49 protein-coding genes, 1 other RNA gene and 1 pseudogene (2 of these 51 cut by a window edge) are annotated in these 57,215 nt (G+C 67.2%); 20 read left to right on the top strand and 31 right to left on the bottom strand.

What is annotated here, in order from left to right:
- The 3 genes from AC6HZP_RS01905 to lspA all read left to right on the top strand — a co-directional run.
- On the top strand, positions 1-1,085 hold the 3' portion of the coding sequence (locus tag AC6HZP_RS01905) for a class I SAM-dependent methyltransferase (RefSeq protein WP_497525167.1). Its footprint begins 40 nt before the window's first position; the window shows 1,085 of its 1,125 coding nt (coding positions 41-1,125); the start codon falls outside the window, past its left edge; the stop codon is at positions 1,083-1,085.
- Positions 1,078-1,914: a TrmH family RNA methyltransferase gene (locus AC6HZP_RS01910; RefSeq protein ID WP_497525168.1), complete on the top strand. Its 837-nt coding sequence runs from the start codon at positions 1,078-1,080 to the stop codon at positions 1,912-1,914. The genes AC6HZP_RS01905 and AC6HZP_RS01910 overlap by 8 nt, the downstream gene beginning before the upstream one ends.
- A 68-nt stretch (positions 1,915-1,982) precedes the next feature.
- Positions 1,983-2,498: a signal peptidase II gene (gene lspA, locus AC6HZP_RS01915; RefSeq protein WP_497525169.1), complete on the top strand. Its 516-nt coding sequence runs from the start codon at positions 1,983-1,985 to the stop codon at positions 2,496-2,498.
- Positions 2,499-2,504: 6 nt separating this feature from the next.
- Here lspA and AC6HZP_RS01920 read toward each other — a convergent pair whose 3' ends face one another.
- The 5 genes from AC6HZP_RS01920 to AC6HZP_RS01940 form a co-directional block, all read right to left on the bottom strand.
- On the bottom strand, positions 2,505-2,951 hold the full coding sequence (locus AC6HZP_RS01920; protein WP_497525170.1) for a hypothetical protein: 447 nt from the start codon (positions 2,949-2,951) through the stop codon (positions 2,505-2,507).
- Between the two features lie 78 nt (positions 2,952-3,029).
- Positions 3,030-4,253 carry a URC4/urg3 family protein gene (locus AC6HZP_RS01925; RefSeq protein ID WP_497525171.1) on the bottom strand — a complete coding sequence of 408 codons (1,224 nt, stop codon included), beginning with the start codon at positions 4,251-4,253 and terminating at the stop codon, positions 3,030-3,032.
- A 426-nt stretch (positions 4,254-4,679) separates the two neighbouring features.
- The gene (locus AC6HZP_RS01930) at positions 4,680-5,939 is read right to left on the bottom strand and encodes a GTP cyclohydrolase II (RefSeq protein ID WP_497525172.1); all 1,260 of its coding nucleotides are present in this window, start codon (positions 5,937-5,939) and stop codon (positions 4,680-4,682) included.
- A gap of 278 nt (positions 5,940-6,217) precedes the next feature.
- The gene (locus AC6HZP_RS01935; protein WP_497525173.1) at positions 6,218-7,231 is read right to left on the bottom strand and encodes an aldose epimerase family protein; all 1,014 of its coding nucleotides are present in this window, start codon (positions 7,229-7,231) and stop codon (positions 6,218-6,220) included.
- 74 nt (positions 7,232-7,305) lie between these two features.
- Positions 7,306-8,805, bottom strand: coding sequence for a phosphomannomutase/phosphoglucomutase (locus AC6HZP_RS01940; RefSeq protein WP_497525174.1), 1,500 nt, complete (start codon positions 8,803-8,805; stop codon positions 7,306-7,308).
- 420 nt (positions 8,806-9,225) lie between these two features.
- On the opposite strand from AC6HZP_RS01940, the gene AC6HZP_RS01945 reads away from it, so the two are divergent.
- Both AC6HZP_RS01945 and AC6HZP_RS01950 read left to right on the top strand, forming a co-directional pair.
- Positions 9,226-10,185 carry a nucleoside hydrolase gene (locus AC6HZP_RS01945; protein ID WP_497525175.1) on the top strand — a complete coding sequence of 320 codons (960 nt, stop codon included), beginning with the start codon at positions 9,226-9,228 and terminating at the stop codon, positions 10,183-10,185.
- A gap of 464 nt (positions 10,186-10,649) precedes the next feature.
- On the top strand, positions 10,650-11,531 hold the full coding sequence (locus AC6HZP_RS01950) for a glycosyltransferase family 2 protein (RefSeq protein WP_497525176.1): 882 nt from the start codon (positions 10,650-10,652) through the stop codon (positions 11,529-11,531).
- Positions 11,532-11,609: 78 nt separating this feature from the next.
- Here AC6HZP_RS01950 and ertB read toward each other — a convergent pair whose 3' ends face one another.
- From ertB to AC6HZP_RS01995, 9 genes and pseudogenes are all read right to left on the bottom strand, one after another.
- Positions 11,610-13,280: a thiourocanate hydratase gene (ertB, locus tag AC6HZP_RS01955; RefSeq protein ID WP_497525177.1), complete on the bottom strand. Its 1,671-nt coding sequence runs from the start codon at positions 13,278-13,280 to the stop codon at positions 11,610-11,612.
- Positions 13,281-13,293: 13 nt separating this feature from the next.
- The gene (gene ertC / locus AC6HZP_RS01960; RefSeq protein WP_497525178.1) at positions 13,294-14,412 is read right to left on the bottom strand and encodes a thiohydantoin desulfurase; all 1,119 of its coding nucleotides are present in this window, start codon (positions 14,410-14,412) and stop codon (positions 13,294-13,296) included.
- Positions 14,413-14,429: 17 nt separating this feature from the next.
- Positions 14,430-15,686: an N-carbamyl-l-glutamate amidohydrolase ErtE gene (gene ertE / locus AC6HZP_RS01965; protein WP_497525179.1), complete on the bottom strand. Its 1,257-nt coding sequence runs from the start codon at positions 15,684-15,686 to the stop codon at positions 14,430-14,432.
- An 8-nt stretch (positions 15,687-15,694) separates the two neighbouring features.
- Complete coding sequence (gene ertD / locus AC6HZP_RS01970) at positions 15,695-17,068, bottom strand: hydantoin-5-propionate amidohydrolase (RefSeq protein WP_497525180.1); 1,374 nt, start codon at positions 17,066-17,068, stop codon at positions 15,695-15,697.
- A 561-nt stretch (positions 17,069-17,629) separates the two neighbouring features.
- Positions 17,630-18,388 (bottom strand): ABC transporter permease, encoded by a 759-nt coding sequence (locus tag AC6HZP_RS01975; RefSeq protein WP_201401863.1) that lies wholly within the window; start codon positions 18,386-18,388, stop codon positions 17,630-17,632.
- A 59-nt stretch (positions 18,389-18,447) separates the two neighbouring features.
- Positions 18,448-19,380, bottom strand: a pseudogene (locus tag AC6HZP_RS01980) (ABC transporter ATP-binding protein); the annotation flags it as partial.
- Entirely contained in the window at positions 19,377-20,567 is a 1,191-nt protein-coding gene (locus AC6HZP_RS01985) for an ABC transporter permease (protein WP_497525181.1), read from the bottom strand. The gene AC6HZP_RS01985 and the pseudogene AC6HZP_RS01980, both read right to left, overlap by 4 nt.
- Positions 20,568-20,783: 216 nt before the next feature.
- Positions 20,784-21,695: a glycine betaine ABC transporter substrate-binding protein OsmF gene (osmF, locus tag AC6HZP_RS01990; RefSeq protein ID WP_201401865.1), complete on the bottom strand. Its 912-nt coding sequence runs from the start codon at positions 21,693-21,695 to the stop codon at positions 20,784-20,786.
- Between the two features lie 65 nt (positions 21,696-21,760).
- Positions 21,761-23,329, bottom strand: a complete 1,569-nt coding sequence (locus AC6HZP_RS01995) for an aromatic amino acid lyase (RefSeq protein ID WP_497525182.1) — start codon at positions 23,327-23,329, stop codon at positions 21,761-21,763.
- Positions 23,330-23,514: 185 nt separating this feature from the next.
- Here AC6HZP_RS01995 and AC6HZP_RS02000 point away from each other — a divergent pair, with 185 nt between their 5' ends.
- From AC6HZP_RS02000 to AC6HZP_RS02015, 4 genes are all read left to right on the top strand, one after another.
- Positions 23,515-24,915 (top strand): leucyl aminopeptidase family protein, encoded by a 1,401-nt coding sequence (locus tag AC6HZP_RS02000; protein ID WP_497525183.1) that lies wholly within the window; start codon positions 23,515-23,517, stop codon positions 24,913-24,915.
- Positions 24,916-24,996: 81 nt separating this feature from the next.
- Entirely contained in the window at positions 24,997-25,347 is a 351-nt protein-coding gene (locus AC6HZP_RS02005; RefSeq protein ID WP_201404652.1) for a MarR family winged helix-turn-helix transcriptional regulator, read from the top strand.
- The gene (locus AC6HZP_RS02010; protein WP_497525184.1) at positions 25,344-26,207 is read left to right on the top strand and encodes a C40 family peptidase; all 864 of its coding nucleotides are present in this window, start codon (positions 25,344-25,346) and stop codon (positions 26,205-26,207) included. Before AC6HZP_RS02005 ends, AC6HZP_RS02010 begins: the two co-directional genes overlap by 4 nt.
- Positions 26,208-26,404: 197 nt before the next feature.
- Positions 26,405-26,575 carry a hypothetical protein gene (locus tag AC6HZP_RS02015; protein WP_497525185.1) on the top strand — a complete coding sequence of 57 codons (171 nt, stop codon included), beginning with the start codon at positions 26,405-26,407 and terminating at the stop codon, positions 26,573-26,575.
- On the opposite strand, the gene AC6HZP_RS02020 is transcribed toward AC6HZP_RS02015, so the two are convergent.
- The 7 genes from AC6HZP_RS02020 to AC6HZP_RS02050 form a co-directional block, all read right to left on the bottom strand.
- Positions 26,569-27,528 (bottom strand): 2-hydroxyacid dehydrogenase, encoded by a 960-nt coding sequence (locus tag AC6HZP_RS02020; protein WP_497525186.1) that lies wholly within the window; start codon positions 27,526-27,528, stop codon positions 26,569-26,571. The genes AC6HZP_RS02015 and AC6HZP_RS02020 overlap by 7 nt on opposite strands.
- Positions 27,525-29,189, bottom strand: coding sequence for an ABC transporter ATP-binding protein (locus AC6HZP_RS02025; RefSeq protein WP_497525187.1), 1,665 nt, complete (start codon positions 29,187-29,189; stop codon positions 27,525-27,527). Before AC6HZP_RS02025 ends, AC6HZP_RS02020 begins: the two co-directional genes overlap by 4 nt.
- A 1-nt stretch (position 29,190) precedes the next feature.
- Entirely contained in the window at positions 29,191-30,339 is a 1,149-nt protein-coding gene (locus AC6HZP_RS02030) for an ABC transporter permease (RefSeq protein WP_497525188.1), read from the bottom strand.
- The gene (locus tag AC6HZP_RS02035; protein ID WP_201401872.1) at positions 30,332-31,444 is read right to left on the bottom strand and encodes a microcin C ABC transporter permease YejB; all 1,113 of its coding nucleotides are present in this window, start codon (positions 31,442-31,444) and stop codon (positions 30,332-30,334) included. Before AC6HZP_RS02035 ends, AC6HZP_RS02030 begins: the two co-directional genes overlap by 8 nt.
- A 23-nt stretch (positions 31,445-31,467) precedes the next feature.
- On the bottom strand, positions 31,468-33,324 hold the full coding sequence (locus AC6HZP_RS02040) for an extracellular solute-binding protein (protein WP_497525189.1): 1,857 nt from the start codon (positions 33,322-33,324) through the stop codon (positions 31,468-31,470).
- 53 nt (positions 33,325-33,377) lie between these two features.
- Positions 33,378-35,237 (bottom strand): extracellular solute-binding protein, encoded by a 1,860-nt coding sequence (locus AC6HZP_RS02045; protein WP_497525190.1) that lies wholly within the window; start codon positions 35,235-35,237, stop codon positions 33,378-33,380.
- Between the two features lie 148 nt (positions 35,238-35,385).
- Positions 35,386-36,198 carry a c-type cytochrome gene (locus tag AC6HZP_RS02050; RefSeq protein ID WP_497525191.1) on the bottom strand — a complete coding sequence of 271 codons (813 nt, stop codon included), beginning with the start codon at positions 36,196-36,198 and terminating at the stop codon, positions 35,386-35,388.
- Positions 36,199-36,382: 184 nt separating this feature from the next.
- On the opposite strand from AC6HZP_RS02050, the gene AC6HZP_RS02055 reads away from it, so the two are divergent.
- From AC6HZP_RS02055 to AC6HZP_RS02065, 3 genes are all read left to right on the top strand, one after another.
- Entirely contained in the window at positions 36,383-37,129 is a 747-nt protein-coding gene (locus AC6HZP_RS02055) for a 3-deoxy-manno-octulosonate cytidylyltransferase (protein ID WP_497525192.1), read from the top strand.
- Positions 37,130-37,176: 47 nt separating this feature from the next.
- Entirely contained in the window at positions 37,177-38,028 is an 852-nt protein-coding gene (locus AC6HZP_RS02060) for a prephenate dehydratase (protein WP_201401876.1), read from the top strand.
- 73 nt (positions 38,029-38,101) lie between these two features.
- On the top strand, positions 38,102-38,800 hold the full coding sequence (locus AC6HZP_RS02065) for an alpha/beta fold hydrolase (RefSeq protein WP_497525193.1): 699 nt from the start codon (positions 38,102-38,104) through the stop codon (positions 38,798-38,800).
- A gap of 65 nt (positions 38,801-38,865) precedes the next feature.
- Here AC6HZP_RS02065 and nudC read toward each other — a convergent pair whose 3' ends face one another.
- On the bottom strand, positions 38,866-39,831 hold the full coding sequence (nudC, locus tag AC6HZP_RS02070; RefSeq protein WP_497525194.1) for an NAD(+) diphosphatase: 966 nt from the start codon (positions 39,829-39,831) through the stop codon (positions 38,866-38,868).
- 148 nt (positions 39,832-39,979) lie between these two features.
- On the opposite strand from nudC, the gene ffs reads away from it, so the two are divergent.
- From ffs to AC6HZP_RS02095, 5 genes are all read left to right on the top strand, one after another.
- Positions 39,980-40,076, top strand: an RNA gene (ffs, locus tag AC6HZP_RS02075) — signal recognition particle sRNA small type.
- A 125-nt stretch (positions 40,077-40,201) separates the two neighbouring features.
- Positions 40,202-42,013, top strand: coding sequence for a DNA polymerase III subunit gamma/tau (locus tag AC6HZP_RS02080; RefSeq protein WP_497525195.1), 1,812 nt, complete (start codon positions 40,202-40,204; stop codon positions 42,011-42,013).
- Between the two features lie 38 nt (positions 42,014-42,051).
- On the top strand, positions 42,052-42,375 hold the full coding sequence (locus tag AC6HZP_RS02085) for a YbaB/EbfC family nucleoid-associated protein (protein WP_497525196.1): 324 nt from the start codon (positions 42,052-42,054) through the stop codon (positions 42,373-42,375).
- Positions 42,376-42,463: 88 nt separating this feature from the next.
- Positions 42,464-43,069, top strand: a complete 606-nt coding sequence (gene recR, locus AC6HZP_RS02090; RefSeq protein ID WP_497525197.1) for a recombination mediator RecR — start codon at positions 42,464-42,466, stop codon at positions 43,067-43,069.
- A 77-nt stretch (positions 43,070-43,146) separates the two neighbouring features.
- Positions 43,147-43,758 (top strand): DUF924 family protein, encoded by a 612-nt coding sequence (locus tag AC6HZP_RS02095; RefSeq protein ID WP_497525198.1) that lies wholly within the window; start codon positions 43,147-43,149, stop codon positions 43,756-43,758.
- Positions 43,759-44,033: 275 nt separating this feature from the next.
- Here AC6HZP_RS02095 and AC6HZP_RS02100 read toward each other — a convergent pair whose 3' ends face one another.
- Positions 44,034-45,206: a DNA recombination protein RmuC gene (locus AC6HZP_RS02100; RefSeq protein ID WP_497525199.1), complete on the bottom strand. Its 1,173-nt coding sequence runs from the start codon at positions 45,204-45,206 to the stop codon at positions 44,034-44,036.
- A 141-nt stretch (positions 45,207-45,347) separates the two neighbouring features.
- Here AC6HZP_RS02100 and def point away from each other — a divergent pair, with 141 nt between their 5' ends.
- From def to truA, 3 genes are read left to right on the top strand one after another with little or no spacing between them, the layout of a single operon-like run.
- Complete coding sequence (gene def / locus AC6HZP_RS02105) at positions 45,348-45,902, top strand: peptide deformylase (protein WP_201401884.1); 555 nt, start codon at positions 45,348-45,350, stop codon at positions 45,900-45,902.
- Positions 45,903-45,909: 7 nt separating this feature from the next.
- Positions 45,910-46,842: a methionyl-tRNA formyltransferase gene (gene fmt / locus AC6HZP_RS02110; RefSeq protein ID WP_497525200.1), complete on the top strand. Its 933-nt coding sequence runs from the start codon at positions 45,910-45,912 to the stop codon at positions 46,840-46,842.
- Positions 46,843-46,850: 8 nt separating this feature from the next.
- The gene (gene truA / locus AC6HZP_RS02115; RefSeq protein WP_497525201.1) at positions 46,851-47,636 is read left to right on the top strand and encodes a tRNA pseudouridine(38-40) synthase TruA; all 786 of its coding nucleotides are present in this window, start codon (positions 46,851-46,853) and stop codon (positions 47,634-47,636) included.
- Here truA and AC6HZP_RS02120 read toward each other — a convergent pair.
- The 8 genes from AC6HZP_RS02120 to yidC all read right to left on the bottom strand — a co-directional run.
- Positions 47,589-48,173, bottom strand: coding sequence for a hypothetical protein (locus tag AC6HZP_RS02120; RefSeq protein ID WP_201401887.1), 585 nt, complete (start codon positions 48,171-48,173; stop codon positions 47,589-47,591). The genes truA and AC6HZP_RS02120 overlap by 48 nt on opposite strands.
- A 12-nt stretch (positions 48,174-48,185) precedes the next feature.
- Positions 48,186-49,340, bottom strand: a complete 1,155-nt coding sequence (dapE, locus tag AC6HZP_RS02125; RefSeq protein ID WP_497525202.1) for a succinyl-diaminopimelate desuccinylase — start codon at positions 49,338-49,340, stop codon at positions 48,186-48,188.
- A gap of 114 nt (positions 49,341-49,454) precedes the next feature.
- Complete coding sequence (gene dapD, locus AC6HZP_RS02130) at positions 49,455-50,306, bottom strand: 2,3,4,5-tetrahydropyridine-2,6-dicarboxylate N-succinyltransferase (RefSeq protein ID WP_497525203.1); 852 nt, start codon at positions 50,304-50,306, stop codon at positions 49,455-49,457.
- A gap of 256 nt (positions 50,307-50,562) precedes the next feature.
- Positions 50,563-52,680: a TonB-dependent receptor domain-containing protein gene (locus AC6HZP_RS02135; RefSeq protein ID WP_497525204.1), complete on the bottom strand. Its 2,118-nt coding sequence runs from the start codon at positions 52,678-52,680 to the stop codon at positions 50,563-50,565.
- 440 nt (positions 52,681-53,120) lie between these two features.
- The gene (locus AC6HZP_RS02140; protein WP_497525205.1) at positions 53,121-53,846 is read right to left on the bottom strand and encodes a pyrimidine 5'-nucleotidase; all 726 of its coding nucleotides are present in this window, start codon (positions 53,844-53,846) and stop codon (positions 53,121-53,123) included.
- Positions 53,846-54,748, bottom strand: a complete 903-nt coding sequence (gene argB / locus AC6HZP_RS02145; RefSeq protein WP_201401892.1) for an acetylglutamate kinase — start codon at positions 54,746-54,748, stop codon at positions 53,846-53,848. Before argB ends, AC6HZP_RS02140 begins: the two co-directional genes overlap by 1 nt.
- Before the next feature lie 113 nt (positions 54,749-54,861).
- A complete protein-coding gene (gene yihA / locus AC6HZP_RS02150) occupies positions 54,862-55,503 on the bottom strand; it encodes a ribosome biogenesis GTP-binding protein YihA/YsxC (RefSeq protein ID WP_201401893.1) in 642 nt (213 codons plus the stop codon).
- A gap of 21 nt (positions 55,504-55,524) precedes the next feature.
- Positions 55,525-57,215, bottom strand: partial view of a membrane protein insertase YidC gene (yidC, locus tag AC6HZP_RS02155; protein ID WP_497525206.1) — the 3' portion only. 145 nt of this gene lie beyond the right edge of the window; only the last 1,691 of its 1,836 coding nucleotides appear in the window; its start codon lies off the right edge, out of view; it ends in the stop codon at positions 55,525-55,527.

Below are 57,215 nucleotides of genomic sequence, written 5' to 3' on the forward strand. Positions count from 1 at the left end.
CTTCTTGGATTATCTTGCACGCGCCCCCCGCGACGGCAAGCCGGGCATCGTCTTCCTCGCTCGCATCGATTGGCTTTCGGCGCGCCGAAGGCTATGAACCGGCCATGACGATTTCTTCCGACATTTCTCCCGCGACGCGCGACACGAAGGCCCCGGCATCCCGCTGGCCGGTGATGCTCGAGACCGAGGGCTGGCCCGATTACGCGCTGATCGATTCCGGCCATGGCCGCAAGCTCGAGCGCTATGGCCCGTACCGCATCGTCCGGCCGGAGGCGCAGGCGCTGTGGACGCCGCGTCTCTCAGTCGAGGAATGGGACCGCGCCGACGCGATCTTCACCGGCGCCAAGGACGAGGATTCCGACGGCCGCTGGAAATACCGGAAGCCGATCGGTGAGACCTGGCCGATGGCCTGGCCGCTGCCGCGCGCCGTCGGCGAGGGCGAGGTGCGCTTCCTCGGCCGCTTCACCGCCTTCCGCCATGTCGGCTTCTTCCCGGAGCAGGAAATGCACTGGGCCTGGTTCGGCAGGAAGATCCGCGAGGCGCAATACGCGGACAAGAAGCGCGTGCCCAAGGTGCTGAACCTGTTCGGCTATACCGGCATCGCCTCCTTCGTCGCGGCGATGGCCGGCGCGCAGGTGACGCATGTCGACGCCTCGAAGAAGGCGATCGGCTGGGCCCGCGACAATCAGCAGATGTCGGGGATCGCCGACCTGCCGGTGCGCTGGATCGTCGACGACGCGATGAAGTTCGTGCAGCGCGAAGTCCGCCGCGGCTCGAAATATGACGGCATCATCCTCGATCCCCCAAAGTTCGGCCGCGGCCCGAATGGCGAGGTCTGGGACATTTTCGAGCGCCTGCCCGAGATGATGGCGCTCTGCCGCCAGCTCCTCGCCGACGATGCGCTGTTCCTCTGCCTTTCCGCCTATTCGATCCGCGCCTCCTTCATGGCGATCCACGAGACCTCGGCCGAGGCGCTCGCGGGCCTTTCGGGCACGCTCGAATCCGGCGAGCTGCTCATCCGCGAGGAAGGCGGCGGCCGCACCCTCTCCACGTCGCTCTTCTCCAGGTGGTCCCGCGATGGCTGATCATTCCCCGATTTCCGCGCCCGGCGCGGTCCGGACCATCACCAGCCTGACCAATCCGACGATCAAGGACATCCGCGCGCTCGCTCTGCCGAAGCACCGCAAGGAGAGCGGCCTCTTCGTCACCGAGGGCATGAAGCTGGTCGCCGACGCGGTCGAGGAAGACTGGCCGATCAAGATTCTCGTCTATGGCGCCAAGGTCGCGGATCACCCTGTGGTCAAGCGCGTCGCCACGACGGCCCACGCGAGGGGCGGCGACGTTCTGGAAGTCTCGGAAGCGGTGCTCTCCAAAATCACGCGCCGCGATAATCCGCAGATGGTCGTAGGCGTGTTCGAGCAGAAGCTGACGCCGAAGAGCGAGATCAAGCCCGGCCCCGCCGGCGTCTGGATCGCGCTCGAGGGCATCAAGGATCCCGGCAATCTCGGCACCATCATCCGCACCGCCGACGCGGTCGGCGCCGAGGGTGTCATTCTGGTCGGCGACACGGTCGATCCGTTCGGCGTCGAGGCAGTGCGCGCCACCATGGGCTCGATCTTCCACATGAAGCTCGCCCGCATGAACGTCGCCGAATTCAAGGAATGGCGGAAGGGCTGGCCCGGCATCGTCGTCGGCACGCATCTCTCCGGCAAGTCGGACTATCGCACGATCGATTACGACCGGCCGGTAATGCTGTTCATGGGCAACGAGCAGTCGGGCCTGCCGGACGACCTCGCCGCGCTCTGCGATCACCTGGTCAAGATCCCGCAGGCGGGAAGGGCGGATTCGCTCAACCTGGCGATCGCCACCGGCGTGATGCTCTACGAGATCCGCCGCGACAAGCTGAAGCTCTGACGTCTCGCCGGTTCGCGGTTTTCTCCCGCGAGCCGCCGCTCCCTTCGACCCAAACGCCGGGAACCGCGATGAAGCACGAGACGGACATCCAGGCCGAGACGGCCCGCATCCCCGGCCCGCTCTCGGCGCTCGGGCTTTCGATCATCGTGCTGACCGTCGCGATCGACCAGTTGTCGAAATGGATCGCCGACGCCAATCTCGTCTACCAGCAGGGGATCGAGCTGGTGCCGAATTTCCTGGCGCTCTATCGCGTCAACAATACCGGCATCGCCTTTTCGCTCGGCAACAGCGCCGACAGCGTCATCCTGGTCATCCTGACCTCGATCGTCACGCTGGTCATCCTGTATGTCTGGCGCGGCTCGACCGAGGGCGGCCGCCTCGCGGCCGCCGGCTTCGCGCTGATCGTCGGCGGCGCGATCGGCAACCTGATCGACCGCGTCTGGCACGGCCACGTCATCGATTTCCTGTTCCTGCACTGGGGCGCGCGCGGCTTCTTCGTCTTCAACCTGGCCGACGTCGCCCTCTCGATCGGCCCGGTCCTGCTCGCCTGGGTCTATCTGTTCCACGGCAAGAAGGCGGGCTGAGGAAGCCTAGCGTCCGAACGCTTCGATCGCAGCCCCTTGGCAAGCGCTGGCGGCTCCTACGAAGAGCAACTCGCCGATTGAAGCGCTCTTCTTACCCAGTTCTCGGCGCAGCTCGCCATTGACCGACTCGGATGCATTGAGCGGCTTCGTCGATTGGGCGAAGAGGTCTCGTGCCATGCCGCGCGTGCAGGATACGACACGAGCGCCGATGGGCTCGGTTCCGCAAGCGGCACCAGCCGCGTTCAGTGGAACTCTGCTCCAGGCTGCTGTCTTCTTCTTCAGATAGGCCATCGAAGCTGCGCGCTGGTCCTTGTTCAGGCCGGTATTGCCCAACCAGGATGACAAGGCGCTTGTCTCCTTGCGCAGATCGAGTTTTGGGCAACTTGGCGCGGCGCCAGCCAAGTCAAAGGCGAGCAAGGAAAAGGCCAAGGCGACGAGGAGCCGTCTGATCATTTCGTATATCCAGTTCGCGGTGAGTTTGCATTCAGCGTCCAGGCTGGCGCACGGATCCTTGTGAGGAAACTGGCCCCCTCAAAACACCGTGCCGTCGCTCTCGATCGCAAGCGGCGGGCCGCCGTCGGCGCGCTTTTCCCTGGCGATCCGGCGGCCGGCGGCCCAGGTGCCGCCTTCCAGAACTTTTGCCAATGGCAGCTGATCCGCGTCCAGTCCCAGCTTGTCGCGGATCAGCGCGGCGGTGCGGTCGAGGAGGGCGACCGTCAGCGCCCGCCATTCGACGATGAACTCGTCCTCCGCCTTCCAGCGCCGGCTGGTCGCGGAAGAATCCTTCGGCACCAGCACGCCGAGATCGAGGAAGAGGCCGCCATTGCGGTATTCCGGCAGGCCGGTCAGCCCGTCGAGATCGACGACCTCGACGCCGGTCCAGATCAGCGGCTCGATCAGCGAATAGGTCAGCCATTGCGACAGCTTGTGGAACGGCATCAGGCCCGAGGTTGCGTCATCGGTCGCGAGCTTGCCGTGCTGCCAGGTATCGCCGAGCGCCACGCCCTCGCGCAGCAGCCGGCTCGGCCAGATCGGCCCGAACGCTTCCAGCACCAGCTCCAGGATTTTGGGCGCCCACACCCGGCCGTCCTCGTCGGCGCTGGCGAGTATCGTGTCGAACAGGCCGCCCGGCCGCGCCTCCTCGGTGCCGAACAGATCGGCGCGGTCGGCGACGACGCGGCCGAGCGCGTTCAGGAGCTTGGCGCGACCCTCGAGCCCGACCATCGGGTTCTCCGGCGTGACCTGGAATCCCTCGGCGAGGTCAGACGCTTCCAGCACGGCGAGGGCCGCCGCGTCGGCGCGGAGCGGATCGGCCGGGTCCTGCGAGAAGAGGCCGGAGGCGAACATGGCGAAGCTCGCGACGCCAAGGCCTTCCGAGCGGGAGAAGGTCTCGCCGGTCGCTGCCTCGTGATAGCGCCAGTCCGGCCCGGCGCCGGCGTCGAGCAGCACGCTGACGATGGCGAGGTCGTAAGCCGCGCGGCCGAAGACGAGCGGATCGGTGATGCCGGCGGCGTCGACCAGCCCGCCGAAGCGGTCGATCTGACCGGCCTCGAAATGGCGCCAGCGCGCATGGAACGGGATTTCGAGTTCCGGATACGCCGCGCGCGCCGTCTCGATGACGTAGTCGGCCACCGCTGGCAGTTTTGTGAGATCGACGGCGAAATGATCGAGTTCACCCGCGATGGCGAGATCGAGCAGCCGGTTGGCGCGCTCGCGCACGGCGGCAGCGGTGAGGAGGGAGGGGATCGAGGCCAAAGGGTAGCTCCGTCAGGACGAGGGGCGACTGATGACACCTCTCCCGGAGGGAGAGATCGACGGGAAGGCAAGCGGGAGAGGGTTTACGGTGTTTCCGGAGAGGGCGTAAACCCTCACCCGGACCTGCCGGCCGACCTCTCCCTCAGGAGACCTTGCAGAACACCGAAGGTCGCCATGTTTTTCAATGCCTATGGGCAGGGCCTCGTCGCCCCGGCGGAGGCCGGGGCCCATGAACACCGGCCAAGAAAGCCTGGTCCAGCCTATCCGCGACCGGCCGGTGTGTATGGATCCCGGCCTTCGCCGGGATGACGACGGAGCGTGACAAGACCCGACTAGCGCGATGAAGGCGGTGTTGCGTCCCGAACACCCGCGATCGCCTCGGAGGTCGGCTCCCTCCCCGCAAGGGGGAGGGGGAAGAATGAGCCCTCAGTATTTCTCCAGCGGGCGGCCGATCGTATGGGAGAGATCGTCGGCGGTCGGCGGCGCGTCGGCAGTGAAATAGCCGGCCGCCTTCTTCGCCTCCATCTCGACCCGCGCGTCGATCGGGATCAGTTCGTCGGGGATCGGCACGCGTTCTCCAATGGTGATGCCCGAGCCGGTGATGGCGTCGTATTTCATGTCCGACATCGAGACGAAGCGGTCGATCTTGGTGATGCCCAGCCAGTGCAGCACGTCCGGCATCAATTGCTGGAAGCGGGCGTCCTGCACGCCGGCGACGCATTCGGTGCGCTCGAAATAGGTCGCCGCCTGGTCGCCGCCCTGCTGCCGCTTGCGCGCGTTGTAGACCAGGAATTTCGTTACCTCGCCGAGCGCGCGGCCTTCCTTGCGGTTGTAGACGATCAGCCCGACGCCGCCCTTCTGCGCCTCCTTCACCGCCTCCTCGATGCCGTGGATCAGATAGGGCCGGCAGGTGCAGATGTCGGAGCCGAACACGTCGGAGCCGTTGCATTCGTCATGCACGCGGCAGGCGAGGCGGCGCTTCGGATCGGCGATCGCGTCGGCGTCGCCGAAGATGTAGAGCGTCATGCCGCCGATCGGCGGCAGGAACAGGTCGAGGTCGGGCCTGGTGACGAGCTCCGGGTACATGCCGCCCGTCTGCTCGAACAGGGTGCGGCGCAGCTGGTCCTCCGCCACGCCGAAGCGCGCCGCGATGCCCGGCAGGTGCCAGACCGGGTCGATCGCCGCCTTGGTGACGGCGACGTCGCCATTGTCATGCACGATCGTCCCGTCGATCGGGATCCGCTTCAGCCGGATCGCCTCATGCAGCTCGATCATGGTGAGCCGCGCCTTGGTGATGGCGATGGTCGGGCGGATGTCGACGCCCTCGGCGATGAGGTCGGAAAAGAGATCCGCCGCGAGATGGCCGAACGGATCGAGCGAGACGATTTTCCCGGGTTCCGACCATTGCGGATGCGGGCCGATGGTGACCGCCGGCGCGGTGTTGCGGAAATCCGGCCGCTGGATCGGGTTCAGCGCGCCGGAGGAGACGGCGAGCGCGCGGTAGAGCGAATAGGAGCCGCCATGCGTGCCGATGACGTTGCGGTCGGCCGGGTTCGAGACCGTGCCGACGACCGGGCCGCGCTTGGGCGGATCGGCGTCGCCCCAGCGGATCGGAAAGCGGACCGGCGCCTGCGCGCCCGGATGCGAGGTCAGGCGGATATGCGTCGAACGGTTGATCGTCGTCATGATGCTCCAGCGAACCGGACTGCGAGAGCACGTCAGCATGATCCGCTGCGCTGCGGAAGGGAAGAAAAATCGCGTGTTTCTGTCGCGAACCCTCCCCCCGAGGAAGGGGCAGAACTCCGTCATCCCCGCGAAGGCGGGGATCCATACAGCTGCAGCTTCGGGCGTTTCGCCGATCAGCAAACCCGGCTGAATGGATCCCGGGTCAAGCCCGGGATGACGACGAGGGTGGGGGAACGCCGGGGCGTTGCGTCTTCGCCCGCCGGAGGGTTCAGGCCCGCCTAACCCGTCCGGCTGAAGGAGAACAGCGTCTCCTGGCGGTAGGTCTCGCCGGGGCGGAGGATGGTGTTGGGGAAATCCTGCCGGTTCGGCCCGTCGGGGAAGAGCTGCGCCTCGAGGCAGAGGCCGGAATTGGGCCCGTAGATCTCGCCATTGATGCCGGGGTCGAGCGCCTTGATGCCCTGGCCGCCATAGAGCTGCACGCCGGGCTCGGTCGACAGCACGTCGAGCGCGACGCCGCCCTTCGACGAGGCGAGGCGGGCGAGCGGATGCGGCGTCGCGGACTTTTCGCGCGCGACGACGAAATTGTGGTCGTAGCTGTCGACGACGCCGTCATGCCCTTGGCCGACCGGGCGGCCGGCGCGGAAGTCGAACGGCGTGCCCTCGACGGGGCGGAATTCGCCGGTCGGGATCTTGCCGGCGTCGACCGCCAGATAGGTCTCGGCCGGAATGGTCAGGACATGCTCGCGGACCGTGCCGGCGCCGTCGAGGTTGAAATAGCTGTGCTGCGCCAGATTGACCGGCGTCGGCCTGTCGGTGGTGGCGCGGATCGAGGTGCGGAGCGTCCCCGGCGCGTCGATCGCATAGGTGAGTTCGACCTCGACCGTGCCGGGATAGCCCTCGTCGCCGTCCGCGCCGGTGATGGCGAGCGTCACGCTCGACGCATCGGCGCGGGCGAGCTTCCAGACGCGCGTGCCAAAGCCTTTGAAGCCGCCATGCAGGTGGTTCGGCGCCTCGTTCGGCGAGACCTGGAAATCCTCGCCGTCGATCGTGAAGCGGCCGCCCGCGATGCGGTTCGCGAAGCGGCCGGCGACGGCGCCGAAATAGTTGGGATTGCGCAGATAGCCTTCGATCGTGTCGTAGCCGAGCACCAGCGGATGCGGCACGCCGGCGAGCCGGATGTCCTGGATCACCGCGCCATAGGTCAGGACCGTCGCCGTCAGATCGCCATTCGAGATGGTGATCGCCTCGACGGGCGTGCCGTCCGGAAGGGCGCCGAAGGAGCGGGAGGGCATGGGAACAACTCCGGGAGAGGGGAAAGCGGAAGTGTGCCCCGATCCCCCCGCCGAGGGAAGATCGGGGCCGGGCTTCAGATCGTCTGGTTGTAGGCGCCGACTTCGGGGTTCTCGCGCAGCACACCGTCAACGGCCTTGAAGATCTCGTGCATGCGCGCCTCGGAGACCGGGCTCTCGACGACGACGACGAGTTCGGGCTTGTTGGAGGAAGCGCGGACGAGGCCCCAGGTGCCGTCCTCGGTGACGACGCGCACGCCGTTCACCGTGACGAGATCGACGATCTTCTGCCCGGCGACCAGCTCGCCCTTGGCCCGCTTCTCCTCGAACCGGGCGACAACCTTGTCGATGACGCCGTATTTCTTCTCGTCGTCGCAATGCGGCGACATGGTCGGCGAGCCCCAGGTCTTGGGCAGCGCGTTCTTGAGATCCGCCATGGTCTTACCGGGGTTGCGGTCGAGCATGTCGAGAATGGCGAAAGCCGAGACCAAGCCGTCGTCATAGCCGCGACCGATCGGCTTGTTGAAGAAATAGTGGCCGGACTTTTCGAAGCCGGCGAGCGCGTTCAGCGCGTTGACGCGGCGCTTGATGTAGGAATGGCCTGTCTTCCAGTAATCCGCCTTGGCGCCGTTGGCGATCAGCACGGGATCGGTGGCGAACAGCCCGGTCGACTTGACGTCGACGACGAAGGTCGAGTTCGGATGGAGCGCCGAGAGGTCGCGCGCCAGCATCACGCCGACTTTGTCGGCGAAGATCTCCTCGCCCTCATTGTCGACGACGCCGCAGCGATCGCCGTCGCCGTCGAAGCCGAGGCCGACGGCCGCGCCATGCTCCAGCACCGCGTCGCGGATCGCGTGCAGCATCTTCATATCTTCGGGGTTCGGATTGTAGCGCGGGAAGGTGAAGTCGAGCTCGGCGTCCATCGGGATCACCTCGGCGCCGATCATCTCCAGCGCCTTGGGCGCGAAGGCGCCGGCCGTGCCGTTGCCGCAGGCGGCGATCACCTTGATCGGGTGCTTCAGCTTCGGCCGGTTGGTGATGTCGGCCATGTAGCGGGCCGGGTAGTTGTCGTGGAACACATAGGATCCGCCGCCGCGAAGGTCGAAGGCGGCCGTCAGCACGATCTCCTTCAGCCGGGTCATCTCGTCGGGGCCGAAGGTCAGCGGCCGCGCCGCGCCCATCTTGACGCCGGTCCAGCCATTCTCGTTGTGCGAGGCGGTGACCATGGCGACGGCGGGCACGTCGAGATCGAACTGGGCGAAATAGGCCATCGGCGTCACGGCGAGGCCGATATCGTGCACCTTGACGCCAGCCGCCATCAGGCCGGTCACGAGCGCCAGCTTGATCGAGGCCGAATAGGAGCGGAAGTCGTGGCCGGTGACCAGCTCGCGCTTGACGCCGAGCTCGCCGAGCAGCGTGCCGAGGCCCATGCCCAGCGCCTGCACGCCCATCAGGTTGATCTCGTCGCCGAACAGCCAGCGCGCGTCATATTCCCGGAAGCCGGTCGGCTTCACCATCGGCTTCGATTCGAAGTCGTAGGTGTTGGGAACGAGCTTGGGTACCGGCGTCGGAAACATGGGGAACTCCCGTCAAAAAGGCTGGGCGGAGATTGGCGCGGAAATCGTTGCCAAACTGACACCAGGGGTGGGCATTGCGCGGATCGGCCCGTTGAATGGGCTTTATCTCTTTGTCGCGTTTTCTTCACGCGAACCGGTATCCACTTCGCTCGAAAACGCTCCAGCATAGCCGGTGCACGCATCGCTTGCATCTTCGCGCGATTTGCATGTCGGCGAGAGTGTTCGACCCGTCGTCGCAGTAAACCCGTGGCCGCCGGCGCGGTTCCGCGATTCGAGTGCGCGCTGCGGCCGGGCGCAAGCCGGCGCCACGGCTTGACGCTCCGGCGCGAGCCCCCCTAACGTCCGCCGGTCCCGCCTTTGACCCTTGGTCGGAGCGTGATTCCCGCCTTTCGTTCTTCTCTGCCCATTGGAGTGCCGCGCGTGGCCCAGAAGCTCATTCTCGACGTCGACACCGGAACCGACGACGCCGTCGCCATCATGCTGGCGGCGCTGCATCCGGAAATCGAGCTGATCGGCGTCACCACCGTCAATGGCAATGTCGAGGTCAAGTTCTGCACCGACAACACGCTGCGCGTGCTCGACCATATCGGCCGCTCCGACATCCCGGTCTATGAGGGCTCGAACCGCCCGTTCGTGCGTGACAATTTCCCGGTCGCCCGCGGCGTGACCGACCAGGCCTCAAAATTCCATGTCGAGACGCTGCCGGTGCCGGCGGCGAAGTCGAAGAAGGCCGACAAGGGCGCCGTCGACTATCTCGTCGAGACCTATCGCAAGGCCAAGGATCCGATCGCGCTGATGCCGGTCGGCCCGCTCACCAACATTGCCGCGGCACTCGCCGCCGATCCGGATTTCGCCAGGCGCGTGCCGGAGCTGATCATCATGGGCGGCGGCCACGAGATCGGCAACATGACACCCTCGGCCGAGTTCAACATCTGGGCCGATCCGGAAGCGGCGGCGCGCGTCTTCTCGGCTGGCTTCGAGAAGGTGACGCTGGTGACGCTCGACGCGACACACCGGGCGCTGGTCTCCTATGCCGATTGCGACCGCCTCGCAGCACTCGGCACGCCCGCCGGCAAGGCGACGTCGGACATCGTCCGCTTCCGCATCGAGATGCACGACATCGCGCAGAAGATGGACGTGCTCGGCACCGCGCCGGTGCATGACGCCGTCTGCGTCGCCTATCTGGTCGACCGCGAGATTTTGACGACGCGCCACCTGCATGTCGACGTCGAGACGGGTGGTGCGCTGACCGTCGGCCGCACCGTGATCGACACGCATTTCCGCGGCAACCGCGCCCCCAACGCCCACGTCGCCTTCGACGCCGACCCGAAGCGCTTCGTCGACATGCTGGCCGAGATTTTCGCCCGCCCGCACGGGTAATTCGCTCCCTCGCCGTCATCCCCGCGAAGGCGGGGATCCACAGGGGCCGGAGCCTTGGGCGCGGAGGCGCCTCTCACGGCGAACCTCCCGATGCCACGGCTGAATGGATCCCGGCTCGGGAGGCCGGGATGACGGCGAGCGTGTGGAAGCGCCGAGCGAATCCAGCGCTCCCGTTTCTCGCCCACCCTCCGCCGTCATCCCTGCGAAAGCAGGGATCCACAGGGGCCGGAGCCTCTCCGGTAGGAACCCGGCTGCATGGATCCCGGCTCGGAGGCCGGGATGACGGTGAGCGTGGGGAAGCGCCGTGCGAAGCCGACCTGACAGCCTCCTCCTTGCGGCGTAGCCGATCCTTCCCGCCCTCGACCTATTGCCGTGCCGGCTACCCCGTGCGGCGGAAAGACGCCCGGCGCCCGCCTGCTAGGCTCGGGCAAAGGGAAGGTCCCGAGCCAGGAAGGGAGGGGTGCTTGAAGCTCGCAGTCGGGATTGCCACGACGGGGCGGCGCGAGGCGCTGTCGCAGGCCGTGGCGGAACTGGCCGGGCAGACGCGGCCGGCCGACCGGGTCGTCATCTGCGCCGTCCGGCCGGAGGATGTCGACGCGGACGCGCTCGGCGGCTTCGGGCTGCCGCTCGACATCGTCTTCGCCGCGCCGGGATTGCCGCGCCAGCGCAACGCCATTCTGGACCAGCTCTCCGGCTTCGACGTCGTGCTGTTCCTCGACGATGATTTCCTCGCCCGTCCGGATTATCTGGCGGGGGTGGAGGCGATCCTGACGGCGCATGCCGATGTCGTGCTGCTGAGCGGCACGCTGCTGGCCGATGGCGCGCGCCATGCCGGCATCCCGGTCGAGGCGGCGCGGGCGATCCTCGCGGCATCCGCCGCGACGGTCGAGGGGAGCGAGGCGCTGGAAGAGGTCTTCGGCGCCTATGGCTGCAACATGGCAGCGCGGCTGGCGCCGGTCTTCGCCGCCGGCCTGCGCTTCAACGAGAACCTGCCGCTTTATGGCTGGCTTGAGGATCTCGATTTCAGCCGACGGATCGCCCGCCACGGCCGGGTCGTTCGCTCGCCTTGGCCGCGCGGCGTCCACATGGGGAGCAAGGGCGGGCGAGGCTCCGGATTGCGCTTCGGTTATTCGCAGGTCGCCAACCCGGTCGAGCTCCATCGCGAGGGGCTGATCCCGCTTTCGAGCGTGCTGTCGCAAACCGGGCGCAATCTCGCCGCCAACCTCGTCCGCTCGCTGGCGCCGGAGGCGCATATCGACCGGCGCGGCCGCCTCCGGGGCAATTTCCGGGCGCTCGCCGATCTCGCACGCGGCCGGCTGAGCCCGCGCGCCATCCTCGACATGTAGCCGGCTCTTGGTGGCTCCATTTTGGTCGCGTTTTCTTCACGCGAACCGGTACCCACTTCGCTCGAAAACGCTCTCGCCTCAGCTCCGGCGCACGACCTTTTCCGAGGGCACGTCGAAGCGCTGGATGCCTTTTTGCGCCGCCTCGTCGAGCGCGTCCTCATAGCCGGCGTCGGCATAGCGCAGCACGCCGAGCGAGGTGTCGTTGTCGAGCGCGCGGCGGAGCCGTTCGGCGGCTTCAGGCGTGCCGTCGGCGACGAGCGTCACGCCGGCCGAGGTCATGTAGCCGGCATAGCCACCGCCGCCCGAATGCACGGTGACGAGATCGGCGCCGGAGGCGGAAAGCGCCATGGCATCGAGCAGCGGCCAGTCGGCGATGGCGTCGGAGCCGTCGCGGAGGTTCTCCGTCATGATGTTGGGATGCGCCATGGCGCCGGCGTCGAGATGGTCGCGCGAAAGCGCGATCGGGCCGGAGAGCGCGCCCGACGCCACCATGTCGTTGACGGCGAGCGCGAGCTTCGTGCGGGCGCCATGGCCGAGCCAGGCGATCCGGGCTGGAAGCCCCTCGAACGGCACGTTCTCGCGCGCCAGCCGGATCCAGTTGGCGACGATGCGGTCGTCCGGGAAGAGTTCGAGCACGCGGTCGTCGATCTTCCGGATGTCGTCGGGGTCGTTGGCAAGCGCCATCCAGCGGAACGGGCCGATGGCGCGGGCGAACAGTGGGCGCAGATAGGCTTCGGTGAAGATCGGGATGTCGAAGGCGTTTTCCACGCCGCCCTCGCGCGCCTGGGTGCGGATCAGATTGCCATTGTCGAAGACGACGGCGCCGCGGCGCTGGAACTCCAGCATGGCGCGCACCTCGGTGACGATCGACGCGCGCGACAGCGCCATCAGTCTTGCCGGGTCCGATTGGCGCAGCGCCCGCACTTCGGCGAGCGGCAGGTCGGCCGGGGCATAGCCATAGACGAGGTCATGCGCCGAGGTCTGGTCGGTGACGATATCAGGCACGATGCCGCGACGAACAATTTCGGGATAGATCTCGGCGGCGTTGCCGACCAGCGCGACGGAAAGCGGCTCGCGGTGGTGGCGGGCATGCGCGATCCGCTGCAGCGCCGTGTCGAGGTCGGGCGCGATCTCGTCGACATAGCCGATCGCCTTGCGCTTTTCGGCGCGCTCGGGATCGACGTCGACGGCGAGGATGGCGGCGTTGGCCATCCGGCCGGCGAGCGGCTGCGAACCGCCCATGCCGCCGAGGCCCGCCGTCAGGATGAAGCGGCCGGCGAGATCGCCGCCAAAATGCTTCTCGGCGATCCGCATGAAGATCTCGTAGGTGCCCTGGATGACGCCCTGGCTGCCGATATATTGCCAGGCGCCGGCGGTGAGCCCGCCCCAGCAGATCAGCCCCTTCTGCTCCAGCTCGTAGAAATATTCCGCCTTCGCCCATTGGCCGACGATGTTGCAGTTCGCCATGATGACGATGGGCGCCTGCGCCTGCGTTCGCAGCAGGCCGATCGGTTTGCCGGACTGGACGACCAGCGTCTGGTCCTCGTCCATGGTTTTCAGCGCCTCGACGATCGCGTCATGCGCCGCCCAGTTGCGCGCCGCCTTGCCGAGGGCTGCGTAGACGATCAGGCTGTCCGGATCCTCGCCGACCGAGAGCACGTTTTCGAGGAGCCGCAGCAACCCCTCCTGCCGCCAGCCCTTGCAGCGGAGCGTCGTGCCGGAGGTGACGGGATAGCGCGGGTTCCGCATCACTTTGCCCCCCTCATTTCTTGCCCTTCCGCTTCTTCTTCTCTTCCTCGAAGACGTAGCGGGCGATCTCGATGCCCATCGCCGCCTCGACCGGCGGGTAGACGGACGGGTCGAGCACGCCGGCCGAGAGCGGGATGATCGTCTTCGGCACATGCAGCACATGCACCGTCATGCCGACATTCAGCTGGCCGACCGAGAGTGGCTCGCCGTCCTTGTCGAGCGTGGTGATGACGTCGGGGAAGGTGGCGAGGCGGGTCCCGTCGGCATCGTCGATCGCCATGTACTCGTTCATGACATGCAGCGTCGTCGCCTTGGCGCCGCTGCCGATGACGACCGTGCCGATGTCGAAGGCGGCGTTGGTGTAGACGACGTCCTTGCGGGCGATCCGGCCCGAGACGGCGATCGTCCCGCCCGTCACCTTGCAGATCGCGTCGATGACGGCGGCGCCGCCCTTGCCTTCCGCCTCGAGGATCGCCTCGCCGAGCGCCAGCGCCATCGAGATGCCGCCGAGTGCTGCGTTCTTCTTCACATAGCTGGCGCGGACGGGATTGCGGGCCGAGGCGATGAAGCCGCCCGACATGTCGGAGGCGGTTCGAAGCACCGGCGACACCTTGGCCGTCGCGCCGCGCACCACCAGCTCAATATAGCGGTTCTCGGCCCGGTTGCCGCCGACCGCCGTCTGGATGGTCGCTTCCGGCGAGGCGGCGAGCCCGATCGAGCCCATGTCGCCGGTCGGATGCGCGCGGATGTCGCCGACGGCGTCGAGCACCTTGGTGCCGAGAATGGCCGAGGGCAGCCAGCCGTTCAGCGTCGACGAGCGGCCGTTCTGGCCGACCATCAGCGCCGCGATCGGCTCGCCGAGCGCGTCCTGCAGCAGCCGCACCGCGTGCACATAGTCGACGCCCTGCATCTCCCAGGCCGTGGTGCCGGCCGGCGCGCCGATCGCGGCGGCGGTGGCGACCCAGTCATCTTTGGCAAGCTCCTCGACCGAGACCAGTTCGGGGCGGCCGATGCGCACGGCGGCGAGGCCCAGCATGCGGCCGTGATCGGCCCAGCCGCCGCCGCCCGCCGCATAGACCGATCCGCCGCGCACGGCGGCCTCGACGTCTTTCTCGGTCAGGATGCGACCCATGTTGGTTCCTTTCTGCGTCAGCGGAGCGTCTTGTCGAGGCGGAGCACGGCCTCGTAGAGGACGGCGGCGCCGGCGGCGATTTCGCCCGGCTCCGACCATTCGTCCGGCGTGTGGCTGCGGCCGTCCTTCGAGGGAATGAAGATCATCGCGGCCGGCGCGATGCGCGAGAACCAGGCCATGTCGTGGCCGGCGCCCGACGCCATCCGCAGCGACGACAGGCCGAGCGTCGCGCTCGCTTCCTCCAGCACGTCGAGCAAGCCGGGATCGGAGAGCGCCGGCATCGCGTCGGAGAGGACGCGGAAGGTGGTGATCCGCGTGCCGGTACCCGACATCGCCCGCTGCAGCAGCGGCTGCAGCTCGGCGACGAAGCCTTCCAGGAAGCTGCGCTCCTCGGCGCGCGCGTCGAGCAGCATGGTGACCCGGCTCGGCACGACATTGGCGGCGTTCGGCTCGATGCGGAACTCGCCGACGGTGGCGACGAAATGGCCATGGCCGGCGGCGGCGCGGCGTCGCGCATCCTTGGCGATGACGGAGACGACGGCGGCAGCGCCGGCGAGCGCGTCCTGGCGCAGCGTCATCGGCGTCGTGCCGGCGTGGTCGGCCCGGCCCTCGACGACGATCTCGATCCGCGTGATGCCTGCGATCGCCGTGACGATGCCGATGTCGCGGCGCTGGTCGGCGAGCACCGGCCCCTGCTCGATGTGAAGCTCCAGATAGGCGGCGATGTCGTCGCGGCGCGCGTCGTCGAGATTGTCGACGTCGCCGCCCATGCGGTCGATCGCGGCGGCGAGGATCTCGCCGGTCGGCTCCGAGCGGTTCAGCTGCTCCTCCGAAAGCTGGCCGGCGACGGCGCGGCTGCCGATGCAGGAGAGGCCGAAGATCGACACCTCCTCGGCTAGGCAGTCGATCACCTCGAAGGCATGGTCCAGCTTCGTGCCGTCGCGCAGCAAACTGCGGGCGACGGCGATCCCGGCCATCACGCCGGCGGTGCCGTCGAAGCGGCCGCCATCCGGCACGGTGTCGCTGTGCGAGCCGATGACGATCGCTCTCGCGTCCTCGTTGCGGCCCTCGCGCCGGCCGATCAGATTGCCGGCGGCGTCGAGCCGGACGGCGAGGCCCGCCTCGCGCATGCGGTCGGCGACATAGGCGCGGGCTTCGAGGAACATCGGCGAGAAAGCGCGGCGGGTCCAGGGATGGTCGGGATCGGTCAGCGCGGCGAGCGCCATCAGATCGTCCCACAGCCGGGTTTCGTCGACGGGCAGATTGGTGCGCATTCGGCGGGTCAATTTCCGATCGGCAGGGCGGCCCGCGGCCGGACGAAGCGGCCGGATCCGGGTTCGGCCAGCACGTCGCGTCCGTCGAAGGCCTGGATCCCGCGCAGGAACGTTCCGCTCACGCGCCAGGGGAGCTTGATGCCGTTATAGGGGCTCCAGCCGACGACATTATGCCCACTTGCCGCTGCGTCATAGAGGAGCGGCTCGGGTGTCAACACGACAATGTCGGCATCCCTGCCGATCGCGAGCGCGCCCTTCTCGTGGTCGATGCGGAAGTGCCGCGCCGGATTGGCGGCCATCAGCCTCGCGGCCCATGTCAGCGGCAGGCCGCGTTCGAGCGCGCCCTTGACGAAGAGCGGAACCATGACCTCGAGCCCCGGCGCGCCGGAGGCATTTTCCAGCATGGCGGGCCTGGTCTTGCGGTCCTCCGACCAGGAGACGTGGTCGGTCGAGACGAGGCTGACATTGCCGAGCGCGACCTGGCGCCACAGCGCCTCGACCTCGGCGCGCGGCCGGATCGGCGGGTTAATCTTGGCCTTGCCGCCAAGGCGGCGGACGTCGTTTTCCTCGTCGAGCGTCAGATAGTGGATGCAGACCTCGACGCTCGCAGCATAGCCCTCGGCGCGGTAGCGGGCGGCGAGCTCGGCTCCGCGCGCCAGCGACGAATGCACCACATGCGCCGGGCAGCCGGTGAGCGCGCCGGTCTCGAATATCTCGACATCGGCGAGCAGCTCGGTGAGCGGCGGTCGCGACAGGCCGTGCGCCCGCCAGTCGGTGATGCCCGAGGCGCGGACGCGGGCCATATGCGCGTCGACCGCCTCGTGGATCTCGTTGTGCACGCCAGCGGTCAGCCCGGTCGACGCGATGGCGGCGAAACAGTCGGCGAGCAGCGCCGGCGCGATGCGGGGGAAGCGCTTCGGATCGGTGCCGAAGGTCGAGAACTTGAACGCGGCGACGCCGGCCGCGACCATTTCGGGAATGCGGGCCGGACCCTCCTCGGGATCGATCGTGCCGTAGAGGGCGAAGTCGACGCGCGCCTGCGGGCTCGCATGCGCGACCTTCCTGGCGACCGCCTCGGCCGAGCAGACGAGATTGCCCTCGTCATAGGGCATGTCGACGATGGTGGTGACGCCGCCGGCCGCGGCCGAGCGGGTCGACCAGAGGAAATCTTCCTGGTTCTTCTGGCTCAGCGAATGCACCTGCGCATCGATGGCACCGGGCAGGATCAGCGCCTCGCCCAATTGATGGCGTTCGCGCGCCGCGGGAGCCGCGCCCTGGCCGATCAGCGCGATCTTGCCGTCCGAGACGGCAACGAAGCCGCCGGGAATGACGCGCTCGGCGGTGACGACGGTGCCGGAAAGGACGAGATCGAAATCGCTCATGCGGTCACCCGATGACTGTGTCGAGACGAGTGCGTGCTTCGAGACGCGGCCGTCGGCCGCTCCTCAGCATGTTGAGGTCAGTGTTGTCTGGTTCTTCGCTACCGATGTAGACCTCCACCTGCGACATCCTGAGGAGGCCCGCAGGGCCGTCTCGAAGGACGCACGGCGCTTCCCACGCTCCCGTCGCCCCGGCGAAGGCCGGGGCCCATGAACACCGTCCGACGTGATTGGCTTCCGGTCGGTGGATCCCGGCCTTCGCCGGGAGGACGGACTGTGCGTGCCCAATGACCCTCACCCCAACCCTCTCCCGGGCGCGGGAGAGGGAGTCCGCCGGCGCCCCCTCACCTCTCCCATGGGGAGAGGTCGGAGCGAAGCTCCGGGTGAGGGGGTAGGGAACTCTCCGGTGAGGCCTCAACCCCTCACCCGACGGCCTGCGGCCGTCGACCTCTCCCCATGGGAGAGGTGAAAGGACGGCGCCCAATGCACGATGGGTCAGACACCCAGGGAGCCGTGAAGCCACGGCCTCAGAGGCTTCTAAGGATGGCGGCTCGGCGGGGGGCCTCATCCCGCCACCTCCGCCAGCCGGCCGGTGCGGCGGGCGACGCGGCGTTCGAGGATCGCCAGCGCGTCGTAGAGCAGCACGGCGAGCAGTGCGACGATGATGCCGCCCTGCAGGATGAACGAGGTGTTGGAGGTGAGCAGCCCGGCGATGATCACTTCGCCGAGCCCCTTGGCCGCGACGGTCGAGCCGATCGTCGCCGTGCCCATGTTGATGACGACCGAAAGCCGGATCCCGGCGAGGATGACGGGCAGCGCCAGCGGCAGCTCGACGCGAAAGAGCTGCTGCTGCGGCGACAGGCCCATGCCGCGCGCCGCCTCGACGACGTTGCCGGGCACTTCCTTGAGGCCCGTGATCGTGTTCTCGAAGATCGGCAGCAGGCCGTAGAGGACGAGCGCGATCAGCGTCGGCTTCAGCCCGAAACCGACCACCGGCACGGCGAGCGCCAGCACGGCGACGGGCGGAAAGGTCTGGCCGATATTGACGAGGCTGCGCGACAGCGGCAGGAACTCCGCCCCCATCGGCCTGGTGACGAACACGCCCATGACGAGCGCCAGCGCCGTGCCGATGACGCTCGCCACCGCGACGAGCCCGAGATGGGCGAGCGTCAGGCTGAGCAGGCTCGACTGGGTGTAGATCACCGGCGCGTTGTTTTCGGTGAACGGCTTCAGGATCGGCTCGAACCAGTCGGGCCGGAGCACGAGCGCGAGCAGCAGCGCCAGCGCCGCGAGGCGGGCGACCGGGCCGACGAACCGCCTCATGCTTGGCCGCCTGTTCGATTGCCGGCCGGCAGATTACCGCCCGGCAGACCGCCGCAGGTCGGGCCGCCGGCATGCGCGAGCAGGGCGGCGAGCGAAATCCGGCCGCGCGGCGTGCCGTCCTCGGCCGTGACGGGCAGCGCCTCGCGCTGGTGCCAGAGCAGTTCCGAAAGCGCGTCGCGCAACGTCGCCGTCTCGAGGATGGGCGGGCCTTCCGCCGTGCCGGGCTCGACGATCTGCGAGACCGGCGCGAGCGACAAGAGCCGGAACGGCCGGTCGACGCCGTCGACGAGCTTGGCGACGAAGCCGGGCGCGGGCTGCGCCAGGATCTCGGTCGGCGTCGCGTATTGCAGCAATTTCCCCTTGTCCATCACCGCGATCCGGTCGCCGAGATGGATCGCCTCCTCCATGTCATGCGTGACGAGGACGACGGTGATGCCGAGCCTCTGCTGCACGGCGAGGAGATCCTCCTGCGCCTTGGCGCGGATGATCGGGTCGAGCGCGCCGAAGGGCTCGTCCATCAGGAGCAGGCCGGGTTCGGCGGCGAGCGCCCGCGCCACGCCGACGCGCTGCTGTTCGCCTCCCGAGAGCTGGTGCGGGAATTTCTTGGCGAAATCCGCCGGCTTCATGCTGAAGAGCGTCAGGAGTTCGTCGACGCGCTTGGCGATGCGGGCCTGGTCCCAGCCGAGCAGGGTCGGCACGGTGGCGATGTTGCGGGCAACCGTCCAGTGCGGGAACAGGCCGTTGCCCTGGATCACGTAGCCGATGCCGCGACGAAGCTCCTCGCCCGAGACCGAGGCGGCGTCCTTGCCGTCGATGGTGATCGTGCCGGAGGAGGGCTCGATCAGCCGGTTGATCATCCGAAGCGTCGTCGACTTGCCGGAGCCGGAGGTGCCGACGATGACGGTGATGGTACCGCGCTCGACGGAGAAGGAGACGTCGTCGACGGCGGTCTGGTCGCCGAAGCGGCGGCTGACATGCTCGAGTTCGATCAAAGCCGGCGCCTTTCGGTGAGTTCGATGATGGCGTCGAGCAGGATCGCCGCCGTGAAGGCGAGGGCGATCGTCGGCACGGCGCCGAGAAGGACGAGATCGGTCGCCGCCTGGCCGATGCCCTGGAAGACGAAGGTGCCGAAGCCGCCGCCGCCGATCAGCGCGGCGATGGTGACGAGGCCGATGTTCTGGACGAGCACGATGCGGATGCCGGTCAGGATCACGGGGAGCGCCAGCGGCAGCTCGACCTGGAACAGGCGCTGGTGCTTGGTCATGCCCATGCCCTCGGCCGCCTCGACCACCGAGCGGCGCACCTCGCCGAGGCCGACCACCGTGTTGGCGACGACGGGAAGCAGCGAATAGAGGAAGAGCGCGATCAGCGCCGGCGCCGTGCCGATGCCGCGGATGCCGAGCTGGGCGGCGATCGGGAACGAGGCGGCGAACAGGCTGAGCGGCACGATCATCAGCCCGTACATTGCCATCGACGGCACGGTCTGGATGATGTTGAGGACCGGCAGGGTGATGCCGCGCAAGGTCGCGTTGCGGTGGCAGGCGATGCCGAGCGGCAGGCCGACGACGATCGCGGCAGCGAGCGAGCTGACGGCAAGCAGGATGTGCTGCCGCCCCTCGCGCCAGAACTTGTCGGCGTTGGTGGCGTATTCCTTCAGGATCGACAGCCCGTCCCAATGGCCGGAGCCGAGGATGATCGCGACGGCGACCGCAGCCCCCGCCAGCATGCCGAGCCGGGCGAAGGGTCCGAGCTTCAGCTTGGCGATGGCGTCGGTGGTCAAGACCGCGAAGGCGAAGGCCATCAGCCAGAAGCCGGAGGCCGGCGAGACGCGGGCGAAATTGTTGCCGGGCGGCACCACGGTCGCCGGCACGATGCCGATCAGGATGGCAAGCAGCAGCAGCGAGACGACGCCGGTGGCGAGCCGGAGCCAGGCGCCGGTGCGCAGCACGGCGACGATGGTGGCGAGCGACAGGATGCCGATGCCGATCGCCGCCCAGAGCGTCGGCAGCGAGGCGCCGAGGCTGAGGCCCTGGCCGGAGATCAGCCGGTTCGGTTTCAGGGTGGCGAAGGACTGCCAGTCCATGCCGACGATGGCGATCAGCGCCACGACGATGCCGACCCGGTCGAGGCGGGCGGTGAGCGGCACGGGTGGAGCGGCGGTCTGGCTGGCGTCCGTCAAGCCGGTGGGTCCCCTTTGAAGGCAGGCTGCCTCGGCCGTACTGGCGCGTCGAAATCTCGGCGCGGTGCGAGAGGGAAGCTTAGGGCCAATTCCCCGCGCCGCAAGATGATATTGGCTAACGGCAGGTTAACGGATCGCGGCCTGTTAACCCCCGGACGGCGACGGTTTCGCCGTCGTCCGGTTTCACGTGAAGCTCGGCCGGGTCGTGCCGCCGGACTACTTCAGCAGGCCCTTCTCGGTCAGCCAGCTCTTGGCGACTTCCTTGGCCGGCTCGCCGCCGACCTGGATGCGGCCGTTCAGTTCCTGCAGCGTCTTGAGGTCGAGCGCGGCGAACACAGGCGTCAGGACTTCCTGGATCTTCGGGAACTTCTTCAGCACGTCCTCGCGCACGATCGGCGCCGGCGCATAGACCGGCTGCACCGCCTTGTCGTCCTGAAGTACGACGAGGCCGGCGGCCTGGATCGCGCCGTCGGTGCCGTAGACCATGGCGGCGTTGACGCCGTCAGTCTGCTCGGCCGCCGCCTTGATCGTCGCCGAGGTGTCGCCGCCGGAAAGCACGAGCAGCTGCTCGGGCTTGAGCGTGAAGCCATAGGCGGTCTGGAAGGCGGGAAGGGCGGCCGCCGAATTGACGAATTCGGACGAGCCGGCCAGCTTCACCTTGCCGCCGCCGGCGACCCACTTGCCGAAATCCGATAGCGATTTCAGGCTGTTGGCTTCCGCCACCTCGCCGCGCAGGCCGATCGCCCAGGTGTTGTTGGCGGGAGAGGGCGAGAGCCAGACGATCTTGTTGGCGTCGTAGTCCAGCGTCTTCGCCGTCTCGTAGCCCTTGGCGGCGTCCTTCCAGACCGGGTCGTCGGCCTTGTTGAAGAAGAAGGCGGCGTTGCCGGTATATTCGGGATAGATGTCGATCTCGCCGGCGGTGATCGCCTTGCGCACCACCGGCGTGCCGCCGAGCGAGATGCGGTCGTCGACCGAGATACCGTTCGCCTCGAGCACGAGCGCGATGACGTTGCCGAGCAACGTCCCCTCCGTGTCGATCTTGGAGGACACGACGACATCGGCCGCCTGCGCCGTGCCGATGGAGGCGAGGATCGCGGCGGCGGCCACGAGGGTCTTCAAGGCTTTCATGGCGGGGTTCCTAGGGTTGTCGGTTGATCCGTTCCGTATCGATAGTTCTTAGGGTGACGTGCGGGTCAATGCGAGAAAATGAGCTCATCCGTTGTGATGGACTCGTAGAAATTCCTGACTGTTTCCAAGAGCGCCGGCTGAAAAAGGTTGCGCTCGATCGTTTCGATGTCGAGCGAAAGCGCGCGATCCTTGTCGAGGAAGGCAACTTCGGCCCGGACGGATTCATGCACGATCGCCACCAGCCCGGCCGGTTGCAGGCCCTGCATGTCGAGGCCCTGGGCCGCCAGCAGCGCCTCGATCGCCACCATCATCCGGAGCGCCGTGATCTGGCGGTTGAGCCGCTCGACGATCAGCGGCGCGAACATCGCCTCGTCCTCCATGCCGCCGGCGATCAGGAGCGGCATCGCCGAAACCGGCGCCAGTTCCGCCATGACGCGGCTGGCGAGATCGCCGGCGAGCTTCACCAGCGGACCGAAGCCGGTTGCGTCGGTCTCCTCGGAGACCAGGTTGGTCGGCAGCACGCCGCGCCCGCCATTGGCGATCAGCACGATGCGGTTCAGGATGTTGCGGGCGAGATGGGCGAGGCCGGGACCCACCGATTGCAGGGTCAGCGCCAGCTCGAGCGGCAGCGACCCGCCCGAGGTCATCGGGATGCCGTCGATGACGACGGGATTGTCGTCCGGCCGTGCCGTCGCCGCCTCGACGGCGGCGGCCGCGAAGGCGACGACGCCGGCCGAGGCGCCGAAGATCTGCGCCATCATCCGCAAGCTGAGCGGATCGTGCAGATGCGTTGCCGGCGACCAGGGAAAGGCATCGGCGACGGCGGTGAGCACCGCCCCGGCGGCCGCCTCGCGCGGCGAGCCGATCCGCATGGCGACCCGCCAGGGCTCGGGCGACGCCCGCAGCGCCGCCGCCGCGCTCGATCCGGTGGCCATGGCGACGCGCACCGTCTGGGCCGCCTCGATCAGGGTCGCCCCGGCGCTCGCGACCGTCAGCGCGTTGGTGCTGACGGCGGAAAGCGCATCCTTCAGCCGGAACACATGCGGCGTGAGGCCTGCCTCGCGCAGCGCCATTTCGGCCGGTTTCAGGACGCCGCGATGGAACACCTGGCCCTCGCCGGCGAGCGCCGTCGCCACCTGGCTCATCAGCCCGATGTCGGCGGCGCCGATCGAGCCGAGGCGGCGCACGACGGGGACGATGTCGGCATCGAGCGCCGCGACATAGGCGCGGACGAGATCGGGACTGCAGCCGACCATGCCGGAGAGCGCGGTGTTGACGCGGATGGCGATACCGGCGCGGACGATTTCGGGCGCCAGCGGCTCGCCGACGCCGAAATGATGGGCGCGGACGAGATCGGTGCGGTCGGTCGAACTGGTCAGGGCGACCGCACGATCCTTGATCGCGCCGACGCCGGTCGTCACGCCATAGAGCGGACGCCCGCCTTCGACCGCCCCGCGCACCGCCTCATAGGCGTTCTGCACTTCGACGAGGCGAACTTCGCATGGCACGACATGCAGCAGTCCGCGCCCGATCAGGGAAAGCGTCGACAGGCGGAGGGTCGAGCCGTCCAGGACGATCGTGTCGCGCTGCGATCCGGTGGCGTCTCCCAGCAATATTTCGGCGGCAGGCGGCATGATGTCCTTGTGATTGGGCGGTTTGGCTGCGGCCCCAGGCCAGCTTAGCGCAAAATTCGCGGCAGGAGATCACCCCTGTCGCGCCGCTTCGTCTTCCGCGCGGCGACGCCGAGGCCGATTGATCCCGCCGTGGCGCGGGGCCATGATCGCCGCCCATTTCGAATCGAGCGCCAAGGACCCGTGCCGTGACCGACAGCCTGATCGACAGTTCCGACGTTGCGATCCCGATCCATGCCGTCGAGCCGGACGGGCTGGAGGCGCTGCTTGCGTCGATCGGCGAGGTCGAGGCGGCCTGGGCGCGTTCGACCGGCTTCGACGCGGCGGCCGGCGCCGTCACCATCATCGCCGACGCCAAGGGCGTCATCGGCCGGGTCCTGTTCGGTCTCGGCCGGGCGGATGGCCGCCGTCGCGCGCCGCTGATCACCGGCAAGCTCCCGAACATCCTGCCGCAGGGCGACTATCATTTCGTCACCGACCTGCCGGATCCCGCGCTCGGTGCGCTCGGCTGGGCGCTCGGCAATTACCGCTTCGAGCGCTACAAGACCAACCCGGCGCCGGTGCCCCGCCTCGTCGTTCCCGCCGGCGTCGATGCCGGCCGGGCCCGCAGCATGGCCCGCGCCATCACGCTGGTGCGCGATCTCGTCAACACGCCGGCGAGCGACCTCGGCCCGGCGGAACTGTCCGAGGCGGTGCATGCGCTCGGCGCGCGCTTCGGCGCCTCCGTCAGCGAGATCGTCGGCCGCGACCTCCTCTCCGCCAGCCTGCCGATGATCCATGCGGTCGGCCGCGCCGCCGACGTCGACCGCGCGCCGCGTCTCGTCGATCTCGTCTGGGGCAATCCCGAGCATCCCAAGGTGACGCTGGTCGGCAAGGGCGTCACCTTCGATACCGGCGGCCTCGACATCAAGCCGTCGAGCAGCATGCTCCTGATGAAGAAGGACATGGGCGGCGCCGCCAACACCATGGGCCTCGCGCACATGATCATGGACGCCAAGCTGCCGGTCCGGCTTCGCCTGCTGGTGCCGACCGTCGAGAATGCGATTTCCGGCCCCGCCTTCCGCCCCGGCGACGTGCTGCGCTCGCGCGCCGGCGTGACGGTGGAGATCGGCAATACCGACGCCGAGGGGCGGCTGATCCTCGCCGACGCGCTGGCGCTGGCGGCGGAAGAGAATCCGGCCCTGCTGGTCGATCTCGCGACGCTGACGGGCGCCGCCCGCGTCGCCCTCGGTCCGGAGATCCCGGCCGTGTTCACACATGACGAAGCGCTTGCCGCCGATCTTGCCCGTCATGCCGAGGCGTATTCCGATCCGCTGTGGCGGCTGCCGCTCTGGGCGCCCTATGAGGCGATGATCGATTCCAAGATCGCCGACATCAACAATGCCGGCACGGGCGGCTTCGCCGGCTCGATCACGGCGGCGCTGTTCCTCGATCGTTTCGTGCCCAAGACGATCCCGTGGATCCATGGCGATATCTATGCCTGGAACCCATCCGGCAAGCCCGGGCGGCCGGAGGGCGGCGAGGCGCAGACCATCCGCGCGCTGTTCGCCCTGATCCAGGAGCGGTTCGGGTCCGGGGTAGCATCCTGAGCCCAGGACAACCCTTGTCGACAGCGTCGGACCCGGCTTAAATAGAACGGGTCCGAAACGATTGCGGATAGGGGAATGTTCATGCCCGTCGAACTCAGGCCGTTTCAAGCGCTGCGCCTCTGGCATGACGTGACGCTGGACCTGGTTCGCGACGGCGGGCACGATCTGTCGGCGCGGCAGATGGCCGTCCTCCTGACCGTCTATCTCGAAATGCCGCCGCACACGGTGCGCGGCCTTGCCGCCAAGCTCGGCGTCACCAAGCCGGCGATCACGCGCGCGCTCGACACGATGGGCCGGCTCGGCCTGGTCAGCCGGCATCGCGATGCCAGGGATCGCCGCAATGTCGTGATCCAAAGGACCGTCGCCGGCGCGCTCGCCGTCGAGCGTCTGGGCGACGTCGTCATCGCCCGCCACAAGGAATTGCCGCTGTGACGCTGGACCCTCGCCTCAACGCGTTTCGCGCCGATCTCGCCGATGCCAGGCTCGAGGGACAGGTGCAGGCGGCCCGCTTCGTCACCGGGACCAGCCGGCGCGTGACGGAGCCCCGGACCGCCATTCGCCGCGCCCCGCGGCCGGACGCGCCCATCGACAGCGAGGCGCTGCGTGGCGAGACGGTCCGCGTCTTCGAGACGACGGACGAAGGCTGGTCCTGGGTCCAGCTCGAGACGGACGGCTATGTCGGCTTCGTCGCCGCCGACGCGATCGGTCCGCTCGATCCCGAGCCGACGCACCGGGTGACGGCGCTTCGCACCTTTGTGTATCCGGCCGCCGACATGAAGCTGCCGCCGGTGGCAACGCTCTCGATCGGCAGTCGCCTGGCGCTCGGCGAGACGGCGGAGACGCGGGGAACGCCCTATTTCCGGCACGCCGACGGTAGCGGCGCCGTCATCGCCCGCCATGTCGAGGCGCTGGACCGGCCGCCCCAGGCCGATTTCGTCGCGGTCGCCGAGCGGTTTCTGGAAACGCCCTATCTCTGGGGCGGCCGGTCGGCCTTCGGCATCGACTGCTCGGGGCTGGTGCAGCTTTCGCTGGCGGCGGCCGGAATTGCGGTCCCGCGCGATACCGACCAGCAGCAGGGCGCGATCGGCTCCCTGGTGGAAGGCGGGCTGGGCGGCGCCTTGCGGCGCGGCGACCTGATCTACTGGAAGGGCCATGTCGGCATCCTGCGCGACCCGGCGACGCTGCTGCATGCGAGCGGTTTCCAGATGGCGGTGGTCTCGGAACCGCTCGCCGAGGTGCTCGCCCGCTACGACCGGTCGGGCCTTGATGTCACGGCGGTTCGCCGGCCCTGACCGGTTGGCTGTGGTCTGTCCTCCGCTGACGCAGGGCCATACTCCATTTGGGGTATGTCCGCTTCGTACATTTTCCCTAGTCTCGTAATGCTAGCCGAATGTCACGCGTCCATAGGGACGCTCGCCTCGGTCGGCGGCGATCCAGCACGACGGATGGGATACGGGAAATGCAGAGAACAGCCCGGTATATCGAGGAAATGACGGAGCAGCTGAGCGAGCTCGCCAAGCGCAACGAGTTCCACGACCTTGCCTATTTGCTCAGCGTTGCGTCCGCCGAAGCGCGCGAAGCCGCCGAACAGGCCAAGGTGCGCGCCGCATCGGCGGATCTTTCCGAGAGTCCGGCCGTCCTGACGTTCGGCGCTCAATAGCCGCGCGCGACGTCGACCAGATTGGGCAGGGGCTGCCCGGCCTCGAAGGCGAGAATCTGCCGGTGGATGCCGTCGGCGAGCACGCTCGCCTCGCTCGAAGCCGCGACATGCGGCGTCACGATCACGCGGGGATGACTCCAGAACGGGCTGTCGGAGCCAAGCGGCTCCGGCTCGAACACGTCGAGGCTGGCACCGATCAGGCGACCGTCATCGAGCGCCGCCAGAATGTCCGCTTCGACCTGCAGCCCGCCGCGGCCGGCATTGATCAGCATGGGGCCACCGAGCGCTCCGCCCTTGGCGAGGCGATTGAACACCGAGGCGTTGAGGATGCCGCGCGTATCCGGCGTCAGCGGCACCAGGGCGACGAGGATGTCGGTGCGGCCGAGGAAGGCGGTGAGGCCGTCCTCGCCATGGAAGGTCTCGATCCCTGGAACCTGCTTCGGTGAACGGCTCCATCCGGCGACCTGGAAGCCGAGGCGGGCGAGCACTTCCGCCGCGTCGCGGCCGAGCTCGCCGAGCCCCATGATGCCAACCCGCACATCGTGCGCCACCGGCTGGCGCAGCTCGCGCCATTTGCCTGCCGCCTGCTGGCGGGCATAGGCAAGGTGCTGGCGGTGGTGCAGCAGCACCTGCAGCGTCACCCATTCGGTCATGCGGGTGGTCAGGTCCGGATCGACGACGCGGACGATCGGCACGTCGGGCAGGGCTTCGTTGCCGACGACATGGTCGACGCCGGCGCCGAGCGAGAACACCGCCTTCAGGTTCGGCAGGTCGGCGAAGGCCTCGGCCGGCGGCCGCCAGGCGAGGACATAGTGGATCGCCGCGCGGTCCGGCACGTCCGGCCAGATCGCCAGCGGCCGCTCCGGCTCGCCGGCGAAGGGAACGGCCCACGGCCCCGGCGCCCAGTTGCCGGAGGCGATCAGGACGCCGGGCAGAACCTTCTTCTCGGTCATTGCGAAACGATGCCTTCCGGGGCCGTCTCGATCGAGAAGGCGGCTGCGATGAGGGCGCGGGTATAGTCGGTTTCCGGCGCCGTGAAGATCTGTTCCGACGTGCCGCGCTCGACCACCTTGCCGCCGCGCATGACGATCACCTCGTTGGCGAGCGCGCGCACGACCTTCAGGTCATGGCTGATGAACAGATAGGCGAGGCCGTGCCGCTTCTGCAGGTCGCGCAGGAGGTCGACGACCTGCGCCTGCACCGACATGTCGAGCGCCGAGGTCGGTTCGTCGAGCATGACGAATTCCGGCTCCAGCACCATGGCGCGGGCGATCGCGATGCGCTGGCGCTGGCCGCCGGAGAATTCGTGCGGATAGCGGTGGCGCGTCGCAGGATCGAGCCCGACTTCTTCCAGCCCCTGCGCCACCTTTCGTTCGCGCTCGCGGAAGGAAAGCTGCGGCTCGTGCACGCGCAGGCCCTCGGCGATGATCTCGCCGACCGACATGCGCGGGCTGAGCGAGCCGAACGGATCCTGAAAGACGATCTGCATGTGCCGGCGCAGCGGCCGCATCGCCTGGAAGCCGCGGCCGTCGATGCGTTCGCCGCGGAAGTCGATCGCGCCCTTCGAGCTGATCAGCCGCATGATGGCGAGGCCGAGCGTCGTCTTGCCGGAGCCGGATTCGCCGACGACGCCGAGCGTCTGGCCGCGCCGGACCGACATGTCGATGCCGTCGACGGCCTTGACGTTGTCGACCGTGCGGCGGAACACGCCGCGCTTGATCGGGAACCAGACCTTGAGGTCCTCCGTCGCGACGACGACCGGCGCCGTGTCGTCGGCCGGCGGCGGCGCGCCCTTCGGCTCAGCCGCCAGCAGGTGCTTTGTATAGTGGTGCTGGGGGTGGTCGAAGATTGCCTTCGTCGGCCCCTGCTCGACGATCTTGCCCTTGGTCATCACGCAGACCCGGTCGGCGATCTTGCGCACGATGCCGAGGTCGTGGGTGATGAAGAGCAGCGCCATGCCGGTGCGGGTCTGGATCTCCTTGAGCAGCTTCAGGATCTGCGCCTGCACGGTGACGTCGAGCGCCGTCGTCGGCTCGTCGGCGATCAGCAGGTCCGGCTCGTTGGCGAGCGCCATGGCGATCATGACGCGCTGGCGCTGGCCGCCGGAAAGCTGGTGCGGATAGGCGTTGAGGCGCTTCTCCGCGTCGCGGATGCCGACCTCGGCGAGCAGCTCGAGAATGCGCTGCCGCGCCGCCTTGCCCGACAGGCCGCGATGGATCGTCAGGATCTCGCCGATCTGCTGCTCGATCGTGTGCAGCGGATTGAGCGAGCTCATCGGTTCCTGGAAGATCATCGTGACGTCGTTGCCGCGCACCTTGCGCAGCTCACGGTCGCTGACCGTCAGCAGGTCCTTGCCTTCCAGCAGGATCTTGCCGGTCGGATGCTCTGCGGACGGGTAGGGCAGGAGCTTCAGGATCGAGAGCGCCGTCACCGACTTGCCGGAGCCGGATTCGCCGACGAGCGCGACGGTCTCGCCGCGCCCGACGGTGAAGGAGATGCCGTCGACGGCGACGGTGCGGTTCTCGCCCTGCAGGAAGTGGACCGAGAGGTCCTCTACGGAAAGCAGCGGCTTCGCGGACGGATCGGCGGTCATGGTCTGGGTCTTGTCCATCATCTCAGCCGAACGTCTTTCTGGGGTCGAAGGCGTCGCGCACGGCCTCGCCGATGAAGACGAGCAGGCTCAAAATCACCGAGATGACGACGAAGCCGGTCAGGCCGAGCCACGGCGCCTGGAGGTTGTTCTTGCCCTGCGCCAGCAATTCGCCCAGCGACGGCGAGCCGGGCGGCAGGCCGAAGCCGAGGAAGTCGAGCGAGGTCAGCGTCGTGATCGAGCCGTTCAGGATGAAGGGCAGGAAGGTCAGCGTCGCCACCATGGCGTTGGGCAGCACGTGGCGGACGATGATGGTGCGGTTCCTAACGCCGAGCGCGCGCGCGGCGCGGACATATTCGAAGTTTCGGGCTCGCAGGAATTCGGCCCGCACCAGCCCGACCAGCCTTACCCAGGAGAAGAGCAGCAGGATGCCGAGCAGCACCCAGAAGCTCGGCACCAGGATCGAGGCCATGATCAGCAGGATGTAGAGCTCGGGCAGCGACGTCCAGATATCGATGAAGCGCTGGAAGATCAGGTCGAGCCAGCCGCCGAAATAGCCCTGCACGGCACCGGCGAGGATGCCGATCGCCGAGGAGACGATCGTCAGCACCAGGCCGAACAGCACCGAGAGGCGGACGCCGTAGAGCAGGCGCGCGACGACGTCGCGGCCCTGGTCGTCGGTGCCCATCCAGTTGAAATTGCCGAGCGTGCAGTTCGGATCGGCGTCGCCGAGCGGATAGGCGCGGCAACGGTCTTCCTTCGGGATCAGCCACCACGGCGGCGCCGGCGCCGGCGTCGCCATCTCGTTGTTGACGGTGTCGAAGGAGTAGCGGATCGCCGGCCAGATCATCCAGCCATTGGCGTTGATCTCCTCCTGGATGAAGGGATCGCGGAAATTGGTCGTCGCCAGGAAGCCGCCGAACTTCTCCTCCGGATAGTCGGCAAAGACCGGCAGCAGCAGCTCGCCTTTGTAGGAGGCGATGAGCGGCCGGTCATTGGCGATGAAATTGGAGCCGAGCGTCAGGGCGAACAGCGCCAGGAAGATCCAGAGCGACCAGTAGCCCCGGCGGTGGGCCTTGAAATTGCGCCAGCGGCGGAGGTTGAGCGGCGAGAGCGACAGGCGGGTCGGCTCGATTTCGCGGGCTTGCACAGAGACATCGGTCACGTCAGACATCCCGCCGTTCGAAATCGATGCGCGGATCGATCCAGGTGTAGGTGAGGTCGGAGAGCAGGCCGATGACGAGCCCCATCAGCGAGAAGATGAACAGCGTCGCGAACACCACCGGATAGTCGCGGTTGATCACCGATTCGAAGCCGAGCAGGCCGAGCCCGTCGAGCGAGAAGATCGTCTCGATCAGCAGCGACCCGGCGAAGAAGGCCGAGATGAACGCGCCGGGGAAGCCGGCGATGACGATCAGCATCGCGTTGCGGAACACGTGGCCGTAGAGCACCTTTCGTTCCGAAAGGCCCTTGGCCCGGGCCGTCACGACATATTGCTTGCGGATCTCGTCGAGGAACGAGTTCTTGGTGAGAAGCGTCGTCGTCGCGAAGGCCGAGAGCGACATGGCCGTGATCGGCAGGGCGATGTGCCAGAAATAGTCGACGATCTTGCCGCCGAGCGACAGGCTGGAGAAATTGTCCGAGGTCAGTCCTCGCAACGGGAACCAGTCGAAGAAGCTGCCGCCGGCGAACAGCACGACGAGCAGGATGGCGAACAGGAAGCCGGGGATCGCATAGCCGACGACGATCACCGCCGACGTCCAGATGTCGAAGCGGGCGCCGTCGCGCACCGCCTTGGCGACGCCGAGCGGGATCGAAATGCCGTAGGAGATCAACGTCATCCAGAGCCCGAGCGAGATCGAGACCGGCATCTTCTCCTTGATCAGGTCGAGCACGCCGATATCGCGGAAATAGCTCTGGCCGAAATCGAAGCGGAGATAGTTCCAGATCATCAGTCCGAAGCGCTCCAGCGGCGGCTTGTCGAAGCCGAACTGCTTTTCGAGCTTGGCGATGAATTCGGGATCGAGCCCCTGCGCGCCACGATATTTCGACGAGACGGGCGCACTGCCCAGCGTTCGGTCGGTGCCGCCCATGCCGGCATCGGCGCCGCCCCCGCCGCCGATCCGGCTGGTCGCCGAGACGTCATTGCCCTGCAACTGGGCGATGACGCGTTCGACCGGGCCGCCGGGAGCGAACTGCACGATGATGAAGCTGATGGCCATGATGCCGAAAATCGTCGGGATCATCAGCAGGAGGCGTCGGAAAATATAGGCTGCCATCTCGTTCCTTAATCAGCCTTCCCTTAACCAGCCTTGCCGATGGCGGCGGCCCGCTCGGGATCCTGCCACCACGTCATTTCCGGCGAAAAACCATAGTCGGGCTTCGTCTCCGGCCAGGCGAACTTATCCCATATGGCGACGCGATGCGCCTCGGAGAGCCAGGCCGGAAACCAGATATGCAACGATCGCAGCACGCGGTCGAGCCCGCGCATCAGCGTCGTCAGCTCGGCCCGACTCTGGACCGAGGCCGCCCGCGAAACCAGCGCATCCACGACGGGGTGCTTGAGGCCGGAAAGGTTGGAGCCGCTCGGCACATCGGCGCTGATCGAGCCAAAGATTTGTTCGATGCCGTCAATCGGCGTCGCGTCAAACATGATCCGCGAGGCCATGATGTCGTAGTCGAAGGCGTTCTGGCGGCTCTGATACTGGGCGGCGTCGACCATCCGCAGCGAGGCGTCGACACCGATCGCCTTCAGATTCTCGATCAGCGGCGAGAGCACGCGCTCGAATGCCTGCGACTGGATCAAGAATTCGAGCGTCAGGCGTTCGCCGGCGGCGTTGACCAGGCCGTTGCCCTGGCGCTGCCATCCCGCCTCGGCGAGCAACGTCGTCGCCTGGCGCAGCAGGTTGCGGTCGCGCCGGCTGCCGTCGGCCACCGGCGGCATCACCGCCTCGCCGAACGCCTCGGCCGGCAGCTGGGCCCGGAACGGTTCGAGAAGCGCCAGCTCGTCGGGGGAGGGAAGGCCGCTCGCGGCGAAATCGGAGAACTGGAAGAACGAGGTCGCGCGCACATAGAGCCCGAAGAACAGGTTCTTGTTGGTCCAGGGAAAATCGAATGCCATGCCGATCGCCTGCCGCGTGCGCGGATCGGCGAACTTTGCGCGGCGAAGGTTGAAGAAAAAGCCATACATGTCGGGCCGGCGTTCGGCCGGGAAGGAGGGCTTTTTCACGCGGCCGTCGCGCGCGGCGGGGAAGTCGTATCCCGTCGCCCAGGTCTTCGACGACGGCTCCTCGCGGAAGGTGAGCTCGCCCTTCGCGAAGGCCTGAAACTGGACTTCGTCGTCCTGGTAGAATTCGAGGCGGATGCGGTCGAAATTGGCGCTGCCGACGACGACGGGCAGATCCTTCGCCCAATAGTCCGCGACGCGCTCATACTCGATCGAGCGACCGGGGCTGATCTTGCCGACCCGGTAGGGGCCGGAGCCGAGCGGCGGCGTCATCGTCGAGGCCTCGAAATCCCGTCCGGCCCAGTCGGCTCTGGAGAATATCGGCAGCGACGACGCGACGAGGATCGGAACCTTGCGGTTCTGCTTGCCGGAAAACACCACCGTGACGGTGTGCGGATCGTCGGCGGTGACGGAAACCATCTCGCGGATCGTTTGCGCGATGTTGGGATGGCCCTTCGCCTTCAGCGTCTCGAACGAGAACACGACGTCGTCGGCGGTAAGCGGCGTGCCGTCGTTGAACCTGGCTTCCGGCCGCAGCCGGAAGACATGGCGGTTTCCGTCCTCCGAGACGGCGATGCTTTCGGCCACGAGACCGTAGACCGAATCGGGTTCGTCGGCTGCCGCTACCATCAGCGTGTCGAAGCAGAGCTCGATCCGGGGCGGCGCATCGCCCCTGAAGGTGAAGCCGTTCAGCGTGTTGAAGGTGTAGGCGTTCTGGTTGTAGTACCAGCTCGGCGCCGAGAAGACGAAGCTGCCGCCCTTCGGCGCTTCCGGGTTCAGATAGGCGAAGTGCTTGAAATCCGGACCGTATTTGAGCTCTCCGAACACTGAGAGCCCGTGCCGTGGCGTGGCGGCGCCGGTCTCCTCGGCGGCGAAGGCGGCATGGCCCGGGCCGAGCAGCGGCACCATCGCGCCTGCGGCCGCACCCCTCATCAAGGCGCGGCGCGTCAGGGCCGGAAACGGGGGAAGGCGGGAAGCCGCGCCGCTCAAGGCTTGGCCCCCAGGGCCTTTTCCTTGGCCGGGTCGATCCACCAGGATTCGATGTCGATGCCGGCATATTCGGGCTGCTTGTCGGGAATCCCGAACTTGTTCCAGTAGGCGACGTTGATGGTGTCGCTGAACCATTGCGGGACGACGTAGTAGTTCCAGAGCAGCACGCGATCGAGGGCGTGCGTGGCAGCGACCAGCTCGTCACGGTTCTTGGCGAACACGACCCGGTCGATCAGGGCGTCGACGGCCGGATCCTTGATGCCCATCAGGTTGCGGCTGCCTTTGACGTCGGCGGCGGCCGAGCCCCACATCTCGCGCTGCTCGTTGCCGGGCGAGTGCGACTGCGGGATCACCGTCGAGACGACGTCGAAATCGAAATCGTTGACGCGGGCGACATACTGCGCCGTGTCGACGACCCGCAGCCGGGCGTCGATGCCGATGCGCTTCAGGTTCTGGATGTAGGGGGAGACGACGCGCTCGAAGGACGGGTCGCTTTCGAGGAACTCGATGGTGAAGGGTTCGCCGGTCTCGGCGTTGACCATCTTGTTGCCCTTCAGGACCCAGCCCGCCTCCTGCAGCAGCGCGATGGCCTGGCGGAGGTTGTCGCGGAAGGCCTGCGGCGTGTCGTTGACCGGCAGCTTGAATTCCTTGGTGAAGACCTCGGGCGGAACCTTGTCGCGGACGGTTTCGAGGATCTCGAGTTCCTCGCCCTGCGGCAGGCCGCTGGAGGCGAGGTCGATGCCGGCGAAATAGCTGTTGATCCGCTTGTACTTGTCGAAGAACAGCGTGCGGTTCATCGTCTCGAAATCGAAGACGTAGTTGAGCGCCTCGCGGACGCGCGGGTCCCGGAACTTGTCGCGGCGCTGGTTGAGAACATAGCCCTGCATGCGCCCGGACGAGGCGATCGGGAACGAGTGCTGGACGACCTTGCCGCTCTTCACGGCGTCGAAGTCATATTCCGTCATCCACCGGCCGATGCGGTTTTCCAGCCGGTAATCGTCGAGGCCGCCCTTCTTGAAGGCCTCCCAGGCGGCGTTCGGATCGCGGTAGTAGTCGACCTTGATACGATCGAAATTGTGCCGGCCGACCTGGGTCGGCAGGTCCTTGGCCCAATAGTCGGGGACCCGCTTCCAGACGATCTGGCGGCCGGGGCTCATCGATTCAACCTGATAGGCTCCGGAGCCGAGCGGGATCTCGAGTGTCGACTTCGAGATGTCGCGCTTCTTGCCGCTGGCGTCGGTGCCGTCCCACCAGTGCTTCGGCAGCACGGCGAGATCGCCCATGATGTTCGGCAGTTCCCGATTGCCCGCCTTGTCGAAGGTGAAGGTCACCTCGCGATCGCCGGTGATCTCGGCCTTCACCACATTGGCGTAGTACTTGTTGTACATCGGGCTCTGGGCCTTCAGCGTCTCGAACGACCAGATGACGTCCTCCGGCGTGATCGGCTTTCCGTCATGCCAGCGCGCCGTCGGGTTCAGACGGAACTTCACCCAGCTGTAGTCGTCCGGATAGAGGACCGCCTCGGCGATCAGGCCGTAATTGGTGCCGGCCTGGTCGGTCGCCTGCTCCATCAGCGTGTCGTAGAGCAGGCCGCCGCCGAACTGGGCGAAGCCGGAGGCCGGCGTCCCCTGCACGATGTAGGGGTTGAGGCTGTCAAAGGTGCCGACGGCGGCGCGGTTCGAAGTCCCGCCCTTCGGCGCATCGGGATTGACGTAATCGTAGTGCTTGAACCCGTCGGGGTTTGCCGGTTCGCCGATCAGCGAGGTCGCATGCCGCCATTCCTCGGCCGCCACGGCGCCTGTTGTCGCTGGCAACAGGAGCGACAGGCTGAGCAGGGCGGCGGCGGCGAGTTTCATGGGCGCGATTCTCCGGCGAATGACTCACATTACTAAGGCGGATTACACGCAGGGCAACTCCTGCGTGATCCGCGGCAACCGGCATCGCAACAGAAAAAGGCCGGAGAATGTCTCCGGCCTTTTCTCAGTGTCGCAGTGCTGGATGCGCTCAGGGCGTCGCGGGCTGCTGGGCCGGAGCCGGAGCTGCCGGTGCGGCGGGCGCCTCCGGGGCAGCGGGTGCCGCGGGAGCAGCCGGAGCCTCAGGGGCAGCCGGAGCTGCCGGTGCCTCGGTCGCGGCAGGCGCTGCCGGAGCGGCGGGCGCAGCCGGGGTCTCGGTTGCCGGCGCAGCGGGAGCTGCCGGGGCTTCGGCGGCCGGAGCAGCCGGGGCTTCAGCGGCGGCCGGAGCGGCCTCGGCGGGAGCAGCCGCCTCGGGCTCGGGCAGCGGAACCGGGCTGTGCGACAGCGTGCGGAGATAGGCGATCAGGTTGGCGCGATCTTCCGGCTTCGAGATACCGGCGAAGCCCATCGCCGTGCCCGGCATGTCGGCCTTCGGGTTCTTCAGGAAGTGGTAGAGGTGCTCGTAGGTCCACTTCTTGCCTTCGTCATGCGCGGTCGTCATCACGCCGGAGTACTTGAACCCCTCGGCCGAGCCGATCGGACGATCGATGACGTTGTAGAGGTCCGGACCGACCTTGGTGCCGGCGCCCTCGACGAAGTTGTGGCAGGCGGCGCACTTCTTGGAGACGGCCTCGCCGGCCTCGACCTTGGCGCTCGCGAGCAGGACCGCGACCGGCGGCTCCTGCGCGGCGGCCGGGCCGCCAGCGGCGGCGCCCGGCGCCTCTTCCGCGACCTCGATGATGAAGCCCGGCTTCTCCGGATGGGCTGGCGAATAGATCTCGCCGGCGAAAATGCTCAGCGACATGACCACCAGAAGCGTGAACAAGACCGCGCCGACAATCTTGTTGAGTTCGAATGAATCCATCGATCTAGGCCCCAGGCGATTCAATTAGGCTATGGGAACCGGCAGCCCCATGGCGCCATGCCCCCCTCGTGTGGCGCGGAAACTACAAGCTTTCCAGTGTGTGGCGCAATACGTATGAACGTCCCCAGATTGAGACGTTTTGACACCGGCATGTCGCCATGCCGGGCAAATCAAGGAAAACCCGATGAGTTCTGCCGCCGAGGCCCTCGTCCTTATCCCCGCCCGCATGGCCGCGACGCGCCTGCCGGGCAAGCCGCTCGCCGATATCAACGGCGAACCGATGATCGTGCATGTCTGGCGGCGCGCCACCGAGGCGCGGATCGGGCGGGTGGTCGTGGCGACGGACGACGCCGGTATCGCCGCCGCCGTGGAGCAAGCGGGCGGCGAGGCGGTGCTGACGCGGGCGGACCACGAGAACGGTTCGGCCCGCATCCATGAGGCGGCCGAGCTGATTGATTCGGCCCGCCGCCATGACGTCATCGTCAACGTGCAGGGCGATCTCCCGACCATCGAGCCGGCCTCGATCGCCGCCTGCTTCGCGCCGCTCGCCGATCCCGCCGTCGATATCGCCACCATCGCGGCGCTGATCGATCGGGACGAGGACCGCACCAACCCGAATGTCGTGAAGATCGTCGGCTCGCCGCTCTCCGCCGATCGGCTTCGCGCGCTCTATTTCACCCGGGCCACCGCGCCCTGGGGCGAGGGGCCGCTGTTGCACCATATCGGGCTCTATGCCTATCGCCGGGCGGCGCTGGATCGCTATGTCGCCTTGCCGCCCTCGGCGCTGGAGCGGCGCGAGAAGCTGGAGCAGTTGCGGGCGCTGGAAGCCGGCATGCGCATCGACGTCGCGCTCGTTGACGCGGTGCCGCTCGGTGTCGATACTCCCGCCGATCTCGAACGGGCGCGCATCCTTCTCGCCGCCCGCCAATGACGCCGGCCGGCTGGACCGACGGCAATCTTGAACAGAAGTCTCACTCCATGAAGAAGATCGTGTTCCAGGGCGAACCTGGCGCCAATTCCCACATCGCCTGCGCCGACGTCTATCCCGACTACGAGGCTGTGCCGGCGCCGACCTTCGAGGATTGCTTTCAGGCGATCGCGCGCGGCGATGTCGATCTGGCGATGATCCCGATCGAGAACTCGCTCGCCGGCCGCGTCGCCGACATCCACCACCTGCTGCCCGATTCGGGCCTGCACATCATCGGTGAGTACTTCCTGCCGATTCGCTTCCAGCTGATGGCGCTGAAGGGCGCGACGCTGGAGACGATCAAGACGGTGGAAAGCCATGTCCATGCGCTCGGCCAGTGCCGCCGCATCATGCGCGAACATGGCTATCGCGCCATCGTCGCCGGCGACACGGCGGGCGCCGCGCGCATCATCTCCGAATCGGGCGACCTGACCCGGGCCGCGCTCGCGCCCCGCTTCGCCGCCGAGATCTACGGTTTGGATATCCTCGCCGAGAACGTCGAGGACGCCGCCCACAACACGACGCGCTTCGTCATCCTGTCGCGCGAGCCGCAGAATGCCGCCTATGGCGCCGGGCCGGTGATCACGACGTTCGTCTTCCGCGTCCGCAACATTCCGGCGGCGCTCTACAAGGCGCTCGGCGGCTTTGCCACCAACGGCATCAACATGACCAAGCTCGAGAGCTACCAGCTCGACGGCCGCTTCTCGGCGACGCGCTTCTATGTCGATGTCGAGGGGCACCCGCAGGATGTCGGCCTCGCCCACGCGCTGGAAGAGCTCGCCTTCTTCTCGGCCGAGCTGCGCATTTTGGGCGTCTATCCGGCGGCGCCGTTCCGCGCCGACGTCGTCGAGCCGCGCGGCTAGTCTTCGAAACGGATCAGGCGCCGGCCGACCGGCGCCTTGTCCGGGCATTGGCCATGCCGTGAGGAGAAGACAGGTGACCACGTTCGTCCTCATTCATGGCGCATGGCATGGCGGCTGGTGTTGGGATCGTGTCGCTCCCCTGCTGGAAAGCGCCGGGCACCAGGTCCATCAGCCAACCTTGAGCGGGTTGGGCGACCGAGCGCATTTGATATCGCGCGGGATCGATCTATCGACGCATATCGATGATATCGCGACCTATGTGAGTGATGCCGGGCTTCGAGACATCACCCTCGTTGGCCACAGCTACGGCGGCTTTCCCGCCACGGCGGCGGCACATCGGCTCGGCCGTCTGATCTCCCATCTCGTGCTGCTTGATGCTTTCCTGCCAGTCGATGGCGAAATGCTGCTGGACCATGCGCCGGCCATGATAGAGCGCTATCGGCAGGCTGCCGAAGGCGATAATGGCTGGAGCATTCCGCCGATCCCATCATCGCTGTTCGGCGTCGCAGCAGACGACCAAAGTTGGGTAGACGCCCGGCTGACCCCGCAGCCAGTCGAAAGCTACTTCGAACGAGTCTCCCTGCCTCAGGCGCTGAACGTGCAGCGGAAAACCTATATCCGCTGCGCGCAAGCGCCCGGCGACTTGCTTGCGACTTCTATCCGGCGCGTGCAATCCGACGCTGGATGGCGCTATCTCGAGATTGACGCGCCGCATGATGTGATGATCACGCATCCCGACTTGCTGGCCCGGGAACTGCTTCACCACGGCTGATTGGACGGAGCCATTACCCCGGTCCGCTCGCCCGCCGTCGCGCCATCCCTGATTGCGTCCGGATCCTAGCCCGCCTCGACCCAGGCGCGGATCAGCGTATGGGCGATCGCCATCCTGGGCGGTGTCGAAAGCCCGTCGGGATGCTCGCCGTCGAGCATGGCGCGCGTCTCCTCGCGCGAGAACCAGCGGCAATCCTCCAGCTCTTCCGTATCCGGCACGATGTCGGTCGAGACCGCCTCGGCGATGCAGCCGATCATCAGCGACATCGGGAACGGCCAGGGCTGGCTGGCGTGGTAGACGACGCGGCCGATCCGGATGCCGGCTTCTTCCTGGATCTCGCGGCGGACCGCGTCCTCGATCGTCTCGCCGGGTTCGACGAAGCCGGCGAGGCAGGAATAGGTGCCGGGGGCGAAGCGCGCCTGCCGGCCCATCAGGCAGCGGTCCCCGTCGACCGCCAGCATGATCGCCACCGGATCGGTGCGGGGGAACTTCTGCAGGCCGCAGTTCGGACAGTCGCGCCGGTAGCCGCCGAGCGCCATGGCGGAACGCGTGCCGCAGCGGCCGCAGAAGCGGTTGGCGGCGTGCCAGTGCAAAAGGGCCCGCGCCTGCGCCAGCGCGCCGAGCGTCGCGGGTTCGACCGTGTCGGAAAGGATGCTGCCGGAAAAGGCGTTGATCGCCAGCGTCCGGAGCGGCACGGCATGGAAGGCGTCGACGTCGAATGAGGTGTCGCTGCCGACGATCGCCGCGATCCGCGGGGCCGAATTCTCCCAGCCGAGCAGGATGGCGTCGTCCATCACGGCGCCCAGCGCGCGCGCTTCCTTCAGGCTGAACAGGCTCTCCGTCGCGCCGCCGGCGCGGATCATCGCCTCGTCGCCGCGCAGCAGATAGACGCGCGCATTCGGATCGGCGAGGGCGGCGACGAGCGTCGATTCGTTGCGCGCCTCGCTGCGTCGGTCGAGCGAATTGCCGGAAAAGCCGACAGTCGTGCTGGGCTCGACGGATGGCAAGCGATCGAAGAAATTACGGGCCATGATGCTGCTGTGGTGTGCGATGAGAGCGGCCGGCGGGCGCCGACTCGAAGGGAATCCGTTGATTACGCCACAGACCCCTTCACCGCGATAGCCCCCGTGCGCGCTTCGGGCTTGCCATTTCGATCGGGAACGACGATATGTCTCCGCGGGAGGTTGGTGGTGGACGAGCCACTCGCCAATCGGGTCAGGTCCGGAAGGAAGCAGCCCCAACGAGCCACGGCACGGGTCGCGTGCCAGCCTCCTACCTTTTCCCCAGCCATCGCGTCAGCCTCGATGACGGCGCGCCCTCAAGGGTGTGCTAAGGTCGAAGAGGCTTGCCCGCGAGGGCGGCGTGGATGGGACCCGGAAGCAGGGGCGGCAACGGCGACGCATGGACGGCGGTGATCTTTCCAGCACACCGAAGGATGGCGCGAACGGCGCCTACCGCGTGCTCGCGCGCAAATACCGGCCGAAAAGCTTCGACGATCTCGTCGGCCAGGAGCCGATGGTCCGCACGCTGAAGAACGCGTTCGAGACTGGCCGCATCGCGCAGGCCTACATGCTCACCGGCGTCCGCGGCGTCGGCAAGACGACGACGGCGCGCATTCTTGCGCGCGGCCTCAACTATTCGATTCCGGGCAAGATCGACCGCCCGACCATCGATATGCCCGAGCTCGGCGTCCATTGCGCCGAGATCATGGAAGGGCGCCATGTCGACGTTCTCGAGATGGACGCGGCGTCGAACAACGGCATCGACAACATCCGCGAGATCATCGAGGCCGTGCGCTACAAGCCGGTCTCGGCGCGCTACAAGGTCTACATCCTCGACGAAGTGCACATGCTGTCGGGCGCGGCCTTCAACGGCCTGCTGAAGACGCTCGAGGAGCCGCCCGAGCATGTGAAGTTCATCTTCGCGACGACCGAGATTCGCAAGGTTCCGGTCACGGTGCTGTCGCGCTGCCAGCGCTTCGACCTGCGCCGGATCGAATCGGACCGGCTGATCGGCCTGTTGCGCTCGATCACCGACAAGGAGCAGGTCGCGATCGGCGACGACGCGCTGGCGATGATCGCCCGCGCCGCCGAAGGCTCGGCGCGCGATTCGCTCTCCCTGCTCGACCAGGCGATCGCGCATGGCGCCGGCGCCATCACGGCCGAGGACGTGCGCGGCATGCTCGGCCTTGCCGACCGCGCCCGCGTCATCGACCTGTTCGAGGCGCTGATGGGCGGCCGCATCGCGGAAGCGCTGTCGCTGCTCAAGGAACAATACGACATCGGCGCTGATCCGGCCGTCGTGCTGCAGGATCTCGCTGCCTTCACCCATGCCGTGACCCGCTTCAAGGTCGTGCCGGACAGCGGCGAGGACGCCGCCCTGCCGCAGGACGAGCGGACGCGGGGCCGTGCGCTCGCCGAGACCGTGTCGCTCCGCGTGCTGGCGCGCGCCTGGCAGATGCTCCTGAAGGGCATCGAGGAAGTCTCCAGTTCGAGCCGGCCGCTCGCCGCCGCCGACATGGTTCTGATCCGCATCGCCCACGCCGCCGACCTGCCGACCCCGGACGAGGCGCTGCGCCTCCTGAAGAGCGGCAATTTCTCCGCCGGCGGCGGCGCACCGCAGATCTCGGGCTCGCCGGGTTCGGCGCCGCAGCCTTCCTCGATCCAGGGCGGCGGTCCCGTCGGTCAGATGCGCACCATTGCCAGCGCGGCGCCGATGTCCGTTGCCATGGCGCAGCCCGCCGGCGCGCCGCAGGCGAAGGCCGAGCCGGCCGTCCGTTTCCAGCGCTTCGAGGATCTCGTCGCCTATGTCGGCCTCAAGCGCGACATCCCGCTGAAGCTGGCGCTCGAGCAACAGGTGAAGCCGATCCGCTTCGAGCCGGGCCTGCTCGAATTCGAGCCGACCGAAGATGCGCCGCGCACGCTGGCGCAGGATCTCGGCCGCAAGCTGACCGACTGGACCGGCGATCGCTGGGTCGTGGCGCTCGGCCGTGGAGCGACCGAGATGACCATCGCCGAGGCGCGCGCCTTCGCCCGCGACAAGCAGCGCTCGGACGCCGCCGCCGACCCGCTCGTCGCCGCCGTTCTCTCCCGTTTTCCCGGCGCCAAGATCGTCGACATCCAGATCCACGGCAATGAAGAGGACGTCGGCCTGCCGTCGCCCGCCGTGCCGGTCGAGAACCCCGACGAAGCGCCCGATCCCGGCGAAGACTGATCCATTTCCAACGATTTCCGAACTGAAGGAGCAATCCCATGCGCGACATTCTCGGCATGATGAGCAAGGCCAAGGAACTGCAGTCGAAGATGCAGGACATGCAGGCCGAAGTCGCCAATATCGAGGTCGAGGGCTCCTCGGGCGCCGGGCTGGTCACGCTGGTGATGACGGCCAAGGGCGACCTGCGCAAGCTCTCCATCGATCCGTCGCTCCTGAAGCCGGAAGATGTCGAGATCCTCGAGGATCTCATCACCGCCGCCCATGCCGATGCGCGCGCCAAGGCCGAGCGCACCATGGCCGAGAAGATGCAGGAACTGACCGGCGGCCTCGGCCTGCCGGCCGGCCTCAAGCTGCCGTTCTGATCCTTCTTAACGTGGCGGGCGGAGCTGTTCCGTCCGCCCGTTGCGACACCCCGAACCGGGTGAACTGAGCTCCATTCCGTCCAAGGCCATGTCCCGCAGCACCGCCGGTCCCGAGATCGAACGCCTGATCCAGCTTCTCGCGCGCCTGCCCGGCCTCGGGCCGCGTTCGGCGCGGCGCGCGGCGCTGGCGCTGGTGAAGAAGAAGGACCAGCTGCTCGTGCCGCTCGCCGGCGCGATGACGGTGGCGGCCGAGCGCATCCTGACCTGCTCGACCTGTGGCAACATCGACACCGCCGATCCCTGCACGATCTGCAGCGATCCCTCGCGCGACGCGAAGACGATCGTCGTCGTCGAGGACGTCTCGGATCTCTGGGCGCTGGAGCGGGCGGGCGCCATCAAGGCGCGCTATCACGTCCTCGGCGGCACGCTGTCGCCGCTCGACGGTGTCGGGCCCGAGGATCTGAACATCGAGTCCCTGGTCCAGCGCTGCTCGACCGGCGAGGTGTCGGAAGTGATCCTGGCCGTCAACGCCACGGTCGACGGCCAGACCACGGCGCATGTCATCACCGATCGCCTGACCGGCACCCCGGTCAAGGTTTCGCGGCTGGCGCATGGCGTGCCGGTCGGCGGCGAACTCGACTATCTCGACGAGGGCACGCTCGCCGCCGCCATCCGCGCCCGCACGCCGTTCTGAGGGGCGGGCCGCCAAGGAGAAGTCCTCGCGCCTGCCGAGGGCTCGCGAGAAGCTGCTCGCCATCACGGGGGAAACACATGCCGTCCGAAACATCCGCCGCGATCCTCCTCGACGCGCATCGCTTCTGGTTCGAGGAACTGATCGCCAATACCGACGTGCCGGCTGAACAGGTTCAGATCTGGTTCTCGCGCCACGATGCGACCGACGATGCCTGCCGCGCCCGCTTCGGCGATCATCTCGACGCCGTCGCCGACACGGATTGGCCGTTCGAGACGCTGCCGCCGGCCGCCGGCATTGGCCTCGTCATCTTCCTCGACCAGTTTCCGCGCAATCTCTTTCGCGAGGATCCCCGCGCCTATGCCTATGACGCGCGTGCTCGTGCGGCGGCAAGGCGGCTGATCGAGGGCGGCGTCGAGCGCTTCACGCCGATGGAACGGGTCTTCCTCTATCTGCCCTTCGAGCATAGCGAGGATCTCTCCGACCAGGATTATTCGGTCGAGCTCTACGAGGCGCTCCTGGCCGAGGCGCCGGAGGCGGACAAGGAGACCTATCGCTCTTTCCTCGGTTATGCCGAGAAGCATCGCGACGTCATTCGAAGCTTCGGCCGCTTCCCGCACCGCAACGCCGATCTCGGCCGCGTCTCGACGGCGGAAGAGATCGAGTTCCTGAAGGACGGGCGGGGCTACTGACCTCTCCCTCCCCTTATGGGGAGGGCCGCCATGCAGCCTAAGCTTATGGGTAGGGCACCGTCGCCCCGGCGGAGGCCGGGGCCCATAAACACCGGCCAGGAAACCTTTAGCTCCGCCTTATTGCCGCAGGCTTGAGTGTCTGGATCCCGGCCTTCGCCGGGATGACGGCGGAGGGCTGCAGAATCCGATCAGTACGATGAAGGCGGTGTTGCACGAAGCTCTCCCCCAGGGAGAGGGCGAAGTCAGATCTCTGGGGAACCTCGTTGCTAGACCGGCTATTCCCCCGCCAAGAGATCCGGCTGGCGGTCATAGGCCGGCGAGCCTTCGTCGCCGAATTCGAGCGCCTCGATCTTGGCGCCGCGCGCGGTCAGCTTGCGGGTCGAGACCAGGATGTCGTCGATGTCCTTCGATGCCTGGTCGAAATGCGTCTTCAGCTTGCGGACGCGCTCGTCCACCCGGCCGACATCCTCCATCAGCTTCATCACCTCGCCCTGGATGAGATGCGCCTGCTCGCGCATGCCGGCATCCTTGAGCACCGACTGGATCACCTGGATCGACAGCATCAGAAGCGACGGCGAGACGATGACGATCCTGAGCCGGTGCGCCGACTGGACCAGATCCTCGAAGCGCTCGTGGATGTCGGCGAAGATCGATTCCGACGGCACGAACATGAAGGCCGTGTCCTGCGTCTCGCCGGGGATCAGGTAGCGCTCGGCGATGTCCTTCAGGTGCTTGGTCACGTCGCGGCGGAATTGCGTCTCCGCCGCGCGGGTCAGCTCCGGCCCCTCGGCGGCGCGGATCGCGTTCCACGCCTCGAGCGGGAACTTGGCGTCGACGACCAGCCCGGCCGTATTGTTCGGGAAGGCGACGACGCAATCCGGCCGGTTGCCGTTCGAGAGCGTCGCCTGGAACTGGTAGCCGCCGATCGGCAGGCCGTCCTGGACGATCGCCTCCATCCGCGCCTGGCCGAAGGCGCCGCGCGTCTGCTTGTTGGCGAGGATGTGCTGCAGGCCGACCACCTGGCTGGAAAGCTCGGTGATGTTGCGCTGCGCCGTGTCGATGACGGCGAGGCGCTCGTTCAGCCGGACGAGGTTTTCATGCGTGTGGCGGGTCGACTCGACCATGGTCTGGCCGATGCGGTGGCCGAGCCCGTCCATGCGGTTCGACAGACCTTGCAGAAGCTCCGATTGCCGCGAGCCGAAGACCTCCGCCATCGTCTGCATGCGGCCGGTCATCTCGCTCTGGATGCGGACGAGTTCGGCGATGCGGCGCTCCAGTTCGTCGCCCTGCACGACCTGATCCGATTCCAGGAGGTCGCGCCGGCGCGCGCCGCGCCAGACCACGAGGAGGACGAGGAAAAGCAACGCGACGCCGAGCGCGATCGCCGCCAGCACCAGCATGGCCACGGTGATCGGCCTGTCGCCGACGATGAAGAGGACGTCCTGCATGCAGCCTTCATAACAGATTCGGGCTCGAAGACGAGATCAAAACGAGAACATGCGCGCAGGTGCCTCGCGGCCCCGTCCATCATTCCTCGTTGACCGCCCCGGCCGCATCTCTTATCTGAAACGGCTCAATCCGAGGTTTTCATGGCCCTACTCGACATCATCACCCTGCCGGACGCGAAGCTGAGGCTCGTCAGCGAGCCGGTCGAGCGCATCGACGACGAACTGCTCCGCTTCATGGACGACATGCTGGAGACGATGTACGAGGCGCCGGGCATCGGCCTCGCCGCGATCCAGGTCGGCGTGCCGCGCCGCGTCGTCACCATCGACGTTTCCGGCCGCGAGGAGGGCAGCGAGCCCGCGCCGCTGTTCCTGATCAATCCCGAGATCCTGACCTCGTCCGACGCGCGCTCGGTCTATGAGGAAGGCTGCCTGTCGATTCCGGACTATTATGCCGAGGTCGAGCGCCCGGCTTCCGTGCGGATCCGCTATCTCGATCGTGACGGCAAGCTGCAGGAAATCGAGGCGGACGACATCCTCGCCACCTGCGTGCAGCACGAGATCGACCATCTCGATGGCAAGCTCTTCATCGACTACCTGTCGCGGCTGAAGCGCGACATGGTGATCAAGAAGTTCGTCAAGGCCGCCAAGACCGGCATCCGGCCGGAATTCAAGTCGCACACCCCCGACGAGATGTGAGGCAGCTATGAGCCTCCGCGTCGTCTTCATGGGCACGCCCGAATTTTCCGTGCCCACGCTTGTCGAGATCATCGGCCAGGGGCATGAGGTCGTCGCCGTCTATTCGCAGCCGCCCCGTCCGGCCGGTCGCGGCATGGCCGAGCGCAAGTCGCCCGTGCAGGAGACGGCGGAGCGCTTCGGCATTCCCGTCTTCACGCCGAAATCGCTGAAGGGCGCCGACGAGCAGGAGGCCTTCGCCTCGCTCGACGCCGACGTCGCCGTGGTGGTCGCCTACGGCCTGATCCTGCCGCAGCCGATCCTCGATGCGCCGCGCGAGGGCTGCCTCAACCTGCACGCCTCGCTGCTGCCGCGCTGGCGCGGCGCCGCGCCGATCCATCGCGCCATCATGGCCGGCGACGCCGAGACCGGCGTCATGGTCATGCGCATGGAAGCGGGCCTCGATACCGGTCCGGTCGCCATGGTGGAGAAGATTGCGATCGCGCCTGACATCACCACCGGCGACCTGCACGACAAGCTGGCGCGGCTCGGCGCCGATCTGATGGTGCGCGCGCTCGCCGCCGCCTCGCGCGGCGGCCTCGACAGCGTGCCGCAGTCGGAAGAGGGCGTCACCTACGCCGCCAAGATCGACAAGGGCGAGGCGCGGATCGACTGGACGCTGCCGGCGAAGCAGGTCCATGACCACATTCGCGGCCTGTCTCCCTTTCCCGGCGCCTGGTGCGAGATGACGCTCGGCGGCAAGGTCGAGCGGGTCAAGGTCCTGCGCTCGACCCGCGCCGAGGGCTCCGGCGCGCCCGGCGCCGTGCTGGACGATCAGCTGACGATCGCCTGCGGCGAGGGCGCGGTCCGTCTGGTCGAAGTGCAGCGCGCCGGCGGCAAGCCGCTGCGCGCCACGGAGTTTTTGCGCGGAGCAGCGGTTGCGCCCGGCGACGTCGTCGGCTAGGTCGGGCGATGCCCCGCTACAAGCTCCTGATCGAATATGACGGCACGCCTTACTCCGGCTGGCAGCGACAGGCCAATGCGCCGTCGGTGCAGCAATCGCTGGAAGGTGCGATCGAGCGCTTTTCCGGCGAGGCGGCCCTGACCTTCGGCGCCGGCCGCACCGATTCCGGCGTGCATGCGACCGGCCAGGTGGCGCATTTCGATCTTTCCGGCCATTGGACGGGTCTGCGCATTCGCGACGCGATGAACGCCCAACTGCGCCCCGAGCCGATCGCGGTGATCGAGGCCGAACCGGTGCCGGACGATTTCGACGCGCGGCGCTCGGCCGTCAAGCGGCATTACATCTACCGCGTCCTCGATCGACGTGCGCCCGCCGCGCTGGAGATCAACCGCGTCTGGGACGTGCGCAAGTACCTCGACATCGAGGCGATGCAGCGGGCGGCGAACCTGCTGCTCGGCTGGCATGATTTCACCACTTTCCGCTCGGCCGATTGCCAGGCCAAGAGCCCGATGAAGACGCTGGAACGGATCGAGATCACCCGCGAGGGCGATCACGTCCTGTTCGGCGTCTCCGCCCGTTCCTTCCTGCACAACCAGGTGCGGTCGATGGTCGGCACGCTGAAGAAGGTCGGCGAAGGCAAGTGGCCGTTCGAGCGCGTCGGCGATGTGCTCGAGGCGCGCGACCGCAAGGCCTGCGGCCCGGTGGCGCCGCCCGGCGGGCTCTACCTGGTCCAGGTCGACTACGGCTCAGGCGCCGAACAGATTGCTGAAGATGCCGCTGAGGATGAGGCTTAGGGCGAGGTCCGCGCCGACGAGGCCTGCCCGGAAGGCGACCGAGCCGCCGAGCGTCGCGCCAACGATCTGGTAGTGATAGCGCAGCATCACGCCGACGACGGCGAGCGACAGCACGGCGGCGAATTCGAGCGGGATCAGGCCGAGGCCGGTCAATAGCGCGATCAGCGCCTGCGGCGCCGACATGACGACGGACGCCCAGTTGCGCACGACGATATAGGACGCGTAGGTCCGCGTGATGCCGAGGTTCTTGGCGAAGGCGGCCAGCAGCAGCGGCATCATCACCCAGTCCAGGCCGAGATCGAGCAGCCGCGACAGCACGAACAGCCCGTCGGACGGCCCCGTCACCATGACGTCGGGCGCCCGCAGGCGATGCTCGACGGCGATGTTGATGGCGAAGAAGGGCAGGACGTAGAGGATGGCGCTGAAGGAGCGCCAGAAACCGTCCAGGCTGAAATCAAAGCGCCGCAGTCCCTCGCGCCGGCCGAGGAAGAATTCCAGCGCGCCCAGAAGCGCGCCGGATGTCTGGGAGTTGATCATCCCGCCGCCACCTTACGCGAAATACTGATCGAGGAAGCCGCGATAGATATCCTTCAGGATTGCGAGATCGGCAATGGCGACGCGCTCGTCGATCTGGTGCATGGTCTGGCCGACGAGGCCGAACTCGATCACCGGGCAATAGTCCTTGATGTAGCGCGCGTCGGAGGTGCCGCCGCTGGTCGAAAGCGCCGGCTGGCGCCCCGTTGACCGCTCGATGGCGCCGGAGAGCGTGCCGATCAGCGTCTCCGAGTGCGTCAGGAAGCTGTCGCTGCCGCCGGGCACGAGATCGAGCTCGAACTCGATGGTGCCGCGCGCGGCCTCTTCCAGCCGGCTGGTGAGCCAGGCTTCCAGCGTGTCGCGCGTCCACTGGTCGTTGAAGCGGATGTTGAAGCGGGCCTTGGCCTCGGCCGGAATGACGTTCCAGGCCGTGTTGTCGACCTCGAGGCCGATGAATTCGAGGTTGGAGGCGTCGAAGCGCTCGCTGCCGGTATCGAGAGCCTCGGCCGTCAGGCGGCGGATCAGCGTGGTCAGCTGCGGGATCGGATTGATCGCGAGATGCGGATAGGCGACGTGGCCCTGCCGGCCCTGGACGGTGATCGTGCCGGAAAGGCTGCCGCGCCGCCCGACCTTGATCGCATCGCCGAGCGCCTGCGGATTGGTCGGCTCGCCGACGATCGCCGCGTCGAAACGGTGGCCCCTCTCGGTCGCCCAGGCGAGCAGCTTGGGCGTGCCGTTGATCGACGGACCCTCTTCGTCGCCGGTGATGAGAAGCGAGATCGTGCCCTGCTTCAGGCCGTCGCCCCCGAGGAAGTCGAGCGCGGCGGCGACGAAGGCGGCGATGCCGCCCTTCATGTCGACGGCGCCACGCCCGTAGAGCATGCCGTCGACGATGTCGCCACTGAACGGGTCATGGCTCCAGTGCACCGTGTCGCCCGGCGGCACGACGTCGGTATGGCCGGCGAAGACGAAATGCGGCGCGCCGGAGCCGATTGTCGCGAACAGGTTCTCGACGTCCGGCGTGCCGGCCTCGGAGAAGACCGGGCGATCGACGGTGAAGCCGGCGGCCACGAGGACGCTTTCCAGATAGGCGAGCGCCCCGCCTTCCGCCGGCGTCACCGACGGGCAGCGGATCAAGTCTTGCAGGAGGCGAACCGGATCGTTGACCATGGCGATGGATCCTGCCGGAGCGTTTTCAAGCGAAATGGATGCCGGTTCGCGTGACGAAAACGCGAACCGGAAAGGAGCTAATGCATATCGCCGTTGGTGAAACGGCGAAATGCATTAGTCGCGCAGCAGCTCGTTCACGCTGGTCTTCGAGCGGGTCTTGGCGTCAACCTTCTTGACGATGACGGCGCAATAGAGAGACGGGCCGGGCTGGCCGTTGGGCAGGTTCTTGCCGGGCAGCGAGCCGGAGACGACGACGGAATAGGGCGGCACGCGGCCGATATGGATCTCGCCGGTCTCGCGATCGACGATCTTGGTCGAGGCGCTGATGAAGACGCCCATCGAGATGACCGAGCCCTCGCCTACGATCACGCCTTCGACGATCTCGGAGCGGGCGCCGATGAAGCAATTGTCCTCGATGATGGTCGGGTTTGCCTGCAGCGGCTCCAGCACGCCGCCGATGCCGGCGCCGCCGGAAAGATGGACGTTCTTGCCGATCTGGGCGCAGGAGCCGACGCTGGCCCAGGTGTCGACCATGGTGCCCGTGTCGACATAGGCGCCGAGATTGACGAAGGATGGCATCAGCACGACGCTCGGCGCGATATAGGCGGAGCGGCGGACGATGGCACCCGGCACGGCGCGGAAGCCGGCCTTGGCGAAGTCCTCGCTGCCCCAGCCCTCGAACTTGGTCGGCACCTTGTCCCACCAGGTCGAGCCGTTCGGCGCGCCGGGGATCGGCGCCATGTCATTCAGGCGGAACGAGAGCAGGACGGCCTTCTTCAGCCAGTCGTTGATGACCCACTCGCCGTCGATCTTCTCGGCGACGCGCGCCTCGCCGCGATCGAGCAGTCCGAGCGTCGTTTCGACCGTCGAGCGCAGGGCGCCCTGTGTTGCCGGGCTGACATTCGCGCGATCCTCGAAGGCGGCTTCGACGGTGGTCCGGAGGGCGGCGAGGTCGTGCGTGGTCATCATCAATCCCTGGAATTTAGACGGCGTCCGGCGGAGGCTAGCCGGCATGGTTCGGCCGGGACGATATCGGGCAATGCCGGGAAGTCAACGCGCAAGGCGGGGAAGGGACGGTTTTGCAGCCGCGGCGGTTTCCATTTGCGGGAAACGGTCGTCCCCGGCGGTCGAGAGGAGGATCGGGGGGCGGGAGAATTATGTCCCTGCCGGCAGGGGTGGCCGGCAGGGACGGGCGGCAGGAAAGGGCGCCAGAGAAAGGCGATCAGAACTGCAGCGTGACACCGCCGACGATGGTGCGGCCGCGACCGGTCATCGCGGTCGAATCGCCGGAGACGGCCGGGCTGTAGGCGACGTCGGTCAGGTTCTCGACATTGACGAAGGCGGTCGCATGCTCGTTCGCCTTGTAGGAGGCGTAGAGGTCATAGAGCGTGTAGCCGTCCTTCTCGCCGGTATCGCCGAAGCCGGTCGCGAACTTGCTGCCGCCGACCCGGTTCATCTTGCCGCCGATCGTCAGTGCCTTGTCGAACAGGCGGAAACCGACATCGACGGTCGAATAGTCTTCCGGCAGGAAGGTGGTGTCGCCATTGCCGATGCCGGCGCCCCAGCCGACCGGCTGGTTGTTGTCGGCGAAGGTCAGGCCGACATTCACATAGGCGAAGCCTGCGTCGTAGCCGCCCTCGATCTCGACGCCGCGCGAATGCGTCGTGCCGGGCACGTTGACCCAGATCGCCCGCTCATAGGGATCGTTCGGCAACGACATCAGGTTGTTGACGATGAAATTCTCGATCGCCATGTCGAAATAATTGACCTTCAGGCGAAGCGCGTCCTTGGCGAGCAGCAGGTCGTTCTTCAGCACGTTGGCGCCGATTTCCCAGCCCTTGCTAGTCTCCGGCTCGAGATAGAAATTGGAGTACTGGCCGCCGCCGATGCCGGCGCCGATCGGCACCAGGGCCCAGAGCGCCTCGCGCGCCGATGGCGGCCGGTAGGTATGGGCGTAGGTGACATAGGGCTGCAGCCAGTCGAACGGCTTGGCCGAGAGCGTGATCTTCGGATTGAGCGAGGAGCCGTCGCGCGAGACGTCGACATTGCCGCCCGTAGGCGGGCAGAAGCCGACATTCGGCGCGCAGGGGCTCAGATGGCCCGCCAGCGTCCAGTAGTCGTAGTTGAGGCCGCCCGTCAGGTCGAACATGCCCCAGTTCACCGTGACGTCGGAGAAGGCGCGCGCCTTCTCCATCTTCCCCGGCGGATTGGCGCCGCGGTAATTGTTGGTGGCGTAATCGTCCGAGGTGTAGGCCGCGCCATAGGTCCAGTTGAGGCCGATGGCGTCGGTGAGGTCGAAGCGACTGGTGTTGGCGATGTCGAAGCCGTAGCCGACCGCCTCGCTCTCGCGATAGCGATAGGAGCCGCCGAAGGTCGGGTCGTAGACCATGTCGGTCTTATTGTAGAAGGCGTTGACCTTGAGATCGATCCACTGGCTGTCCGGCTGGTAGGCGTAGTTGGCCGTGTAGGTCGCGTTCTTCACGCCCCAGTCATAGCCCGAGACGATGAAGGCGTTGTCGTACCAGCGGCCGCCGAGCTTCAGATCGTGCTCGCCGTTCGGCTGATAGTGGAACTTGACCAGGCCGGAGGTCGGCGAGTTGCTGGCGTCGGGCGTGTTCATGACGCCGTTGTCGCCGCGCCGGTAGTTTTCGTGCTCGCTATAGGCCAGCGCCCCCATCAGGCTCGCCATGCCGAATTCCGGCAGCGAGGCGCGGGCGCCGCCGGCGATCATGCTGGAGAAGCCGTAGCCGTTGCTGCCGGTCTTGAGCCGGGTCATGACGCCATAGTCCTTGCCGTCGAGGACGACGTCCTCGAAGTCGAGGGTGCGGAAATTGACGGCGCCGGCCAGCGCGCCCATGCCGTTGGCGCCGCTGACGGCGCCGCGCTCGACGCCGATGCCGGCCAGGAGGATGGTGTCCATGTAGAGCAGTTCGCCGCCGGACGACGCGTGGCCGGCCGTATTGCGGAAGGTCTGCGGCACGCCGTCGATCATCGTCTTGACGCGGCCGTCGGATTCGAAGCCGCGAATGTTGACGGCGATGCCGGGCTGGCTGGACGAGATGCGGGTGAAGGTGCCGGGGATCGAGCGGACGATCGCGTTGGCGTCGCCGCCGAACTTCTCCTGCACGACGCTGCCGTCGACGACGCTGACGCCGCCCGGCGTCATGTAGGGCGCGTCCATCACGGCGCCGGCCGTGACGGTGATCGGCTCCAGAATGCCGGAGTTCTCCGCCTCGCGCTTCTTCTTGCGGGCCGCCTCGTCGGTTTCCTCCGTCTGGGCGTCAGCGTTGGCCGTCGGAGCGCTCTGCGCCCGGGCGGTGGCGGTGCCCAGCAGAATCATGGACGACGAAACGATTGCGGTTGAAAGCAGCAGGTGAGCCACGCTCACGGCGCGAGGGTGCAAGATAGCCTCCATCGGTGGAAGGGGGAGACCAGTTGCTGGCTTCTTGCGCAAAAACTCGCTGGCTGCTGGAAGTTCGGCGCCTGCTTAGGGTTGTGATTGGATGATTGTCAACGAAGTGTAGAAAATCGGATCTATTACAATTTAAGAATGCTGATCTATATTGTAAGTCTTATTATTACAGATCTTGATTGCGATGCCGCAGGGTCTTGCTAGGGACTGACGCAGCGTCCGGCTGACATTGGTTTTGCGCTGCCGGTGCCAATAGAGCGGCATGGATCGGGCGCGGAGCGCCTCGCGGCGTCCCGCCGCTGAACCGGGTGGGGTGTGCACAACTGCCCGTCGTGGCAATTCGGCCACGACTGAAGGCGGTGGGCGCTTTAGCGCAAGGGCGTGAGTCGGGCGAGGAATCCGCCGAGATCATCGGTCAGATGATCGATGTGGGTCGCCTTGGCGGTGGTTTCCCATGCCTCGACCGGCACCTGGTCGGTTCCCGCCGGCACGACGAGAACGGTCGCCATGCCGAGCGATTTCGGCACTTCGAGGTTGCGCGGCAGGTCCTCGAACATCACCGCCGTCGCCGGATCGATGCCGTTCTGGTCGAGGAAGCGGCGATAGGTGTCCGGATGCGGCTTGGGCACGAAATCCGCGCGGATGATGTCGAAGATGTCGTCGAACGGATTGTCGAAGCCGATGCGCGCCAGAATGCGCTCGGCATGGCGGCGGGAGCCGTTGGTCAGGATGAAGCGGCGGCCGGGCAGCCGCCCGATCGCCGCCACGAGCGCCGGATCGGCCCCGAGCCGCGACGTATCGATGTCGTGGACGAAGTCGAGAAAGGCGTCGGGATCCATGCCGTGCTCAACGATGAGCCCGCGCAGCGTCGTGCCGTGGCGCTGGTAGAAGTTGGCGCGCACGACGGTCGCCTCTTCCGCCGAGATCGACAGGAAGCGCTGCAGATAGAGCAGGATGCGCTCGCTGACCTGGTCGAACACGCCCGTATGCTTGGGGTAGAGCGTGTCGTCGAGGTCGAACACCCACGAACGGATGTCGGCGAACCGGTCGGCGACCGGATCCGCCGAAAGCGCGCCCTGGGGCCGACCTTCCATCAGCGCTTGATCAGCGTGCCGGCGCCGCGCTCGGTGAAGAGCTCGAGCAGGACGGCATGCGGCGTCTTGCCGTCGAGGATGACGACGCCCTCGACGCCGCGGTCGAGCGCCTCGATGCAGGTCTCGACCTTCGGGATCATGCCGCCGGAGATCGTGCCGTCTGCGATCATGGCGCGCGCCTCGGAGACGGTCAGCTCCTTGATCAGCTGCTTGTTGCGGTCGAGCACGCCGGGAACGTCGGTCAGGAACAGCAGGCGGCTGGCGTCGAGCGCGCCGGCGATGGCGCCCGCGAAGGTGTCGGCATTGACGTTGTAGGTCTCGCCGTCCTCGCCGGCGCAGACCGGCGCCAGGACGGGGATGATCTCGGACTTGGCCAGCACTTCCAGGACTTCGGTGCGCACGCGGGTCGGCTCGCCGACGAAGCCGAGGTCGATCACCTTCTCGATGTTCGAATCGGGATCGATGACGGTGCGCGTCAGCCGCCGCACCGTGACCATGTTGCCGTCCTTGCCGGTCAGGCCGATGGCGCGGCCGCCCGCCTCGGTGATGGTCTGGACGATTTCCTTGTTGATCGAGCCGGCGAGCACCATCTCGACGACCTCGACGGTCGCCTTGTCGGTGATTCGCATGCCGGCCGCCCATTCGGACTTGATGCCGAGGCGGTTCAGCATGGCGTTGATCTGCGGGCCGCCGCCGTGCACGACGACGGGATTGATGCCGGCGAGCTTCAGGAGCGTGATGTCCTCGGCGAAGGCCTTGCCGAGCTCTTCCGAGCCCATGGCATTGCCGCCGAACTTCACCACCACCGTCTTCTCGTCATAGCGCAGCATGTAGGGCAGCGCGGTGGCGATCAATCGTGCGGTCAGCACGGGGTCGGTGCTGTCCTCGGGCCGCATATCCATCCTCAAATCTCCGCTCCGCTCAAAGGCAGCGCTCTATAGCGATTCCGCGATGGCGGAACAATGACGGCGATAGGGTCGCCGGGCGTGACCGCCCGGGAAATCGGGCGCGATCGTCAGCCGGCCAGCTGGGCGATCTCGGCGCGCAGCAGATCCATGCCTTCGCCGGTTTCCGACGAGGTGGCGATCACGGTCGGATAGGCGGCCGGACGCCGGGCGATGGCTGCTTCCGTCGCCGCCTTGACGCGGGCCAGCTCGCCGGTCTTCAGCTTGTCGACCTTGGTCAGAACGATCTGGTAGGAGACGGCCGTCTGGTCGAGCAGGTCGAGCGTCAGCTTGTCGTTCGCCTTCAGGCCATGGCGCGAATCGATCAGCACGTAGACGCGGCGCAGGCTGACGCGGCCGCGCAGATAGTCCTTGATCAGCCGGTTCCACGCGTCGACCAGCTTCTTCGGCGCCTCGGCATAGCCGTAGCCCGGCATGTCGACGATCGACAGGCCGTCGCCGGAGGTGAAGAAATTCAGCTCCTGCGTCCGGCCCGGCGTGTTCGAGGTGCGCGCCAGGCCGATGCGGTTGGTGAGGCCGTTGATGAGCGACGACTTGCCGACATTGGAGCGCCCGGAGAACGCGATCTCGGCCGGACCGATCGGCGGCAGGATCTCGATCGACGGGACGCTCATCACGAAGTCCCAGGACTTGGCGAAGAAGAGGCGACCCCGTTCGAGGCGGTCGATCTCTTCCTGATCAATTTCGGGCATGGCTGCGCCTTTTTACGAGCCTCAGCTCTTTGCCTTGGTGGGTTCGGACGGCTTGGCGGCGTCCTTCGGCTTCTTCTTGAAGCTGGACATGATGTTGCCGAGCAGGTTCACGTCGACGCCCTGGCGCCGCATGATCACCCACTGCTGGGCGATCGACAGCGTGTTGTTCCAGGCCCAGTAGATCACCAGGCCGGCCGGGAACGTGCCGAGCATGAAGGTGAAGATGACGGGCATCCAGTTGAAGATCACCTGCTGCGCCGGATCGGCCGGGGCCGGGTTCAAGCGCATCTGCACCCACATCGTCACGCCCATGATCAGCGGCCAGATGCCGATCATCAGCATGTGCGGCGGCGTCCAGGGGATCAGGCCGAACAGGTTGAAGAGCGAGGTCGGATCGGGCGCCGAGAGGTCCTGGATCCAGCCGAAGAACGGCGCGTGGCGCATCTCGATGGTGACGAAGATGACCTTGTAGAGCGAGAAGAAGACGGGGATCTGGATCAGCACGGGCCAGCAGCCGGCTAGCGGATTGATCTTTTCCTTCTTGTAGAGCGCCATCAGCTCCTGCTGCTGCTTCACCTTGTCGTCGGCGAAGCGCTCGCGCAGGGCGGCCATTTCGGGCTGCACCTTCTTCATCGCGCTCATCGACTTGTACGACTTGTTGGCGAGCGGGAAGAACACGGCCTTGACGATGACCGTCACGAGCAGGATCGCCACGCCGAAATTGCCGAACAGCTTGAAGAAGAAGTCGAGCAGGTAGAACAGCGGCTTGGTGAAGAAGTAGAACATGCCCCAGTCGATCAGCAGGTCGAACCGGTCGATCTTGAGGTTGTTCTGGTAGTTCTGGATGACGTTGACCTGCTTGGCGCCGGCGAACATCAACGCTTCGGCGGTGGCGGTGCCGCCGGCGGGAACGGTGATGGCCGTGCTCTTGAAGTCGGTCTGGTAGAGCGGCGTGGCGCCGTCGACGAAGGTGAACGAGGCGTCGAAGGTCTTGCCGGTGCGCGGCACGACGGCGGCGGCCCAGTACTTGTCGGTGATGCCGAGCCAGCCGGTGGTGATGCCCTCGAAGTGCTGCGTGCCGTCCTTGCGCAGCGCCTTGTAGGTGAATTCCTGCAGGCCCTTGTCGCCGAGAACGCCGAGCGGTCCTTCATGCAGGATGTAGTAGCCGGCGACATGCGGTTCGCCGAGGCGCGTGACGCGGCCATAGGGCGACAGCGTCACGGCGGCGCCGGTCGCGTTGGCGACGTCGTCCTTGACCGTGAACATGAACTCGCGATCGACCGAGATGGTGCGCGTGAAGGTCAGGCCGGCGCCATTGTCCCAGGTCAGCACGACCGGCGTCTCGACCGTCAGCTTGGCGCCGGCGGGAGCCGTCCACAGCGTGTCCGGGCCGGGCACGGCGGTGCCGGCGGGGGCGACCCAGCCGAATTCGCCGAAATAGCCGTCCGGCGCATTGGAGGGCGACAGCAGGATGATGGTCGGGCTGTTGGGATTGACCGTCTCGCGGAAGCCGTCGAGATGCAGGTCGTCGAGCCGGCCGCCCTTCAGGTTGATCGAGCCCGTGACCGAGGGCGTGTCGATGGCGACGCGCGGCGAGGTGAGCAGGGCTTCGGCGCGGGTCAGCAGCGTACCGGGCGCGGCCACGGCCGGCGTGCCGGGCGCGCCAGGCGTGGCGGTCGCGCCGGGGGCTGCGGCATTGGCGGCGGCCGAGG

The sequence above is a fragment of the Kaistia sp. SLG-1 genome (assembly GCF_059699055.1).

Coding starts and splice junctions, on each gene's coding strand:
- AC6HZP_RS02120 (WP_201401887.1), bottom strand. CDS start 48,173: ATGATCAACTCCCAGACATCCGGCGCGCTTCTGGGCGCGCTGGAATTC.
- recR (WP_497525197.1), top strand. CDS start 42,464: ATGTCCCGCAGCACCGCCGGTCCCGAGATCGAACGCCTGATCCAGCTT.
- AC6HZP_RS01935 (WP_497525173.1), bottom strand. CDS start 7,231: ATGCCCTCCCGCTCCTTCGGCGCCCTTCCGGACGGCACGCCCGTCGAG.
- AC6HZP_RS02140 (WP_497525205.1), bottom strand. CDS start 53,846: ATGGAAGGTCGGCCCCAGGGCGCGCTTTCGGCGGATCCGGTCGCCGAC.
- truA (WP_497525201.1), top strand. CDS start 46,851: ATGCCCCGCTACAAGCTCCTGATCGAATATGACGGCACGCCTTACTCC.
- AC6HZP_RS02005 (WP_201404652.1), top strand. CDS start 24,997: ATGCCCGTCGAACTCAGGCCGTTTCAAGCGCTGCGCCTCTGGCATGAC.
- AC6HZP_RS02085 (WP_497525196.1), top strand. CDS start 42,052: ATGCGCGACATTCTCGGCATGATGAGCAAGGCCAAGGAACTGCAGTCG.
- ertC (WP_497525178.1), bottom strand. CDS start 14,412: ATGGGTCGCATCCTGACCGAGAAAGACGTCGAGGCCGCCGTGCGCGGC.
- ertB (WP_497525177.1), bottom strand. CDS start 13,280: ATGCGGAACCCGCGCTATCCCGTCACCTCCGGCACGACGCTCCGCTGC.
- AC6HZP_RS02080 (WP_497525195.1), top strand. CDS start 40,202: ATGGACGGCGGTGATCTTTCCAGCACACCGAAGGATGGCGCGAACGGC.
- lspA (WP_497525169.1), top strand. CDS start 1,983: ATGAAGCACGAGACGGACATCCAGGCCGAGACGGCCCGCATCCCCGGC.
- AC6HZP_RS02035 (WP_201401872.1), bottom strand. CDS start 31,444: ATGGCAGCCTATATTTTCCGACGCCTCCTGCTGATGATCCCGACGATT.
- AC6HZP_RS02020 (WP_497525186.1), bottom strand. CDS start 27,528: ATGACCGAGAAGAAGGTTCTGCCCGGCGTCCTGATCGCCTCCGGCAAC.
- AC6HZP_RS02095 (WP_497525198.1), top strand. CDS start 43,147: ATGCCGTCCGAAACATCCGCCGCGATCCTCCTCGACGCGCATCGCTTC.
- AC6HZP_RS02045 (WP_497525190.1), bottom strand. CDS start 35,237: ATGAAACTCGCCGCCGCCGCCCTGCTCAGCCTGTCGCTCCTGTTGCCA.
- AC6HZP_RS02060 (WP_201401876.1), top strand. CDS start 37,177: ATGAAGAAGATCGTGTTCCAGGGCGAACCTGGCGCCAATTCCCACATC.
- AC6HZP_RS02015 (WP_497525185.1), top strand. CDS start 26,405: ATGACGGAGCAGCTGAGCGAGCTCGCCAAGCGCAACGAGTTCCACGAC.
- fmt (WP_497525200.1), top strand. CDS start 45,910: ATGAGCCTCCGCGTCGTCTTCATGGGCACGCCCGAATTTTCCGTGCCC.
- nudC (WP_497525194.1), bottom strand. CDS start 39,831: ATGGCCCGTAATTTCTTCGATCGCTTGCCATCCGTCGAGCCCAGCACG.
- AC6HZP_RS02055 (WP_497525192.1), top strand. CDS start 36,383: ATGAGTTCTGCCGCCGAGGCCCTCGTCCTTATCCCCGCCCGCATGGCC.
- AC6HZP_RS02050 (WP_497525191.1), bottom strand. CDS start 36,198: ATGGATTCATTCGAACTCAACAAGATTGTCGGCGCGGTCTTGTTCACG.
- osmF (WP_201401865.1), bottom strand. CDS start 21,695: ATGAAAGCCTTGAAGACCCTCGTGGCCGCCGCCGCGATCCTCGCCTCC.
- AC6HZP_RS01975 (WP_201401863.1), bottom strand. CDS start 18,388: ATGAGGCGGTTCGTCGGCCCGGTCGCCCGCCTCGCGGCGCTGGCGCTG.
- argB (WP_201401892.1), bottom strand. CDS start 54,748: ATGGATATGCGGCCCGAGGACAGCACCGACCCCGTGCTGACCGCACGA.
- dapD (WP_497525203.1), bottom strand. CDS start 50,306: ATGACCACGCACGACCTCGCCGCCCTCCGGACCACCGTCGAAGCCGCC.
- AC6HZP_RS01930 (WP_497525172.1), bottom strand. CDS start 5,939: ATGACGACGATCAACCGTTCGACGCATATCCGCCTGACCTCGCATCCG.
- AC6HZP_RS02135 (WP_497525204.1), bottom strand. CDS start 52,680: ATGATTCTGCTGGGCACCGCCACCGCCCGGGCGCAGAGCGCTCCGACG.
- AC6HZP_RS02030 (WP_497525188.1), bottom strand. CDS start 30,339: ATGTCTGACGTGACCGATGTCTCTGTGCAAGCCCGCGAAATCGAGCCG.
- AC6HZP_RS01995 (WP_497525182.1), bottom strand. CDS start 23,329: ATGCCGCCTGCCGCCGAAATATTGCTGGGAGACGCCACCGGATCGCAG.
- AC6HZP_RS02025 (WP_497525187.1), bottom strand. CDS start 29,189: ATGATGGACAAGACCCAGACCATGACCGCCGATCCGTCCGCGAAGCCG.
- AC6HZP_RS02100 (WP_497525199.1), bottom strand. CDS start 45,206: ATGCAGGACGTCCTCTTCATCGTCGGCGACAGGCCGATCACCGTGGCC.
- AC6HZP_RS01940 (WP_497525174.1), bottom strand. CDS start 8,805: ATGTTTCCGACGCCGGTACCCAAGCTCGTTCCCAACACCTACGACTTC.
- AC6HZP_RS01920 (WP_497525170.1), bottom strand. CDS start 2,951: ATGATCAGACGGCTCCTCGTCGCCTTGGCCTTTTCCTTGCTCGCCTTT.
- AC6HZP_RS02040 (WP_497525189.1), bottom strand. CDS start 33,324: ATGAGGGGTGCGGCCGCAGGCGCGATGGTGCCGCTGCTCGGCCCGGGC.
- def (WP_201401884.1), top strand. CDS start 45,348: ATGGCCCTACTCGACATCATCACCCTGCCGGACGCGAAGCTGAGGCTC.
- dapE (WP_497525202.1), bottom strand. CDS start 49,340: ATGGTCAACGATCCGGTTCGCCTCCTGCAAGACTTGATCCGCTGCCCG.
- AC6HZP_RS01910 (WP_497525168.1), top strand. CDS start 1,078: ATGGCTGATCATTCCCCGATTTCCGCGCCCGGCGCGGTCCGGACCATC.
- ertE (WP_497525179.1), bottom strand. CDS start 15,686: ATGCGCACCAATCTGCCCGTCGACGAAACCCGGCTGTGGGACGATCTG.
- ertD (WP_497525180.1), bottom strand. CDS start 17,068: ATGAGCGATTTCGATCTCGTCCTTTCCGGCACCGTCGTCACCGCCGAG.
- yihA (WP_201401893.1), bottom strand. CDS start 55,503: ATGCCCGAAATTGATCAGGAAGAGATCGACCGCCTCGAACGGGGTCGC.